The 55,030-nt window shown below is 69.9% G+C and carries 54 protein-coding genes and 5 pseudogenes (1 of these 59 cut by a window edge); 28 read left to right on the forward strand and 31 right to left on the reverse strand.

The features are described from left to right. Positions 1 to 620 precede the first annotated feature (620 nt). A complete protein-coding gene (locus AC5P09_RS14110) occupies positions 621 to 1,265 on the forward strand; it encodes a hypothetical protein (RefSeq protein ID WP_493874216.1) in 645 nt (214 codons plus the stop codon). A gap of 440 nt (positions 1,266 to 1,705) precedes the next feature. Here the strand turns inward: AC5P09_RS14110 and AC5P09_RS14115 are convergent, their stop codons facing one another. The 3 genes from AC5P09_RS14115 to AC5P09_RS14125 all read right to left on the reverse strand — a co-directional run bounded on the left by AC5P09_RS14115 (position 1,706) and on the right by AC5P09_RS14125 (position 3,914). Then, positions 1,706 to 2,248 (reverse strand): MOSC domain-containing protein, encoded by a 543-nt coding sequence (locus AC5P09_RS14115; protein WP_493874217.1) that lies wholly within the window; start codon positions 2,246 to 2,248, stop codon positions 1,706 to 1,708. Positions 2,249 to 2,513: 265 nt separating this feature from the next. After that, on the reverse strand, positions 2,514 to 3,350 hold the full coding sequence (locus tag AC5P09_RS14120; RefSeq protein ID WP_493874218.1) for an NmrA family NAD(P)-binding protein: 837 nt from the start codon (positions 3,348 to 3,350) through the stop codon (positions 2,514 to 2,516). Positions 3,351 to 3,539: 189 nt separating this feature from the next. Beyond that, positions 3,540 to 3,914 carry a hypothetical protein gene (locus AC5P09_RS14125; RefSeq protein WP_493874219.1) on the reverse strand — a complete coding sequence of 125 codons (375 nt, stop codon included), beginning with the start codon at positions 3,912 to 3,914 and terminating at the stop codon, positions 3,540 to 3,542. Positions 3,915 to 4,015: 101 nt separating this feature from the next. Between AC5P09_RS14125 and sigJ the strand changes: the two genes are divergently transcribed. Beyond that, the gene (sigJ, locus tag AC5P09_RS14130) at positions 4,016 to 4,954 is read left to right on the forward strand and encodes an RNA polymerase sigma factor SigJ (RefSeq protein WP_493874220.1); all 939 of its coding nucleotides are present in this window, start codon (positions 4,016 to 4,018) and stop codon (positions 4,952 to 4,954) included. A gap of 100 nt (positions 4,955 to 5,054) precedes the next feature. Here the strand turns inward: sigJ and AC5P09_RS14135 are convergent, their stop codons facing one another. The 4 genes from AC5P09_RS14135 to AC5P09_RS14150 all read right to left on the reverse strand — a co-directional run bounded on the left by AC5P09_RS14135 (position 5,055) and on the right by AC5P09_RS14150 (position 11,495). After that, positions 5,055 to 8,069, reverse strand: coding sequence for a glycosyl hydrolase (locus AC5P09_RS14135; protein WP_493874221.1), 3,015 nt, complete (start codon positions 8,067 to 8,069; stop codon positions 5,055 to 5,057). Positions 8,070 to 8,467: 398 nt separating this feature from the next. Continuing rightward, complete coding sequence (locus AC5P09_RS14140; RefSeq protein WP_493874222.1) at positions 8,468 to 9,823, reverse strand: alpha/beta fold hydrolase; 1,356 nt, start codon at positions 9,821 to 9,823, stop codon at positions 8,468 to 8,470. Continuing rightward, positions 9,820 to 10,599 carry a hypothetical protein gene (locus AC5P09_RS14145; RefSeq protein ID WP_493874223.1) on the reverse strand — a complete coding sequence of 260 codons (780 nt, stop codon included), beginning with the start codon at positions 10,597 to 10,599 and terminating at the stop codon, positions 9,820 to 9,822. The genes AC5P09_RS14140 and AC5P09_RS14145 overlap by 4 nt, the downstream gene beginning before the upstream one ends. Before the next feature lie 122 nt (positions 10,600 to 10,721). Further along, a complete protein-coding gene (locus tag AC5P09_RS14150; protein WP_493874224.1) occupies positions 10,722 to 11,495 on the reverse strand; it encodes a chitosanase in 774 nt (257 codons plus the stop codon). Between the two features lie 636 nt (positions 11,496 to 12,131). Here AC5P09_RS14150 and AC5P09_RS14155 point away from each other — a divergent pair. After that, positions 12,132 to 12,653 (forward strand): hypothetical protein, encoded by a 522-nt coding sequence (locus AC5P09_RS14155; protein WP_493874225.1) that lies wholly within the window; start codon positions 12,132 to 12,134, stop codon positions 12,651 to 12,653. A 560-nt stretch (positions 12,654 to 13,213) separates the two neighbouring features. Here AC5P09_RS14155 and AC5P09_RS14160 read toward each other — a convergent pair. Further along, on the reverse strand, positions 13,214 to 13,444 hold the full coding sequence (locus AC5P09_RS14160; protein ID WP_493874226.1) for a hypothetical protein: 231 nt from the start codon (positions 13,442 to 13,444) through the stop codon (positions 13,214 to 13,216). 463 nt (positions 13,445 to 13,907) lie between these two features. On the opposite strand from AC5P09_RS14160, the gene AC5P09_RS14165 reads away from it, so the two are divergent. From AC5P09_RS14165 to AC5P09_RS14205, 9 genes are all read left to right on the forward strand, one after another. Then, entirely contained in the window at positions 13,908 to 15,563 is a 1,656-nt protein-coding gene (locus tag AC5P09_RS14165; protein WP_493874227.1) for an FAD-dependent oxidoreductase, read from the forward strand. Between the two features lie 353 nt (positions 15,564 to 15,916). After that, positions 15,917 to 16,447: a hypothetical protein gene (locus tag AC5P09_RS14170; protein ID WP_493874228.1), complete on the forward strand. Its 531-nt coding sequence runs from the start codon at positions 15,917 to 15,919 to the stop codon at positions 16,445 to 16,447. 442 nt (positions 16,448 to 16,889) lie between these two features. After that, a complete protein-coding gene (locus AC5P09_RS14175; protein WP_493874229.1) occupies positions 16,890 to 18,044 on the forward strand; it encodes a SchA/CurD-like domain-containing protein in 1,155 nt (384 codons plus the stop codon). 66 nt (positions 18,045 to 18,110) lie between these two features. Further along, positions 18,111 to 18,572, forward strand: coding sequence for a cupin domain-containing protein (locus AC5P09_RS14180; RefSeq protein ID WP_493874230.1), 462 nt, complete (start codon positions 18,111 to 18,113; stop codon positions 18,570 to 18,572). Further along, on the forward strand, positions 18,569 to 19,837 hold the full coding sequence (locus AC5P09_RS14185; RefSeq protein ID WP_493874231.1) for a beta-ketoacyl-[acyl-carrier-protein] synthase family protein: 1,269 nt from the start codon (positions 18,569 to 18,571) through the stop codon (positions 19,835 to 19,837). Before AC5P09_RS14180 ends, AC5P09_RS14185 begins: the two co-directional genes overlap by 4 nt. Beyond that, positions 19,834 to 21,084: a ketosynthase chain-length factor gene (locus tag AC5P09_RS14190; RefSeq protein ID WP_493874232.1), complete on the forward strand. Its 1,251-nt coding sequence runs from the start codon at positions 19,834 to 19,836 to the stop codon at positions 21,082 to 21,084. The genes AC5P09_RS14185 and AC5P09_RS14190 overlap by 4 nt, the downstream gene beginning before the upstream one ends. Before the next feature lie 42 nt (positions 21,085 to 21,126). Next, a complete protein-coding gene (locus AC5P09_RS14195; RefSeq protein WP_266451935.1) occupies positions 21,127 to 21,384 on the forward strand; it encodes an acyl carrier protein in 258 nt (85 codons plus the stop codon). A gap of 1 nt (position 21,385) precedes the next feature. After that, positions 21,386 to 21,865 (forward strand): SRPBCC family protein, encoded by a 480-nt coding sequence (locus tag AC5P09_RS14200; RefSeq protein WP_493874233.1) that lies wholly within the window; start codon positions 21,386 to 21,388, stop codon positions 21,863 to 21,865. Between the two features lie 19 nt (positions 21,866 to 21,884). Beyond that, the gene (locus AC5P09_RS14205) at positions 21,885 to 22,217 is read left to right on the forward strand and encodes a TcmI family type II polyketide cyclase (RefSeq protein WP_266451933.1); all 333 of its coding nucleotides are present in this window, start codon (positions 21,885 to 21,887) and stop codon (positions 22,215 to 22,217) included. Positions 22,218 to 22,304: 87 nt separating this feature from the next. Here the strand turns inward: AC5P09_RS14205 and AC5P09_RS14210 are convergent, their stop codons facing one another. Next, positions 22,305 to 23,405 carry a methyltransferase gene (locus AC5P09_RS14210; protein WP_493874234.1) on the reverse strand — a complete coding sequence of 367 codons (1,101 nt, stop codon included), beginning with the start codon at positions 23,403 to 23,405 and terminating at the stop codon, positions 22,305 to 22,307. Between the two features lie 42 nt (positions 23,406 to 23,447). Next, a complete protein-coding gene (locus AC5P09_RS14215; protein WP_493874235.1) occupies positions 23,448 to 24,509 on the reverse strand; it encodes a right-handed parallel beta-helix repeat-containing protein in 1,062 nt (353 codons plus the stop codon). Positions 24,510 to 24,594: 85 nt separating this feature from the next. On the opposite strand from AC5P09_RS14215, the pseudogene AC5P09_RS14220 reads away from it, so the two are divergent. Then, a pseudogene (locus tag AC5P09_RS14220) lies at positions 24,595 to 24,726 on the forward strand (alpha/beta fold hydrolase); the annotation flags it as partial. Between the two features lie 216 nt (positions 24,727 to 24,942). Here the strand turns inward: AC5P09_RS14220 and ykgO are convergent. The 5 genes from ykgO to AC5P09_RS14245 form a co-directional block, all read right to left on the reverse strand. After that, the gene (gene ykgO, locus AC5P09_RS14225) at positions 24,943 to 25,065 is read right to left on the reverse strand and encodes a type B 50S ribosomal protein L36 (RefSeq protein WP_266451931.1); all 123 of its coding nucleotides are present in this window, start codon (positions 25,063 to 25,065) and stop codon (positions 24,943 to 24,945) included. Positions 25,066 to 25,102: 37 nt separating this feature from the next. Then, positions 25,103 to 25,363 (reverse strand): type B 50S ribosomal protein L31, encoded by a 261-nt coding sequence (locus AC5P09_RS14230; RefSeq protein WP_493874236.1) that lies wholly within the window; start codon positions 25,361 to 25,363, stop codon positions 25,103 to 25,105. Positions 25,364 to 25,405: 42 nt separating this feature from the next. Continuing rightward, positions 25,406 to 25,570: a 50S ribosomal protein L33 gene (rpmG, locus tag AC5P09_RS14235; RefSeq protein ID WP_266451929.1), complete on the reverse strand. Its 165-nt coding sequence runs from the start codon at positions 25,568 to 25,570 to the stop codon at positions 25,406 to 25,408. A 406-nt stretch (positions 25,571 to 25,976) separates the two neighbouring features. Then, on the reverse strand, positions 25,977 to 27,716 hold the full coding sequence (locus AC5P09_RS14240; RefSeq protein WP_493874237.1) for a pyruvate dehydrogenase: 1,740 nt from the start codon (positions 27,714 to 27,716) through the stop codon (positions 25,977 to 25,979). Positions 27,717 to 27,803: 87 nt separating this feature from the next. Then, positions 27,804 to 29,003 (reverse strand): NmrA/HSCARG family protein, encoded by a 1,200-nt coding sequence (locus AC5P09_RS14245; protein WP_493874238.1) that lies wholly within the window; start codon positions 29,001 to 29,003, stop codon positions 27,804 to 27,806. Between the two features lie 124 nt (positions 29,004 to 29,127). Between AC5P09_RS14245 and AC5P09_RS14250 the strand changes: the two genes are divergently transcribed. Next, entirely contained in the window at positions 29,128 to 29,583 is a 456-nt protein-coding gene (locus AC5P09_RS14250) for a MarR family winged helix-turn-helix transcriptional regulator (protein WP_493874239.1), read from the forward strand. Positions 29,584 to 29,927: 344 nt separating this feature from the next. Here the strand turns inward: AC5P09_RS14250 and AC5P09_RS14255 are convergent, their stop codons facing one another. The 4 genes and pseudogenes from AC5P09_RS14255 to AC5P09_RS14270 form a co-directional block, all read right to left on the reverse strand. Further along, entirely contained in the window at positions 29,928 to 30,893 is a 966-nt protein-coding gene (locus AC5P09_RS14255; RefSeq protein WP_493874240.1) for a pirin family protein, read from the reverse strand. Between the two features lie 18 nt (positions 30,894 to 30,911). Further along, positions 30,912 to 31,067 carry a hypothetical protein gene (locus AC5P09_RS14260; RefSeq protein WP_493874401.1) on the reverse strand — a complete coding sequence of 52 codons (156 nt, stop codon included), beginning with the start codon at positions 31,065 to 31,067 and terminating at the stop codon, positions 30,912 to 30,914. 52 nt (positions 31,068 to 31,119) lie between these two features. Further along, positions 31,120 to 31,395, reverse strand: a pseudogene (locus AC5P09_RS14265) (OsmC family protein); the annotation flags it as partial. 17 nt (positions 31,396 to 31,412) lie between these two features. After that, positions 31,413 to 31,718, reverse strand: coding sequence for a GNAT family N-acetyltransferase (locus AC5P09_RS14270; protein WP_493874241.1), 306 nt, complete (start codon positions 31,716 to 31,718; stop codon positions 31,413 to 31,415). Positions 31,719 to 31,812: 94 nt separating this feature from the next. On the opposite strand from AC5P09_RS14270, the pseudogene AC5P09_RS14275 reads away from it, so the two are divergent. From AC5P09_RS14275 to AC5P09_RS14295, 5 genes and pseudogenes are all read left to right on the forward strand, one after another. After that, positions 31,813 to 31,974: pseudogene (locus AC5P09_RS14275) on the forward strand (5,10-methylene tetrahydromethanopterin reductase); the annotation flags it as partial. 47 nt (positions 31,975 to 32,021) lie between these two features. Then, positions 32,022 to 32,653: pseudogene (locus AC5P09_RS14280) on the forward strand (FMN reductase). Between the two features lie 138 nt (positions 32,654 to 32,791). Next, complete coding sequence (locus tag AC5P09_RS14285) at positions 32,792 to 33,100, forward strand: GNAT family N-acetyltransferase (protein ID WP_493874242.1); 309 nt, start codon at positions 32,792 to 32,794, stop codon at positions 33,098 to 33,100. Between the two features lie 39 nt (positions 33,101 to 33,139). Then, positions 33,140 to 33,550: a (4Fe-4S)-binding protein gene (locus AC5P09_RS14290; RefSeq protein ID WP_493874243.1), complete on the forward strand. Its 411-nt coding sequence runs from the start codon at positions 33,140 to 33,142 to the stop codon at positions 33,548 to 33,550. Between the two features lie 71 nt (positions 33,551 to 33,621). Continuing rightward, on the forward strand, positions 33,622 to 34,539 hold the full coding sequence (locus AC5P09_RS14295; protein ID WP_493874244.1) for an NADP-dependent oxidoreductase: 918 nt from the start codon (positions 33,622 to 33,624) through the stop codon (positions 34,537 to 34,539). Positions 34,540 to 34,770: 231 nt separating this feature from the next. Here AC5P09_RS14295 and AC5P09_RS14300 read toward each other — a convergent pair whose 3' ends face one another. From AC5P09_RS14300 to AC5P09_RS14310, 3 genes are all read right to left on the reverse strand, one after another. Next, the gene (locus AC5P09_RS14300) at positions 34,771 to 36,003 is read right to left on the reverse strand and encodes an MFS transporter (protein WP_493874245.1); all 1,233 of its coding nucleotides are present in this window, start codon (positions 36,001 to 36,003) and stop codon (positions 34,771 to 34,773) included. Between the two features lie 290 nt (positions 36,004 to 36,293). Then, positions 36,294 to 37,058, reverse strand: coding sequence for an aminoglycoside adenylyltransferase family protein (locus AC5P09_RS14305; protein ID WP_493874246.1), 765 nt, complete (start codon positions 37,056 to 37,058; stop codon positions 36,294 to 36,296). 347 nt (positions 37,059 to 37,405) lie between these two features. Next, positions 37,406 to 37,729 (reverse strand): low temperature requirement protein A, encoded by a 324-nt coding sequence (locus tag AC5P09_RS14310; RefSeq protein WP_493874247.1) that lies wholly within the window; start codon positions 37,727 to 37,729, stop codon positions 37,406 to 37,408. A 359-nt stretch (positions 37,730 to 38,088) separates the two neighbouring features. On the opposite strand from AC5P09_RS14310, the gene AC5P09_RS14315 reads away from it, so the two are divergent. Next, positions 38,089 to 39,381, forward strand: coding sequence for an MFS transporter (locus AC5P09_RS14315; protein WP_493874248.1), 1,293 nt, complete (start codon positions 38,089 to 38,091; stop codon positions 39,379 to 39,381). Positions 39,382 to 39,513: 132 nt separating this feature from the next. Here the strand turns inward: AC5P09_RS14315 and AC5P09_RS14320 are convergent, their stop codons facing one another. Beyond that, positions 39,514 to 40,518: an Lrp/AsnC family transcriptional regulator gene (locus AC5P09_RS14320; RefSeq protein WP_493874249.1), complete on the reverse strand. Its 1,005-nt coding sequence runs from the start codon at positions 40,516 to 40,518 to the stop codon at positions 39,514 to 39,516. A gap of 134 nt (positions 40,519 to 40,652) precedes the next feature. Here AC5P09_RS14320 and AC5P09_RS14325 point away from each other — a divergent pair, with 134 nt between their 5' ends. From AC5P09_RS14325 to AC5P09_RS14335, 3 genes are read left to right on the forward strand one after another with little or no spacing between them, the layout of a single operon-like run. Next, entirely contained in the window at positions 40,653 to 41,963 is a 1,311-nt protein-coding gene (locus AC5P09_RS14325) for an Nramp family divalent metal transporter (RefSeq protein WP_493874250.1), read from the forward strand. Positions 41,964 to 41,989: 26 nt separating this feature from the next. Beyond that, on the forward strand, positions 41,990 to 43,423 hold the full coding sequence (locus AC5P09_RS14330) for an amidase (protein ID WP_493874251.1): 1,434 nt from the start codon (positions 41,990 to 41,992) through the stop codon (positions 43,421 to 43,423). Further along, positions 43,420 to 44,685 (forward strand): NAD(P)/FAD-dependent oxidoreductase, encoded by a 1,266-nt coding sequence (locus AC5P09_RS14335; protein ID WP_493874252.1) that lies wholly within the window; start codon positions 43,420 to 43,422, stop codon positions 44,683 to 44,685. Before AC5P09_RS14330 ends, AC5P09_RS14335 begins: the two co-directional genes overlap by 4 nt. Positions 44,686 to 44,831: 146 nt before the next feature. Here AC5P09_RS14335 and AC5P09_RS14340 read toward each other — a convergent pair whose 3' ends face one another. After that, a complete protein-coding gene (locus AC5P09_RS14340; protein WP_493874253.1) occupies positions 44,832 to 45,215 on the reverse strand; it encodes a GNAT family N-acetyltransferase in 384 nt (127 codons plus the stop codon). Between the two features lie 62 nt (positions 45,216 to 45,277). Here AC5P09_RS14340 and AC5P09_RS14345 point away from each other — a divergent pair, with 62 nt between their 5' ends. Further along, complete coding sequence (locus AC5P09_RS14345) at positions 45,278 to 45,496, forward strand: hypothetical protein (RefSeq protein WP_493874254.1); 219 nt, start codon at positions 45,278 to 45,280, stop codon at positions 45,494 to 45,496. A 146-nt stretch (positions 45,497 to 45,642) separates the two neighbouring features. On the opposite strand, the pseudogene AC5P09_RS14350 reads toward AC5P09_RS14345, so the two are convergent. Then, a pseudogene (locus AC5P09_RS14350) lies at positions 45,643 to 46,027 on the reverse strand (YciI family protein); the annotation flags it as partial. Between the two features lie 31 nt (positions 46,028 to 46,058). Then, positions 46,059 to 47,015, reverse strand: a complete 957-nt coding sequence (locus AC5P09_RS14355) for a LysR family transcriptional regulator (RefSeq protein ID WP_493874255.1) — start codon at positions 47,013 to 47,015, stop codon at positions 46,059 to 46,061. Between the two features lie 123 nt (positions 47,016 to 47,138). Between AC5P09_RS14355 and AC5P09_RS14360 the strand changes: the two genes are divergently transcribed. Then, positions 47,139 to 48,386, forward strand: coding sequence for an MFS transporter (locus AC5P09_RS14360; RefSeq protein WP_493874256.1), 1,248 nt, complete (start codon positions 47,139 to 47,141; stop codon positions 48,384 to 48,386). A gap of 135 nt (positions 48,387 to 48,521) precedes the next feature. Here the strand turns inward: AC5P09_RS14360 and AC5P09_RS14365 are convergent, their stop codons facing one another. Continuing rightward, positions 48,522 to 50,093, reverse strand: coding sequence for an amidohydrolase (locus AC5P09_RS14365; RefSeq protein ID WP_493874257.1), 1,572 nt, complete (start codon positions 50,091 to 50,093; stop codon positions 48,522 to 48,524). A gap of 25 nt (positions 50,094 to 50,118) precedes the next feature. Next, positions 50,119 to 51,597: an APC family permease gene (locus tag AC5P09_RS14370; RefSeq protein ID WP_493874258.1), complete on the reverse strand. Its 1,479-nt coding sequence runs from the start codon at positions 51,595 to 51,597 to the stop codon at positions 50,119 to 50,121. 168 nt (positions 51,598 to 51,765) lie between these two features. On the opposite strand from AC5P09_RS14370, the gene AC5P09_RS14375 reads away from it, so the two are divergent. Further along, positions 51,766 to 52,371 carry a TetR/AcrR family transcriptional regulator C-terminal domain-containing protein gene (locus tag AC5P09_RS14375; RefSeq protein WP_493874259.1) on the forward strand — a complete coding sequence of 202 codons (606 nt, stop codon included), beginning with the start codon at positions 51,766 to 51,768 and terminating at the stop codon, positions 52,369 to 52,371. Positions 52,372 to 52,461: 90 nt separating this feature from the next. Continuing rightward, the gene (locus AC5P09_RS14380; RefSeq protein ID WP_493874260.1) at positions 52,462 to 53,163 is read left to right on the forward strand and encodes a DNA alkylation repair protein; all 702 of its coding nucleotides are present in this window, start codon (positions 52,462 to 52,464) and stop codon (positions 53,161 to 53,163) included. A gap of 45 nt (positions 53,164 to 53,208) precedes the next feature. Here AC5P09_RS14380 and AC5P09_RS14385 read toward each other — a convergent pair whose 3' ends face one another. Further along, a complete protein-coding gene (locus tag AC5P09_RS14385) occupies positions 53,209 to 53,742 on the reverse strand; it encodes a DUF1062 domain-containing protein (protein ID WP_493874261.1) in 534 nt (177 codons plus the stop codon). A 259-nt stretch (positions 53,743 to 54,001) separates the two neighbouring features. Here AC5P09_RS14385 and AC5P09_RS14390 point away from each other — a divergent pair, with 259 nt between their 5' ends. After that, positions 54,002 to 54,175: a hypothetical protein gene (locus AC5P09_RS14390; RefSeq protein ID WP_493874262.1), complete on the forward strand. Its 174-nt coding sequence runs from the start codon at positions 54,002 to 54,004 to the stop codon at positions 54,173 to 54,175. Between the two features lie 455 nt (positions 54,176 to 54,630). Here AC5P09_RS14390 and AC5P09_RS14395 read toward each other — a convergent pair whose 3' ends face one another. Beyond that, the gene (locus tag AC5P09_RS14395; protein WP_493874263.1) at positions 54,631 to 54,807 is read right to left on the reverse strand and encodes a hypothetical protein; all 177 of its coding nucleotides are present in this window, start codon (positions 54,805 to 54,807) and stop codon (positions 54,631 to 54,633) included. Between the two features lie 50 nt (positions 54,808 to 54,857). Further along, positions 54,858 to 55,030: the 3' portion of a hypothetical protein gene (locus AC5P09_RS14400; RefSeq protein ID WP_493874264.1), read on the reverse strand. Its footprint extends 214 nt past the window's final position; 173 of the gene's 387 nt are visible here — the last part of the coding sequence; its start codon lies off the right edge, out of view; it ends in the stop codon at positions 54,858 to 54,860.

Here is a 55,030-nt window from a genome sequence, read left to right on the forward strand (position 1 = left end):
ACCGACCTCATCGAGGGTTGCCTCGCCGAAACCGGCCTCTCGCTCAACACGACAACTGAACGGAAAGGTCAGTAACACGGCCATCTCCCGCGTGCTCCCGCAGCCCGTCGGTAATGCGCCGGCACCGGGGTTCCGTCCGCTCGCTCGTACCTGTCAATCCACGGCATCTACTGCCTCCCCCTCGTCGTGATCCCCGCGCAACAGACCATGTTTGCATCCACCGCCGACAGCGCTTCGCCCACAACTACACGAATTCGTAAGGCAGTTGGACGCCACAGGCACAGGCCACCCTGCGCGCAGCCTTGGATTTGTGGACTGCCCTCGTGTGAGTCGTCTGTACTCACGACCGTCCCAGTCCGGCTACACATGTGACAGTGTGAGGGGCGCGCCGTGTCTGCACCCTCAGCTCGCCGCCCGCAGGCTGTGCGCGGACCCACTGAGGGATGAGCTCGGCTCAGACCGTTCAAGGGAGGACACCTCACTTGCGGTTGTCCGTACTATCGCTACGACAGGGCACTGTGCATGAGTACGGCTGCCGCCCGGAGACACCGGTGCGGGCCGGCACACACATGGCAGGCTCTTCAGCTACGGCCCTTGGCCGAGGAAAGGTTGTGCATCCCATGTCCGAGAACGCTTCCGCTACCGAACTGACATCGCAGTACACCGCTCAAGTCAGTGCCGACCTCGAACGCAACACCAAGGAGCAAGAACGTATCGGTGGGGAGATTGCCGCCCTGCAGGAGCAGTTGGCAGCCCTCCAGCGTGACCACAAGGTCCTCGTCAGCATTCAGCGCGCGCTCGACACGGCGCCGGCTTCCACCGAGCCCGTGGCCCCGTCGGACACTGTCCCGGTGCCCGCGCCTCGCAAGAAGTCTGCCGCCAAGACCGGCCCGGGCACACGGGCCCGGACGAAGAAGACCGCCGCCAAGTCCCGCCCCGCCGCGGCGGCCAAGCCGACCGCCGAGAAGCCGGCCGACACCGCGGAACCCGCCAAGACCGCGCCGCCGACGCTGGTCGAACTGGTCCGCCGCCACCTCGCCGAGCAGAGCGAACCGCGTTCGGCGGCGGAGATCGCCACGACCCTCGGCCAGACCCATCCCGACCGCAACATCAAGACGACCGTGGTGCGCACCACCCTCGAAGGGCTGGTCGCCCGCAACCAGGCACAGCGCTCCAAGCAAGGCGCCTCCGTCTACTACACCGCACCCGACGCGCAGGCGGCATCACCGCAGGCCGAGGAGCAGCCCGCACCTGCCGACGCCTGAGCTGACAACGCCGATCCGCGCAGGCGGTCGGTGATCCGCCCGGTCCCGGCCGCCACCGCGTCCCAACACCGCCGCAGCCCTGGATGTCTTCGGTCGGACGCCGCAGGAAGAGTAAGCATCCGGGAACGGCTGTTGGTCGCCGGGGTTGCTGGAGCCCTGGCTCTCGTACAGCCAGCGTCCTGACCTTGGTGCGGGTCGGATCCAACTCGCACAGGGCCAGGGTGCGCATGCCTTCCTCAGCCGCCTCGTCGTCCGGGAGGGGGCCGAGCATGCCACCCACCAGGCGGAGCCCTTGGTCACAGCATGGAAGCGAAGGCGTGCGCTGCGGCCTGCCGTCGGCGAGCGCCCCGGTACCGTTCATGCCGGCCGACCGCGCAACATGCTTCGCAGCGTGACGCGAGGTCTTCGATCAACTGTGCACCGGCCCGCCCAGAGGGGCGTCAGACCCGTTCCAGGGGCCGATGCGGCCCGCTGGGAAGCTCCGTCTTGATCGTGTCTCCGGGGCGCACCGTGCCGCCTTCCTTCACGATGCTCATGATTCCGGCCTTGCGCACGATGTTGCCGGCTTCGTCACGGCCGACGACCTGTTTCAGGAGCCCGTCCTGGAAGTTGTCGATCTGCAGGCAGGGATTGCGCAGTCCGGTCACCTCGAGGACTGCCTCGTCGCCGATGTGGAGCAGGGTGCCGACGGGCAGGCCAAGCAGATCAATGCCGCGGGTAGTGATGTTCTCCCCGAGCTCACCGGGTGCCACCGGGAATCCTTCGTCGCCGACCTCGGCGAAGAGCTCCTCATGGATGAGGTGGACCTGACGCAGGTTCGGCTGCGTAGGATCCTGCGCGACCCGCGAGCGGTGCTTGACCGTCACACCGGCGTGTACGTCGCCTTCAACACCGAGCCCGGCGAGCAGCGTGATGCTGTCCCGGTTCGGCTTGGTGAATGAGTACTCGCCGTTGCTGCTGACCGCCGTCACTATTGCGCTCATACCTCGCGACCCCCTCCTGACCAACACTGATCACCACGACCCTACCCTCGGATCTCCAAGCGCAGCAGTCGCCGTCAAAGCGAGGATGGGAAGTCGCGCGCCCGTCCGAAAGGCCGATGTCCGCAAGGCCGATGTCCCGCAAGGCCGGTGTCCGCAAGAGCGGGAGCCACCCGGCTGCGTCGGCCCGCGCCGGCCGCGGACGCGGACGCGGTCGTCACCGGTGATGCGGATCCTTCCGCGTCCGTCCTCCACGTACGACGCGGGACTATGCCGTGAAGGCATCCGCGTGCTCCGCAGCCCACCGGGCGAAAGTGCGGGCCGGGTGGCCGGTGACCTTCTCGACGGTGTCGGCGACCGTACGGCCCACTTCCGGAGTGTTCCCGTACGCCTCGAGGAGAAAGCCGATGACGTCCTGAGGGTGGCCCGCCGCCCGCCATTGCGCGACGGCCTGCTCCTCGGTCAGCTCCACCAGGGGGATCTCCCGGCCGCGGGCGGCGGCGATGGTCGCCACCTTGTCGCCGACGGTCAACAGCTCAGGGCCGGTGATCACGTACTCCTGGCCCGCGTGTCCCTCCTCCGTGAGCGCGACCGCGGCGACGGCCCCGATGTCGCCCTCGTGGACCATGGCGCTCAGTCGGGCCACGAACGGCTCGCGGACTTCGTCCGAGGCCACGATCTGGTCCGCCCACTCCAGGGCGTTGGCCATGAACTCGACCGGCATGAGAACGGTCCAGTCCACACCGTCGTCGGCCCGCACGGCGTCCTCCAGCAGGGTCGGCCCGCCACCGTGCAGCACGGTGACCCGGCGTACGCCGGCCGCGCGGGCCAGCTCCAGGATCCGCGGGCCGGTCTCCAGCGGGGCGAAGTAGGCCCCGCCGAAGGTGATCAGATGGAGGCCGGTGACGCCCTCCAACGCCGGGATCAAACTGTCGGGTGCGGTCAGATCGCCCTGGACGACCTCGACACCGGCCTGGAGGTCTGCCGTGGCCGCATCCCGGGTGAGGGCGCGAACCGCGTGCCCGCGGGCGAGCAGTTCGGCGACGACCTGACGGCCGACGGTTCCGGTGGCGCCGGCGACAAGGATCTTCTGTGTCTGTGTCATGGCACGACCGTAGGGACCCTTGCGGTCAGCTTCTGTCCGCAAGGGTCCGTCTTTCATACGGACGCTCGCCGAGCGGGGTGGTGAACGCCTTCACGGTCATTCTCAGGCAGGACGGGGACGGGGACAGGGCCGGGGTCACGCCCGTGAGATGCACGAAGGAGTTGACCCCGGCCGGCCCCGTATCGGACCTCAGCGACGGGCCAGCGCCAGCACACTCAGACCGAACATCAAGACGCCCAGGGGGAGATGGACCGACGGTACGTGCGCGATGCCGAGCACGACCTGAACCGAGGCGAGTACGAGGAAACCCGACGCGTGCCAGACAGGCCGGGGCGAGCCGCCGCCCGGCTTCCACGCCAAGACCGCCGCGAGCACGTACAGCATCGACGCCCCGTACATCACACGGGCTCCGACACTGTGCAGCACCTCTCCGTAGGACGAGGTCAGCAGCAGTCCGGCAGAGACCGCCTGAAGGAAGATGGTCAGGGTCTGCAGGGCGATCGCGATCTGCAAGAACGAGGAGCTGCGCTGTGCGTTCGCCGTCGCCGTCGCCTGAGTAGTCATGCCACAGTCCCCTTTTCCGCCCTCGGGCAGCAGATCGATAAGGTCTCACCAGCCCGACGACACGGGCCCGCGAAAGGTAAGGCGAGGGGGCGGCCGGAAGCATGGGGACTGTCGGGACCAGCGGAGATGAGATATCCGGCGAGCGACGCCAACTGATCAATGTCGCGTACCGGTTGCTCGGTTCGGTGACCGAGGCCGAGGACGCCGTACAGGATGCCTACACACGCTGGTACGGGCTGCCCCGCAGCCGGCAGGAGGAGATCCTGTCCCCCGGTGCCTGGCTGACGACGGTGACCAGCCGTATCTGCCTGGACCTGCTCGGCTCGGCGCGGGCCCGCCGTGAACGCTATGTCGGCGCATGGCTGCCCGAGCCGCTGCCCGACCGCACCGAGTGGGACCACGCGGGCGGCTCCGATCCCACCGGCCCTGCGGATCCCGCCGACCAGATCGTCCTGGACGAGTCGGTGGCCATGGCCTTCCTCGTCGTCCTGGAGTCGATGACGCCCGCCGAGCGGGTGGCGTTCGTCCTGCATGACGTCTTCCGGTACCCGTTCGCCGAGATCGCCGACGTTCTCGGCCGGACCCCTGCGGCTTGCAAGCAGTTGGCGGCCTCCGCCCGGCGGCGGGTGAGCGTCGCGCGCGCTCCGGTGACGGCGACCGGCCGGGCCGACGTGGTGAGGCACGTCAAAGAGGCGTGGGAGGCCAAGGACATCGCAGCCCTCGTCGGTCTGCTCAACCCGGCCGCCGTGATGACCGCAGACGGCGGCGGCATGGTCGGCACCGTCCTGCGCCCGGTCGAGGGCGGCGCGCGTATCGCCCAGTACATGGTCGCCATTGCCGACAGGGCTCCGGGCCTCGAACTCCTGGAGCGGTCGGTCAACGGTGTGCCGGGCCTGGTGGCCCAGCGTGCCGGCGTCGTCGTGACCGTAGCCTCGTTCGACGTCTCCGACGGGCGCGTCACCCGGATCTGGGCGGTCCGCAACCCGGAGAAGCTGCGGCTGTGGGCCGAGTCCGGTCTTCGCGAGAAGTCCGGCGAGTAACTCCGGCCGGTACTGCGTGCGACGCAGCCGGTGTTTCACGATGTCCCGGAGCTGGTCCCTGAAGGGGTGAGGCATCTTCACCCTCCAGGGACGAGAGCAGTCAGGGGCGCACCACGGCCTGAACGTACGGCACCAGTCGGACCGGGCCCATGAGGCCGTACGCCTGGCGGGCGGCGGCGCCGAAGACGGTCGGCTGGGCGACCCGGAGGCGGTTGATGAGCGGGGTCGCCACCTCGACCTCGATCACATTGTCGCCGCGCCGCAGATGCCCGCCCAGGTCGACGACCGGGTGGAGCCGGTCGGCGGGGGCCAGCCGGGTGCCGTTGACGGTGACGCGGAAGGTGTCGCTGACCTGGCCCAGTTCGAGATATGCGCCGTGGGCCGAGGTCCAGTGGCGGGGCAGGACGACGGTGGTGCGGTAGCGGCCGATGCCTGCGGAGTCGGCCAGTTCGGGGATCTGGGACCAGGGCAGCAGGGTGTCGAGGGTGAGTGTGCGCCGGACGATGTCGGTACTGGTCGCGTCGGCGCCGGGGTGCCAGTCCTCGACGTCGAGCCGCCAGCGGTCCGGTGTGACGGGGTCGGGCACTGCGGGCACGGTGGTGGGCGCCGTACGGCCGTCGGAGAACCGGGTGGTGTACGTTCCCGCGGCCGCGGCGCGCACGGCCAGGCCGCGGTCGGTGAACAGCACCCGGTCGGCGTCGCCGGACACGGCGTGCGGGCGGCTGCCGTTGCGGTCTCCGAAGAGTCCCGGTCTGCCGAGCGCGATGACGGTGGCCTGGCCGGGGACGAGGGTGACGCGCACGGTGATCGTGTCGTCGTCCTCGGTGTAGCGGGCGATGCGGGTCGCCTCGCCCGTCCACGGGTCGAGCAGGTAGGGGACGGTGGTGCCCCGCCGGGTGCGGCGCAGGGTGACGTCGTGGTCGATGGTCGCCACGGGCGGCCTGACGGTCTCGGCGTGCTTGCCATTGCAGAGGTAGTAGAAGTCGGTGTCGCCGCTGACACGGTGGTTGTTGAGGAGGGTGGAGGGTGTGGCGTAGCGGGCGTCGGGGGTGATGCCGAGGGCGGTGAGGGCGTGGCCGACGGCGGCCTTGTCCGTGACGGCGGTGACGTGTGGCAGGGCGAGGAGGCGGGCCAGTACCTCGCGCAGCGCGTCCGTCTCGTTCTGGTCGGGCACGCCAGGGGTGAGCGCCTGGTCGAAGGCACCGAGCAGGACCATCGGCAGTCCGGCCCGGGCCAGCCTCAGCAGCTTGCGGGCGTCGTCCAGGGCGAGGGTCGGGGTGGAGCCGTAGAAGAAGTCTCCCTCGACGAACAGGGCCTTGTAGGCGGGGCCGTCCGGGGCGAGGCGGCCACCGGAGACGTGGGCGGCCGGCAGGTCGAGGAGCGGTCCGCTGAGGAACTGGTGGGTCCAGCCGAGCGGTACGCCGGTCGCGGTGAACCAGGAGGCGCCGATGCCGGTGGCGGTGTAGCCGGTCTGCTGGAAGACGGCGACGTCGGCGCGCGGGGTGCCGGTCTGCAGTACCTGATGCACCCGGCCGAGATAGCCGGCGATGTCCTCGGCGTGCCGCCAGGTGGGCTGCCGGGGCCCCCAGGACTCTCCGTAGCCGGCCGCACCGTTGTAGGGGCTGAAGGCGGCGAAGCCGGGCCAACTCACCCCGGGGGCGGTGGCGTACGAGAAGCCGTGCACGACCGTCTGGTTGACGCCGGCCGCGTAGGCGCCGCCCATGGTGCGCAGGAACCTGTCCCAGGTCGTGCTGTACGCGGAGCCGTTGTAGGCGCCAGATTCGCAGGACAGCACCGTGTGCCCGGCCATGTCCCGACCGCCGGCCAGGCAGCGGTAGTCGTCCAGGTTCTTGAAGCCGAGCGACTCCCCCTCGGCGATGTCGAGGATCGCTGCGGAGGCGATGGCGTCGGTCTGCAGGCCGTACGGCTGCGAGCGCAGCGACATGCCGAGCGAGTGCGCCCAGTTGCGCAGGGCGGTGACGTGGTGGGTGTTGAACAGGTGGGAGACGGTCTCCCAGAAGTCGTGCCGGATCTGCCGGGTGAGCTGCGCCTCGAACGCGAAGACCTGGTTGCTGTTGTCGAGGACGAGGGCGGGCAGGTACGGCAGGAGGGAGCGGCCGGTGCGCTGTTCGAAGGCGTCGGGCAGGGCGGAGGTCCACACGAGGGAGTCGGTCTCGAGCTCGATGGAGTCCTCGAAGAAGGCGCCGCCCGCGGCCTTGAGCAGTCGCCGCATGGTGCCGGTCAGGACGGCGCGTTCCCAGAAGTCGGTGACGGCGGCGGTGCCGGCGGGGCTGAAGTGGTCGACGACGTGGGCAGTCGGGGAGGAGTGCGGGCCGGACTCGGGTTGTTGGCCTGAGCCGCGCTGCCAGTAGGAGATCAGCACCCAGTCGCCCTCCGCGGGGGCGGTCCAGGTCAGAGCGCCGTCGCGGACGGTGGTGGTGAGGTCTACGACACTGGCGAGGTCGAGGCCGGTCTCCTTGCGGGTGGCGTTGGCGGGCTCGACGCGGGCGGCCTGGACGGCGAGCAGGCGGCGCCGGGTGACTGCGGAGGCGGCCTCGTGCACGGGCTCGGGAACCGGTCCCCGGTAGGTGGCGCCGGCGGCCACGGAGGTGCGGCCGTAGGCGAGTTCCTGGGCGGCGGTGTCGTCGTCGGGGGTGACGCCGGGGACGGCGGCGGGCCAGCTGGGGCCCAGGGTGAGGTCGATGGTCAGGCCGCGTCGGGCAGCCTGGCGCAGGGCTGCCTGGACGCCGTCGCGCCAGGGGGCGCTGCCCCAGCCGTGGTGAGCGGTGTCGAGGACGGACTTGTCCTTGATGCTGTGGTGGACGGCGGCGATCTCGGCTCCCCCAAAGCCGACGTCGGCGATCTGGTCGACCTCACGGGCGATCTCCGCCGGGTCGACCAGACCGTCCGGCCACCACCAGCGGAACTTGGGACGCACGGACCGGGGTGACGTGGCGAACCAGTCACCGGACAGGTCCTGACGACCGGTCAGGGGAGCGGCGCCGGCATCCGTAGAGCCGACTGCGGCGAACGCCGTGGCGGCGCCTGCGGCCAAGGAGGCCGTGAGCACCGTGCGCCGGGATATCCCGCCACGCTGCGGGATGGGCTTCTGCATGTGTCGCCCCAAATGGTTGAATCGTTTCAATTCCCTGTAAACGCGGGAACGCTAAGCCCGGGATCCCCGAGGGGTCAAGATCGGCGCCGCAAATCCCCACCGTGCGCGATCCTTTGACTGTGATGCTCCAGGCCTTTGCCGACTCGGATTCACGGGTACATTCGGCACACCCTGGGACATGTGCCGGTCGGCAGGACATGGAGCTACACCATCGGCCTGACGGTCAACGGCAGCACCACGAAGGGGGCGCGGGTCGCGTTCTGCGGGCTGAACGTCTCGCACGGCTGACAAGGCGCCGCGTGAACGGGGCCCGGACGTGTCTCCCCTTCGGGGGAATCACCCGACGCGTCATCAGCGGGGCATCCCTGCGATGCCCCGCCGATGCCTGTCGTCACTCGTCACCGCAGTCCGGCGAGGAACGGTGCGAGGGTGCGGGTCAGGGTGTTGTGCCGCGCGGCGGCGAACAGCGGGTCGAGATGGTTCATCCCCTCGTCTGTCTCGTATCTTCCGTGCGGGATACGGGAGTTGGCCACGACCTCGCGCGCCGACGACACGATCGTCCCCTGCGCGTAGCTCGTCTCGAAGACGTAGAGCGGTGTGTCCAGGCTCCCGGTGTGCAGCAGCCGCAGCCCCAGTGAGCGGGCCAGGTCGGTGTCGGCGTAGGGATCGACGACGTCGAGGTCCACCGACAGCCGGGACGGCCAGTACCACTCCCACACGGCCGGCTCCGGGCCACCCGCGTACGCCGTCGCGACACGGCTGATGGGGGTGATGCCCGTGTCGACCCAGCCGCGCGGGTCGCCGCTGTCGGCGAGGTGCCCCGAGTGGACGCTGATGTCGTTCGGCCAACCGAATCCGGCGTCCACCAAGGTGCCCAGCAGACCGGCGTTGGTGACGGGATACGGCGGCCGCAGCGCGTCGGGCATCCGGGGCTGGAGGACCGAGCGGCCGTCCGGGTCGCGGTGTGCGTACCAGCCCGCGAGCTGGTACCAGATCTGTGTGCTCTCCGCCCGGCCGCCCAGCCCGACTCCGCTCAGGGTCATGTCGAAGACCGCCCCGCCTTCAATGCGGGCCAGCCGCTCCCGCACCTCCTCCGGTGAGTTGTGCACCGGCTGTCCGGTCCCCTCGAACGCTCCGCGCACGCCACCGTCGACAAGTACGAGCGCGGTGAGGTCCCGGTACCCCGGGCGGCCGTCGAAGTCCCAGGCCGCGTAGGCCATCGCGGTGGTGGCGCCCCAGGAGTGGCCGCCGAGCACCACCCGCCGCCGGCCGCCACCGGCCGCGGCCCGTACGACCGTACGCAGGTCCTCGACGGTGCGGGCGAGGCCCCAACGAGCGGCGAAGGCGGAGGCTGCGGGCTCCTGAGTGCGGTAGTGGCCGTCCAGGTAGTACCCGGCAGGGTCCTCGGTGGTGAACCCCGAGCGGTCGGCCAGGTTCTCCTCGCGTCGGTCGAACGCCCACACCTGCACACCGGGCACCGCCTGCACGAGGTCACGGGCGAGCAGGCGGAAGTCGCCCGCCGCCCCGAACATCCCCGGAACCAGCACCACCACCGTGTGTGCCGTGTCCGGACCGACCTTGAGCACATGGACCCGGTCCGATCCTGCCGGACCGCCCCCGCCGGCCACCGCCAGCGGGACGTACGGCTCGCGCTCCCGCCCGGTGGCGACGGCCGGGCCGGTCGGCAGGGACGTGAGGGCGAGCCCGCCGACGAGCCCGCCCAGCATCGCCCTGCGCGGCAGTCCCCCCGTCATGAGGCGCACCCGCCGACCCGCTCGGTGCTCAGCGCCACGTCGTCCATGCGGACGTCGTACGCCGACGGTGTGGGGTCGGACTGGTACAACTGCCAGCCCAGCTTGAGTGTGTCGAAGGTCGGGAAGACGAAGTCGTCGGTCGTGCCGCCGTGTTCCTTCGTGGACACGGTCAACTCGGACTGCTCCGCGCCGTCCAGGTAGACGGTGACGCGGTTGTCACTCGCGTCGAGGTGGAACTCGACGCACTGCCATGTCGCGGCCGTCGCGGGAGCGGAGGTCTTCCAGGCGGTCCAGTCCCCGGTCGGGCCCAGATCGGAGCCGACTCCCCAGAAGTTGGCCTGGGAGGTGGGCACGTACTGGCCGCCCAACGGGCGTACCAGCGTGGGGACATCGGAGCCGGATGCCTCCGCGATGGTCCAGTGCGCCCAGTCCGGGGCCGTCGGGAAGTCGTTCACGCGCAGCCGCAACCGGGCCCAGAAACTGTTGCCGGGAGGCGCGAGGTCGGACAGGACCAGGAAGGCACGGCCGTTGCCGTCTGTGCGGAGCCGTAGTTCACGGCCGTGGCCGGTGGTGCTGGGTTCGACGGTCAGTGAACCGTCGGCGGTGTCGGTGGTCCAGCCGCGGCCCGCGGTCACCGGGCCGACAGGAAGGCGGTCGAAGCTCTCCCTGAACAGGGTGGTGTGCGGGGTCGGAGTGGCGGAGGCGGTGGGGGGTATCGCGAGCAGCGCGGCCGATGCGGCTAACAGAGCGGCGGCGATCTTCCTCGTGCGAGTCATGCGGACAGTCTGCAGCATCCGTCACAACGTTCACACAGGCGCTCTCTCGTATCAGCGAAGGCCCAGTGCCGGTGTTGCGGAGCACTGGGCGCTCGCCTCTCTCGCTCATGTGCTGGTCTTCGTCAGCCGATGTGGTAACTGTCCCCGTACACCTTCCAGTCCAGGGGCGGGTTGAGGTCGAAGTTGCCCTGGCGCAGGAAGACGCGTTGCGCGGTGTCGACGCGGCTGGTGTCGCTGTGTGCCTCCTCCTGCTTCATCGCCCACACCCGTGCGTCGAGGAAGGCGTTGAGGAACGTGGTTTCGTTGCCGCCCCACGCCGGCGGCTTCGCATGCTGCAGGGCACGTCGGCGGATGTTGCTGAAGCTGGTCCAGTCGCCGCCGTCGCCGTGCATGACGATGGCGTCGTAGTAGGCGAACTGGCCGAGTACACATAGGCCGTCCGTCGTGCCCTGCCTGACGGCGGGGTTGAAGTAGACGCGGTCGCGTTCGTCGTTCTGCGCCTGCTCGAACGCCGTGTCCTGAGCCGCCCTGCGCCAGGCGTCGGTGAAGTGCGGGTCGAGACCGTCGTGCGAGTCGGTGCCGTTGACGCGACGCAGGGCCGGCAGGTACTCGGCGAGGACGTTGTCGGGTCTGCGGTCGGTGTAGAGCTCCACGAGGTCGAGCATGTCTCCGGTGCCGGAACAGAAGCCGATGATGCCGGCGGTGTAGCCGCGGCCGTCACCGATGTCCTCGATGTACCGGTACTGCGCCTTCCAGTCGAGCGTGGAGTTCTCCGCGCTCGACACCAGTTGCATGGCGATCTCCTTCTTCGCCGGGTCATCGAGGCCCGGTGCGGCTGCCGCCGCTGCAGCGACGGGCAGAGGGCCGAACGCTGCGGCGGAGGTCAGCGCTCCCATCAGGGCAAGGACAGCGCGACGCGAGGTGCGGGCGGCTGGAGCTGTTGTCTCAGGTTCCACGGAGTCTCCAAGCAAGGGTGGGGGGTGAGGAGTTGGTCCAGACCTGAATCGTTAGGAAGGTTTCCTATCAAGGAAGGAGGCGATGGGTAACCCACCGGGCGGGAACTTTGTAGGATCAAATGAACGGAGCCCATGCCAGCAGCAATACCGCGATCGCGACCGGTACGCCTCAGGCGTTTTGTACTGACGGGTTCGACGCGCGGTCGGGACAGGTCACCCTCGGCCGGGTCGCGCAAACGTTACGCCTCGTCATCCTCCTGGCGGTGACACCGGCCGGCGCCGTAGTCGAGGCGTCGCGCCGTCTCCACCAGGGAAGCCAAGGGATCCCCCTCGAAGGGGCGCCCGCGCAGTGAAGCCCACGCCTTCCGGCACTGCTCCCGCCACGCTCGCCGACACCGGGCCCATGAGCCGGACACCTTCATGATGTCGAAGGACTGACCAGGATTCGGAGAACATCTGCTCCATCGGCGAACGTTCCGAAGCCAATCGCCACGGTTCGCCACCCCTTCCGCCACATAGAAAAATCTACAAACATCAGCATGTCGGCACCGCGGACAGACGGATCCGGAGGAACGCATGCGATCAGCGACGCGTCAGGCCATGGAATGGCTCGCTGCAGCCTCGACCGACCCACGCACCTGCAAGCGGCAGTGGCACGGAGACACCGGGGTCGCGGTACTGGCTTGCGGGCGGTTCTGGGACGTACTCAGCGTGCCGGAGGACCTGGGCATGCCGGCCCTTGACACCCTGTTGTGCATTCCGCAGCCGCCCGGTCCCGCGCTCGCGGACACCGCCGCCCGTCGGGTGGCCTTCTTTCTGCCGCCGGATCCCGAGGGCCGCTGGATCGGCTCGGGCATCCGGTACGCGGGCCAAGGAACGTGGCTCGCCGTGCCCGCCCCTCATCGGGCCGCAGGACGGCTGCGCTGGCTGGTCCCGCCCGACGGAACCGGGTCACTGTTCGTTCCGGCCGCCGTGGAACTGGCGCTTCAGGTGGCGCTGGGAAGGCTCACCGGGCAGTCCAGTACGAAGCGGCGCTGTCCGACGTGCGGGGCACTGACCGCAGGGGAACGCAACTGGAGCGGTGACCGGCCGGGCTGACCTCAGGCAAGCGCCGCCAAGGACGCTGCGGCACACGAGCTGACACACCGCCATACGGCTGCCTTCAGCGAGTCGTGACCAGTTCGGTCTCGCGCCCTGGAGGCAGTTCGCCGTCGCGTTCCCATCGGCCCGGACCACACGGGATGGCCGGGTGCCGCAGCAACCTGGTCGTTGCGGTGCCGACGGAACCGGGCGAGGCCCCCTGCGAACCCCGGGTGTCCGGAACCGTCCGGCCGCTGGCCCGCCACTCCCTGACGAGCGCGGCGAAGATGGGCGGATCTCCCTGGGCCGTCCTGGTGAAGTCGCCGTGCGGCGCCTGTCTGCCGTCGTTCTCCCAGAGGAGACGCCCGGTGGTGACGTTGCAATCCATGCTGGTGCAACGCGACGGCGTGCGCGGGTGGTACGCCCTCGGACCGGCATGGCCCCATCGGATGAGGCTGCTTCCTTCGTTCGGGGGCATGCGTTTATCGGACGAAATCGTTACCGAGACTCCCGGCCGTCCCGCCGCCCGTGCCGCTCACCGACACGTGACGGACGGGCACGGTCATCGACCCGGCGGGTCATGGCCGTACTGGGTGAGGAGCAGGGCGATGCTTCCGTGCGGTCCGCCCTGTCGTACTCGTCCGGCCGACGTCCCGGTCGGCGCCGTACGCGCGCAGCCGGGCCGGCGCCGTACCCGGACGCCCGGCCGTGGTGCGCAGGTGCCGCCGCTTCGCCTTCGACAGCCCCTGCCCGCCCGACTCGGCGGCCCACACCACGGCCAGGGCCTCCAGGATCTCGTGACCCGCCATCACAGGCACGGACGCCGAGCCGAACGGGTAAGGCACGGCCACGGCCGGCTGGGGCAACGGGTGAGGCAAAAGCACTAAGTGCTCGGGAGGCGGTAGTTCTCGATGCGGCGTCCGTGACGGTCGGGGGAAACGGCCCGGGCCAGCCTCGACCGCGGTCTGCTCTCCGCCCATCAGTAACAGCACGACCAGAGCGCGCAAGGTGGGCCACAGGTCCAACCTGCTTCCCGCTCGCGCCCCCACGTGCAGGGCTGATCGAGCGGCCCTGGCACGGCTCCGCCCCGTGGGTCGAGCCGTGATCCGTTCGGATGTCGGGGGGAGATGGACCGCGGACGTGGCCGCCGACTCGGCGAACCGGGCGGGTTAAGCGGGTGAAGCTTGAGCCCGCGTCTCCACTGCGGGGCATGCATGAACCTCGCGGCCGTATCCGGCCGACTTGGCGGACACGACGCGCTGGAGGCGAGTGATGAACCAGAGAGCCGATCAAACCGACCACACGACCCACCGGGTCCCGGTCCTCATCGTCGGCGGTTCCCTCGTCGGCCTGTCGACCTCTCTCTTCCTGGGCCGGCTGGGGGTGCGGCACACGCTGGTGGAGCGCCACGCCGGGACGTCCATCCACCCCCGCGGCCGCGGCAACAACGTCCGCACGATGGAGCTGTTCCGGGCGGCCGGCGTCGAGCCGATGATCCGGCAGGCCGCCGCCACGCTGGCCGACAACCACGGGATCCTGCAGACACCCACCCTGGTCGGCGACGCGGGCGAGTGGCTCTTCCGTGAGATCGACCCGGGCGGCGGACTGGCCCGCTTCAGCCCCAGCTCATGGTGCCTGTGCAGCCAGAACGACCTGGAGCCGGTCCTGCTGGACCACGCCGCGCGGCTCGGCGGCGACCTGCGGTACGCCACCGAACTGATGTCGTTCGACAGCGATTCCTCAGGTGTCACCGCGATGGTGAAGAGCCGTCAGACGGGCGAGCACACCGCCATCCGCGCGGACTACCTCGTCGCCGCCGACGGTCCCCGCAGCCCCGTCCGTGAGCAGCTCGGCATCGCCCAGAGCGGTCCTGGCGACCTGTTCAGCAACATCAGCATCACCTTCCGCTCCCGCCGCCTCCCCGAGGTCGTGGGCGACCGCCGTTTCATCGTCTGTTATCTGACCAACCCGGACGCCGACGGCGCGCTGCTGCCCGTGGACAACCGTGAGAACTGGGTCTTCCACGCTCCGTGGCACCCGGAACACGGCGAAACCCTGGAGGAGTTCACGGACGAGCGGTGTGTCGAACACATCCGCCGCGCGGTCGGAGTCGCCGACCTCGACGTACAGGTCACCGGCAAGGCTCCCTGGCACGCCGCCCAACGAGTTGCCCGGAGCTACCGCGCAGGACGCGTCTTCCTGGCCGGCGACTCGGCCCACGAGATGTCCCCGACCGGGGCCTTCGGCTCCAACACCGGTATCCAGGACGCGCACAACCTCGCGTGGAAGCTGGCCGCGGTGGTCGGCGGCTGGGCCGGTGAGGGACTGCTGGACACGTACGACGCCGAGCGCCGCCCGGTGGCGGAGGCGACCAGCGCCCGCGCCGCCGCACGGTCGGTCGAGCACAGTCATCCCGGCTTCGCCCCGCCTCCCGGAGCGGGCGGTGCCCCGCAGCGCGGCATCCTCAACGTGGCCCTCGGCTACCGCTATCCGCAGGGCGCCGTCGTCGGCACCGACCCCACGACTCCGGTCGTCCCGGAACGCCTCGACCTGTCCGGTGAACCCGGCAGCAGGGCACCCCACTTGTCGGTACGGCACCGAGGCGAACAGATCTCCACTCTGGACCTGTACGAACGGTCATTCGTCCTGCTCAGCGACGCCGACGACCCGAATGGCTGGCACGAGGCCGCCCTCCGCCTCGCCGAAGAGATGTCCATCCCCCTGACGTCGTACCGGATGGGCAACGGACCCGATGCCGAGCTGACACCCGAGGGCGATACGGACTGGTCGGCCGCCCACGGCACGACACCTACAGGCGCCGTACTCGTCCGTCCCGACGGGTTCGTGGCTTGGCGATCGTCAGGACCGGTCCCGGATGCCTCGTCGGCACTGCGCCACGTCCTGACCACACTGCTGGCAGCGGTCTGATTTCAGCAGACGGTCCCGGACTCCTCGCCGCGATGGGTCCGGGGCCGAAGCATGTGGGCAGGTCCGGTCCTTGACCGCCAAGTCGGTGATGTCGACCTGCTCACTGTGTCGGCTTGGCTGCCACGGCGCGGCCGCGGACGGCGGCCTGCTGCACCGGAGTTGACGAGGCGGCAGATCCCGCACGGGGCGCAACGGGGTCGGCGATGGATCGCCGGGGACCTGGGGCGGTTCACCCGAGTGATCCCCTTGAGTGGTGGCGGGCGGGCGGCTGGCTGACGGTGGATCACGTCGGAGGCGGGTCACATCAGCTGACGAAGCACCAGCTGCCCGGCTGTCGACGGAAGGAACGTCAGATGCACTCTGCTCGCATGCTCCTGGCCACTGCGGCGGCTTCGACCGTCCTCGCTCTCGGCGCACCCGGCGCCTATGCGGCCGGGGACGACTGGGACCACGCGGACTCCTCCTACAGCAAGCAGCACGACAAGCAGCACGACAAGGAGTACGACAAGGAGTACGACAAGGACAGCAGCCACGACTCGCCGCGCGGTGGCATGCACACGGGTGGCGGTGCGCTGACCGCGGTGAACGAGGACGACTGGGGCACCACGAAGGACCCCAAGCACGACCCGGAGACGTACAAGGAGAAGGACAGCGAGCAGGGCAAGGAGTCCGGTAGCGGGAAGCAGGACGAGAACTCGTGGAGCGGGAAGCAGGACGGCAACTCCTGGAGCGGTGACCACGAGAAGCCCAGCGGCGGGATGCACACCGGAGGCGGCGCGTTGGCCACTCCTGCCGTGACCGCGGGCGGGCTGGCCGTCCTGGCCGTCGCCGCGACCGGTCTGTACGCGGCGCGCCGCAAGAAGACGGCGGGAAGTGTGGCCTGACCCATGCCGGATGCGATAGCCGCTGGGGCCGTCACGCGTGTGCCGCGTGGCGGCCCGGCCGGCTTTTCCGGTGCCGGCGGGCCGTGGGCCTGTTCGGCAGCCACGGCACGTCGTCCGGCACCGCGTCGTCCGATGTCCTCGGTCGACGCCCCCTTCGGTCCCACGGGAGAGCTTGAGCCGCGGCGGCCGTGGTCGCCGACCTCGGCGGCGGTACGGCCAGGTGCAGCTCCGGCTCATCACCTGTGCGGGTGACTGCGACCGTAGGGCCAAGGACTGCACGGACAGCCTGAGCAGCTGCCGGCTTTCGGGCCGGCCGGTCACCCGCGTAGTGCATACGAGTCGCGCGCCGCCGGGGGCGGACTCAGGATCGAGGCACGCCGACGTCACACCGAAGTGGCCGACGCTCGTCCGCCTCTGCCCCCACGAAGGAGATGTGCACAGGATGACCACCACGTCTGAACGTGTTTCGGAACCGCTGACGCGACAGCCGTCGCAGCGTGTCTCCCAGTCCGTGTTCGACGGCTCCAGGCTCCGTGTCGTCCTGCTGGTGGACGTCTACGACGGCGCCCAACAGCAGTTCCTCGAGGCGTACGAGCAACTGTGCAACCAGGTCGCGTCCGTCCCCGGGCATGTCAGCGACCAGCTGTGCCAGTCCATCGAGAATCCCTCCCAGTGGCTCATCACGAGTGAGTGGGAGAGCGCTCCGCCCTTCCTCACCTGGGTGAACAGCGAGGAACACGTGCGGATGGTGGAGCCCCTGCACAGTTGCGTCCGGGACACCAGGTCGCTGCGCTTCCACATCGTCCGCGAGACCGGCGGCCCGACGGACGCCGAGCCCGAGAAGCGCCGGCTCCAGACGTCGCCCAGGATCGGTGACGGCCTGATCCGTCACGCGCTGACCTTCACGGTCAAGCCGGGCAGTGAGGAGACTGTCGCCAAGATCCTCTCCGGGTACGCCTCACCGGAGCCGCAGGTCGACGACACCACCCGGCTGTGCCGCACCTCCCTGTTCATGCACGGCAACCGGGTGGTCCGGGCCATCGAGGTGCGGGGCGACCTGCTCGCCGCGCTGCGCCACGTCGCCCGGCAGCCCGAGGTACGGGCTGTCGAGGAGGCCATCAACCCCTATCTGGAGCAGGACCGGGACCTCGATGATCCCGAGTCCGCCCGGGTCTTCTTCACCCGCGCGGCGCTGCCCGCCGTACACCATGTGACGGCGGGCCAGGAGAGCCCGGACGCTGTGCGGCACGCCCTGTACTACCCGGCCCGCGAGGGCTGCGGTCTGCGGCTGGCGGAGTTGCTCGCCCGGCAGGACGAGGCGGCGGCGGACGATCCGCACGGGCCGGTGCTGCGCAGCACGATTTTCCAGCGCGACGACGTCGTGGTGCGGCTGGTCGACGTGCGCGGCGGGCTCGACACCGAGCCCGGCCCCGTGCTCGGTCTCGCGGACCGCGGTCAGGCGGCCGAACTGACGGAACTCCTCGACGGCGAAGCCCTCGGGGCGGACGGCTCGGCGCTGAGGGACGGCACCCCCGCTCGCCTCCTCACGGTCTCCCGTATGGAACTCGTCACCGACCGCCGCGCGCCGGACGCCTGAATCCCAGCGCCCGGGCCGTGACGGCCAAGCCCTCATGTCGATGCAGCACATGTTCGGAGGAACGTCGTGATCAAACGCCATCCCGGAATCGTGGATGTCAGCGAGGTCGAGCCCAACACTCGGCGCGGTGGCGATCTGCGCGCCATGCTCACCCCCACCACAGTGGGCTCCAGCAGCGGTTTCATGGGCGTGGCCATCGTGCAGCCCGGCGACCGCATCGCTGAGCACTACCACCCGTACTCCGAGGAGTTCATCTACGTCGTCTGCGGGCAGCTCGAGGTGGACCTGGACGGCGAGCCCCACCCGCTGCAGCCCGAGCAGGGGCTCATGATCCCCACCCACATGCGGCACCGCTTCCGCAACGTCGGCAATGTGGAGGCCCGCATGGTCTTCCACCTCGGCCCGCTGGCTCCCAGCCCGCCGCTCGGCCACGTCGACACCGAGGACGCCGACGGCGTACCGATCGCGGTGGAGGCGGCCCACGCGGGCGGGGGCGGAACGGCCGAGCGACGTCAGGTGCGTTCATGACGAGGCGCGTGGCGGTCACCGGCATAGGCATCGTCGCCCCGGGCGGTATCGGAGCACCGGCGTTCTGGGATCTCCTGGCCAACGGTCGCACGGCGACACGGGGCATCACGTTCTTCGACCCGGCCGGGCTGCGGTCGCGGATCGCCGCCGAGTGCGACTTCGACGCGGCGGCCCACGGGCTGGACGCGGAGCAGGTCGCACGGTGCGACCGGTACATCCAGTTCGCCCTGGTCGCCGGGGAGGAGGCGATACGGGACTCCGGTCTCGATCTCGCCGTGGAGAACCCCTGGCGGGTCGGGGTCTCCCTGGGCACCGCGGTCGGTGGCACCACCCGGTTGGAGCACGACTACGTTCTGGTCAGCGACCGTGGGCAGCGCTGGGACGTGGACCATCGGGAGGCCGGTCCGCACCTGCAGCGCGCGTTCTCGCCCAGCACCCTCGCCTCGACGGTGGCGGAGCGGTTCGAGGCGCGCGGGCCGGTGCAGACCGTCTCCACCGGCTGCACCTCGGGGCTCGACGCGGTCGGGTACGCCTTCCACACGATCGAGGAGGGCAGGGCCGACGTCTGCATAGCCGGCGCCTCGGACTCGCCGATCTCACCGATCACCATGGCCTGCTTCGACGCGATCAAGGCCACGTCGCCGAGCAACGACGACCCCGCCCACGCATCCCGTCCCTTCGACGCCGACCGCAACGGCTTCGTCATGGGTGAGGGCGGCGCGGTACTCGTCCTGGAGGAGCTGGAACACGCCCTGGCCCGCGGCGCGCACGTGTACTGCGAGATCAGCGGCTACGCCACCTTCGGCAACGCCTACCACATGACCGGGTTGACCAGCGAGGGCCTGGAGATGGCCCGGGCCATCGAGGACGTCCTCGGCCAGGCCCGGCTCGACCCCACAGCGATCGACTACGTCAACGCGCACGGCTCGGGCACCCAGCAGAACGACCGGCACGAGACGGCCGCGGTCAAGCGGGTCCTGGGCGCGCACGCCTATGACACGCCCATGAGCTCCATCAAATCCATGGTGGGCCACTCCCTCGGCGCGATCGGGGCGATCGAACTCGTCGCCTGTGCACTGGCCCTGACTCACCAGGTCGTCCCGCCCACCGCGAACTACGAGACCCCGGACCCCGAGTGCGACCTGGACTACGTGCCGCGCGTCGCTCGTGAGCGAAGACTGAACAGCGTGCTCTCCGTGGGCAGCGGGTTCGGCGGCTTCCAGTCCGCGGTGATCCTGACTCTGCCGAGGGAGAAGACACGATGAGCGAACCGCATCCTCGGCGCGCGGCCGTCACCGGAATCGGCGTGGTCGCGCCCAACGGAACCAGCACCGAGACCTTCTGGAAGTCCACCCGGGAGGGCATCAGCGTCCTGGACCGGATCACCCGGGAAGGGTGCGAGCACCTGCCGCTGCGGGTGGCCGGCGAGATCCGGGGCTTCGACCCGCCGTCGGCGATCGAGGAACGCTTCCTCGTCCAGACCGACCGGTTCACGCACTTCGCGATGGCCGCGGCCGACCTCGCACTCGACGACGCCCGCCTTCCCCGGTCCGACACCGACGCCTCGCCGTTCTCCGTGGGCGTGGTCACCGCGGCCGGTTCCGGCGGCGGCGAGTTCGGACAGCGGGAACTGCAGCAGCTGTGGGACAAGGGCAGTCGCTTCGTCGGGCCGTACCAGTCCATCGCCTGGTTCTACGCCGCGAGCACCGGCCAGATCTCCATCCGCCGCGGCTTCAAGGGCCCCTGCGGGGTGGTCGCCTCCGACGAGGCCGGCGGTCTGGACGCCCTGGCGCATGCGGCGCGGGCCGTGCGGCGCGGCACCGATGTGATGGTGGCCGGCGCGACCGAGGCGCCACTGGCCCCCTACTCGGTGGTCTGCCAGCTCGGCTACGAGGAGCTGAGCACCGTCGAGGACCCGGATCGCGCCTATCGCCCGTTCACCGCCGCGGCCTGCGGATTCGTGCCCGCCGAAGGCGGCGCCATGCTCGTCGTGGAAGCCGAGACCTCGGCCCGGGAACGGGGCGCGCCCGTGCGGGCCACCCTCGCGGGACACACGGCCACGTTCACCGGTGCCTCCCGCTGGAAGCAGTCCCGGGAGGGACTGGCCGAGGCCATCCGGGGCGCCCTGCACGAGGCCGACTGCGCCCCCGAGGAGATCGACGTGGTCTTCGCCGACGCCCTCGGCGTACCGGAGGCGGACCGTGCCGAAGCGCTGGCCATCGCGGACGCCCTGGGCCCGCACGGCACCCGCGTCCCCGTCACCGCGCCGAAGACCGCCATCGGCCGGGGCTACGGCGCGGCGCCCGTGCTGGACGTCGCCGCGGCGGTGCTCGCGATGGAGCACGGCGTGATCCCACCCACCCCCAACGTCTTCGACGTCTGCCACGACCTCGACCTCGTCACCGCCCGCGCCCGTGCCGCCGAGTTGCACACGGCGCTGGTCCTCAGCCGAGGACTCATGGGGTCGAACTCGGCGCTGGTGCTACGGCGCGGCGCCACCGACGCCTCGTAGCGAGGCGTCCCCAGCACCCATCACGAAGCAAGGAGAAACCACATGAGTGACCGAATCACCGTGGAAGAGCTGTCCGAGCTCATGAAGAAGGCCGCCGGAGTCACCGTCGCCCCGCAGGAACTCGAGCAGCGGTCCGACTCCGGCTTCGACGCCCTCGGCATCGACTCGCTCGGTCTGCTCGGCATCGTGGGTGAGCTGGAGAACCGGTACGGCACGCCGATGCCTCCCGACGCGGAGAAGAGCAAGAGCCCCCGGCAGTTCCTCGAACTCGTCAACGGCGCACTTCTGGCAGGAGCGTGACATGACCGGACACACGCAGAACGAGATCACCATCGCCGCACCGGTCGACCTGGTCTGGGACATGACCAACGACGTCGAGAGCTGGCCACAGCTGTTCAGCGAGTACGCCTCCGTCGAGATCATGTCCCGAGAGGGGAACAGGGTCACCTTCCGGCTGACCATGCACCCCGACGAGAACGGCAAGGTGTGGAGCTGGGTCTCGGAGCGGGAGACGGACCGCGACGCGCTCAGCGTGCGTGCTCGCCGCATCGAGACCGGGCCCTTCGCCTACATGAACATCGTGTGGCAGTACGAGAAGGTGCCCGAGGGCACCCGGATGGTCTGGACCCAGGACTTCGCGATGAAGCCGGACGCACCGGTCGACGACGCCTGGATGACGGACAACATCAACCGGAACTCCAAGGTCCAGATGGCCCTGATCCGGGACCGTATCGAGCAGGCCGCCATGGAACGTCGGGCCGTGCCGACGCTCTCCGACTGAGCCGGACGGAGAACAGACGATGCACCAAACCCTGATCGTCGCCCGTATGGCCCCGGGGTCGGCCCTGGACATCGCCAAGGTGTTCGAGGAGTCGGACCGGGGAGAACTGCCGCACCTGGTGGGAGTCGCCCGGCGCAGCCTCTTCCAGTTCGACGACGTGTACCTGCACCTCATCGAGTCCGAGCGGGACCCCGGACCCGCCATCGCGAAGGCGGCCGGGCACCCCGAGTTCCGGGACGTCAGTGAGCGGCTGTCGGCGTACGTCACCGCGTACGACCCGGCGACCTGGCGTTCACCGAAGGACGCGATGGCGCACTGCTTCTACCGCTGGGAGCGGGACGCCACCTCCTGAACCACCCATGGAACCGCCGGTCGCCGGACACACGAGGATCGCGTGCCCGGCGACCGGCGGTCTACGGGATCTTTCCGGGGGACTTGGTCACCCGGGGACGGTGCAGTCGAACGCGTGCAGGTAGGGGTTGACCGGGCGAACGTCGTCGATGACCAGGCCCGCGTCCGTCAGCCTGCCGACCATGCTCTCGGTGGTGTGCTTGGCCCCTCCGACATTGAGGAGCAGCAGCAGGTCCATAGCGGTGCTGAACCGCATCGAGGGCGTGTCGTCGACGAGGTTCTCGATGACCACCACCCGCGCTCCGGGACCACCCGCCTCGATGACGTTGCGCAGGGTGCGGGTGGTGCTGTCGTCGTCCCACTCCAGGATGTTCTTGATGATGTACACATCAGCCTGGACCGGGATGGCCGCGCGGCAGTCACCGGGCACGATGCGCATCCGGTCCGCGAGCGCGCCTCCCGCGCGCAGCCGTGGGTCGGCCTTGTCCACCACGCGCGGCAGGTCGAGCAGGGTGCCGTGGAGCGACGGGTACTTCTCCAACAGGCTCGCGACCACATGCCCCTGACCGCCCCCGATGTCAGCGACGGACTTGCTCCCCGACAGATCGAGGAACTGTGCGACATCCCGCGCCGACTGCACGCTGGACGTCGTCATGGCGCGGTTGAAGACGTCGGCCGATTCCGGGGCGTCCTCGTTGAGGTACTGGAAGAACTCCTTGCCGTACAGGTTCTCCACGACGTTGCGGCCGGTGCGCACCGCCTCGTCCAGCATCGGCCACGCGTCCCAGGTCCAGGGCTCGGTGCACCACAGTGTGATGTCGCGCAGGCTGTTCGGGTCGTCCTCACGCAGCAGCCGGGACATGTCGGTGTGCGTGAACGTCCCGTCCTGCTGCTCGGCGAAGATGCCGTAGCAGGACAGGGCCCGCAACAGCCGTCGCAGCGGCTTCGGTTCGGTCTTCACCGCCGCCGCGAGGTCCTCCGCGGCCAGCGGGGTGTCACCGAGGGCATCGGCGACCCCCAGCCGGGCGGCCGCGCGAAGGGCGGCGGCACATGCCGCCCCGAACACGAGTTCCCTGAGCCGCATGGACGGCGGTGGGGCGGCCTGTGCGGCCTGCGCGGCCTGCGCGGCCTGCGCGGCCTGCGCGGCCTGCGCAGTTTGCGTGACCTGTGTGGTCTGTGCGGTCGTCATGTGCCGCCTTTCTTCTTCGAGTTCATGAGCGACCACGGCCGGTCAGCACAGTCCGGCGGGCTTGGACGCCCCGCAGGAGTTGCCTTCGAAGGTGTTGCTCTTGCCGGTGTCCGCGTTGACGAGGTCCGCCGGGGCGTTGCCGCTCAGCTGGTTGCCGGTGATCCGGTTCCGCTCGCCGGGGGTCCCCACGAAGCTCTTGACCAGGACGATGCCGCCCGACATCGAGGATTTACCGGCGTTGTCCGTGACCCGGTTCCCCGTCACCAGGGTGTCCTCGGTGCCGGTCAGGACGATGCCGGAGCCCTGCAGGGCCTCCAGCCGTTCGGTCTTCGGGCAGGACTTGTTGTTCCGCTCGACGAGGTTGTCGCGCACGGTCAGGGCGCCGGCCCTCGGCTTGTTCTCGTCACCCACGACGAAGACGCCCGCGCAGTTTCCGGTCATGAGGTTGTCCGCGACGGTGAGGTTCCGCAGGCGCCGGACGGTGATGCCGATCCGGTTGCCCTCCAGGCGGTTGCGTGCGACCACCGTTCCTTCGGTGTCCGCGGCGCCTTCCTCGGCCTTGATGGCGTTGGCGAGGAACAGGCCGGCGTCGCCGTTGTCCCAGGCAACGTTCTTCCGGAACACACCGCGGACCGAACGCTCCTGGGCGATGCCCCACACGCCGTTCTTCACCGCGGTCACGTTCCGCACGGTCAGCCCGTCGGTCGCCAGGGCGAACACTCCGGACTTGGCAAAGCCGGTCACGGTCAGGGAAGCGACGGTGACGCCCTCGACGTTACGGTCCTTCGTCCCGACCACGCAGATGCCGTTGCCGTCCTCGGCACAGCGGTTGGTGGCCTTCTTCGTGCCCGGTGCGATGACAGTGCTGCGGCCCGTGCCGCGCAGGGTGAGCCCGGACGTACTCACCCGGACACTCTCGCGGTACGTGCCGGGGGTCAGGAGAACGGTGTCTCCCGATTCGGCGGCGTCCACCACTTTCTGGATCGACTCCCCCGGAAAGACCACGTGGGTCCTGTGGTCGGCAACAACCGGCGGGGCGGCCCCAAGCCCCGTCCCGATCAGCGCTGCGGTACACGCCAGGAAGGCGATATGGCATTTCGTCATATTCCGCACGGTATGACCTAAAGGTCTGTAAACAGGTCGGATAGTCCATCCGGTGGCGTGTCATGCGCGTGACGTCAACACAGGTCGCGTGATCCGCTACGACCACCGCGACACCGGCCGCTCCACCTGGGCGTACGACCAGCGGCCGCAACTCCTCATCGCCGACCGTCCCGACCCGTTGCTCAGCGGGACCCTGATCGGCACCAGCGCACTCAGTCGAGAACTGGCGGCTACTGGGCGGCGATCAGCTTTCCTTCGACGCCGAGTTTGCCCGCGCCGACGCCTGTCGACATCCCCGGCATGGGGCGCGCTCCCCCGTGAGGCACCCTCTTGGACCGTGAAGCGCCACTCAGGTGACCGGCGAAGCTGGGCAACTGCGCGGCCGGCCCGACCCCGCGCGCAGGGCCAGGCCGGACGGCTCAACGGGGCGCCGTCAGCCCTGGCGGGCCTTGAAGCGCGGGTCCTTCTTGTTGATGACGAAGACCACGCCCCGCCGGCGGACCACCTGGGCCCCCGGTTTGGACTTCAGTGAGCGCAGGGACTTGCGCACCTTCATGGGTCTGCTCTCCTCTTACTCTCGCGGCAGCCCGCGGTCAGTGCTGAGCCGCGGCCGGGCGGCCGTAGCGGCGCTCGAAGCGCTCCACCCGGCCGGCGGTGTCCACGACCCGCGAGGCCCCGGTGTAGAACGGATGGCTCGCCGAAGAGATCTCGACGTCGATGAGCGGGTAGCTGTTGCCGTCCTCCCACTCGATCCTCCGAGCCGAGCTCGCCGTGGAGAGGGTCAGGAATGTGGCGTCCGCGGCGCGGTCGCGGAAGACGACCGGCCGGGAGTCGGGATGGATACCAGGCCTCATGGGGTTTCCTTCCTTGTGGTCACCTGATGGCAGAGGTGTGGTTCAGCGTTGCTCCCGGAAGGGGACGTGCTGCCCGGCTACCGGGTCGTACTTGCGCAGGACGAGCCGGTCGGGGTCGTTGCCGCGGTTCTTGCGCGTCACGTAGGTGACGCCGGTCCCGGCCGTCGACCTCAGCGTGACGACGGGACGCGCGGTGTTGCGTGCCATGAGGTCCTCCTTTCGCCCACATCACCGATATTGATCGGTGCATGTCAGCTTCGAGCCATGTAACACCGGCTCCCGCCGCCTCATTCCCGACCCGGCGAAGCGCCCCCAGCCGCACGGCGTCTCCCGCGTGTGGTGAACGATGCCGCCGACGACGCAGCCCTGCTCTGGCAGAAGGTCGTTGCGCGGCTCGCGCGGTGGCGCAACCCTTCCGCGCGGGCCTGCTGTTCGGTGCCGCGAACGAGGAGATCGACGGCCCGGATCCCTTGGAGCCAGAGGGAGTTGACGCACCGTATGCTCCGGTGCGCCTGTGGCCGACGGCGTTCCACGTGAGCTGAGCGGGTCTCGAAGGCGCTCTCTCGCCACCGGGCGTGCGGGTCAGACCCGCACAGAGATGCGGCGGCCGGGTTCAGGGCCGCGGAATGTTGCGCAGGTTGGTCCTGGCCAGGTCGAGCATCTTGCCCACGCCTCCGTTGAGTACCGTCCTCCCCGCCGAGAAGGCGAATCCCTTCACCTGTTCGCCGGAGATGTGCGGCGGGATCGACAGTGCGTTGGGATCGGTGACCAGATCCACCAGACAGGGGCCGTCGTACGCCAGCGCCTCCCGCAGGCCTTCGCGGATCAGGCCGGGTTTCTCGATGCGGATCGAGTGGATTCCGACCCCCGCGGCGATGGCGGCGTAGTCCACCGGCTCGTGGTCGGTCTGGTAGTCGGGCAGGCCGTCGACCATCATCTCCAGCTTGACCATGCCGAGGGAGGAGTTGTTGAAGACGATCGTCTTGACCGGCAGCTTGTGCAGCTTGACCGTGAGCAGCTCGCCCATGAGCATGCCGAGCCCGCCGTCTCCCGACATCGAGATCACCTGACGGCCGGGATGGGCGAACTGGGCACCGATGGCGTGCGGGAGTGCGTTGGCCATGGTGCCGTGGAGGAATGAACCGATCACGCGGCGGCGGCCGTTGGGCGTGATGTAGCGGGCCGCCCACACGTTGCACATGCCGGTGTCGACGGTGAACACCGCGTCGTCGGCGGCGAGTTCGTCGAGGATCGACGCCGGGTATTCGGGATGGATCGGCACGCGGTGCTCGACATTGCGGGTGTACGCGGAGACCACGGTCTCCAGGGACTTGGCGTGGTGGCGCAGCGTCCGGTCCAGGTACGAGCGGTCGCGCTTCGCCTCGACCAGCGGCAGCACCGCGCGCAGCGTCTCGCCCACGTCGCCGTGCACGCCCAGCTCCAGCGCGGTCCGCCGCCCGATCCGCCCCGCGTCGTGGTCGATCTGTACGGTGCGGGCCTGCGGCAGGAAGTCGTCGTAGGGGAAGTCGGTGCCGAGGAGTACCACCAGATCGGCCTCGTGCATGGCGTCGTAGCAGGCGCCGTAGCCGAGCAGTCCGCTCATGCCGACGTCGTACGGGTTGTCGTACTGGATCCACTCCTTGCCGCGCAGCGTGTGCCCGATGGGCGCGTGCACGCGGCCCGCGAGCTCCATCACCTCGGCGTGCGCGTCCCGTACGCCGGCACCGCAGAAGAACATCACCTTCTCGGCCGCGTTGAGCTTCGCCGCGAGTTCCCGCACCTGCTCGGTCGGCGGTACGACCCGGCCGCGGGCGGTGACGAAACTGCTCGATCCGGTGGGGTTGGTGGCGGGCGCGTGGGACAGGTCCCCGGGCATGACGAGCACCGACACCCCGTTGTCGGCCAGCGCACGCTGTACGGCGATCCGCACCATGCGGGGCATCTGCGACGGCTGGCTCACCATTTCGCAGTACTGGCTGCACTCGGTGAACAGCCGTTCCGGGTGCGTCTCCTGGAAGAACCCGGTGCCGATCTGCTTCGACGGGATGTGGGAGGCGATCGCGAGCACCGGGGCGCCGGAGCGGTTCGCGTCGTACAGCCCCTGGATCAGGTGGGTGTTGCCCGGGCCGCAACTGCCCGCGCACACCGCGAGCCGCCCGGTCAGCTGCGCCTCGGCCGCGGCGGCCAATGCCGCCGCCTCCTCGTTGCGCACATGGATCCACTCAATGCCGTCGGTACGCCGGATCGCATCCACGACGGGATTGAGGCTGTCGCCGACGACGCCGTAGATCCGTTCCACCCCTGCTTGTCGCAGAACATCGATCAATTGCTGTGCCACGGTCGGTGCACGCACCAGGGACCTCCTTGAACGGGTTTGTCGACAGTTCGGGTACCCCATTGGGGGGTGGAAGCGGGGCGAAGTTGGTCGTAGTGAGGGGTTTCACGTATGGGGTGACCAAGACACCTTGCGCCGCCGACGCCCCCGGCGTCGACCGCCTCGCGGACCGGTGTCCGTGTTTCCCCGAGTCGGCCGCCGACACCACCGTCCTGGGCCGTTGGAGGCGAGGTCGGCGCCGACCTCCCCGACAGGTTCGGGGGCGGAAGGGCAGACTTGCCACTGTGCGGTCCCCGCCCCGCCGGCCCCTTCGACTCGTCGGCGCCCGCGGCGCCTGGGAGAGTGAGACTCGCTCAGCCCGCCTTGGTCTTCGTGGCGTTCTCGGCCAGCCAGTGGTCGAAGTTCTTGAGCGCCGGGTTGAGTTCGCGCACCTTGTCCAGATCGCGGGGCGCCGGTGAATTCCTGGTCGAAGTCGCCGTAGTACTGGAACATGTTGGCGAGCTCCTCGGCGGCGGGGACGTCGAGGGAGCGGAAGACGTCGTAGGGCACCGACTGGAAGCGCACCGGCTCGTCGAGCGCGGCTTCGAGCTTCGCGGCGTACTGCGCCCCGGTCAGGTGGTCGCCCGCCAGGCCGATGGTCTGGCCGACGAACCGCTCACCACCCTTGAAGACGCCGAGAGCGGTGCGGCCGATGTCCTCGACGTCGACACCGGAGAGCAGCTTGCCGTCCTCCAGCGGCAGGGGCAGCGTCAGTACGCCGTCCTCACCGCGCTGGGGCCCCACCTGGGTCAGGAAGCCCTGGAAGAAGAAGGTGGTGTTGAGGAAGGTGGTGGGGACGCCGGCCTGGCGGAAGAGTACGTTGGCTTCGCCCTTGGCGTCGAAGTGCGGCACGTTGCACTTGTCCTGGAGTACGGGCATCCGCTGGTCGTCCAGCGGCAGCAGTTCGCGGGTGTCCTCCAGCGTCGACCGGACCACGTGCTTGAGGCCTGCCGTCTTGGCGGCCCGCACCAGGACGTTGATCTCCTCCGTCTCCTTGGCCGCCGAGGCGTGCGCCCAGAAGTTGGTGACCAGGAAAGCGCCGTAGGCACCCTCGAACGCCTTGTGCACGCTGGGCTCGTCGTGGAAGTCCGCCCGCACGACCTCGGCGCCCAGCGCGGCGAGTTCCCTGGCGGCCGGCGAGTCGGGATTCCTGGTGAGCGCGCGCACCGCGAAGCCCGCATCCGGATCGGCGAGGATCGCCCCCGCCGCACCCCCGCCCTGACCGCCTGTCGCCCCGGTGACCGCGATGACCCTCTTGTCGTTCATGACTGACTCCCCTGCCAAGAGACGTTGGGTTGACAGACGTTAGGTTCATGCGTCAACCAGAACCTAACTCCGCGATGGATGATGCGTCAACCTTTTCAGGCAGGCATGGCGGCGTTTCATTGCCATGCAAACCGCGCTGGCCGGGCGCCTGAACGCGCACCTGCAGAAGGACAGCGAGCTGTCCTCCGCGGACTACTCGGTCCTGGTGGCGCTCTCCGAAGCACCAGGGGCACGCGCCAGGGCTGTCACCCTCTGCGAGGAAACCGGCTGGGAGAAGAGCCGCCTCTCACACCATCTCCGCCGCATGGAACAGCGCGGACTGCTGCGCCGCCAGGAGTGCCCGGAGGACAGCAGGTACTCCGACATCGTGTTGACCGACGCCGGACGCTCCGCGACAGAGGCAGCCGCGCCATGCCATGTGGCGCACGTACGCGAGTGGTTCATCGACACGATGACACCGGAACACACCGCGTTCGGCGCGATATGCGAAGCCGTGATCGCCAGGGTGAACGCGTCGGCGGACGACCCTTGCCGCATCGGCCGCCGGCTCGGAGCGGACCTGCCCGACTCCGAACAATGAGCACGGACGACGCCGTCCGACACTCCCGCTCTTCGCCCCTCTCGTCGAGGACCGCTACCCCGGGCCGGTCCGGCCGCATTGAGCAGTACGCGAGCGGCACCGCCCACACGCGTCACGGGTCACGATCGTCTCCTGGAGACCACGCATCCATGCGGACGTGGCCCCCGCCACCCGTCGGACAGGACGTCGGCCTGATCCGCACCGCCGACCTGGCCGCCACCGCTGAGCACGCGATCCGGCACGGCCGTGAAGTGCGCGCGGATACCCGCGTCCGGAGTGCTGTGGCGGTGGTCGGGCAGCAGTACTGGAGCCTCTTTAGCGCCGCCCCGGGTCGTTCACCCAGGTCAGCGGACCCTTCCCCGTGCTTTCAGTGGCACCGGCGGCAGTTCGGGAGCGGGCAGTGGTGCCCCGTCGTATCCCTTCACCTCGCCGAAGCGGGTACCGGTCATCCACTCCGAACGAGCCTGTGCGATGTCTTCCTGGGAACGCCCGACGAAGTTCCACCACATCACCATCTTCTCCTCGAAGGGTTCGCCCCCAAGCAGCAGCAGTCCGCTGTCGCTGAGGGCGCGCAGGGGAAGTTCGGTCCGTCCGCAGCCGAGGTAGAGCATGGATCCCGGGTCCAGGCGCACCCCGTCGACCTCGGTGGCTCCCGACATCGTCAGGACGGCGTACTCGAAGTCGGGGTCGACCGGCAGTCGTACGTCCGCGCCCTCGGCGAGTGCGAGGTCGGCTCCGACCAGTGGCGAGTACGTCGTGCCCGGCGAGACCGCGTTGTCCAACTCGCCCAGGATGACGGTGGCGGTGAGGCCGGGAGCCGTGACGAGCGGCAGGTCGGCATGGTGTTCGAAGGCGGGAGTGACGCTGCGGTGGGTGTCGGGGAGGGCGACCCACAGCTGGGCACCGTGCAGGAATCGGGGGTGATGCTGGGTGCTCTGCTCGGCGTGGGCGATGGCACGGCCCGCCGTCATCAGGCCGAGTTCGCGCGCGCGGATCGTTGACTCACTGCCGATGCTGTCGCGGTGCAGCACTTCGCCGGCATGCAGCCAACTGACCGTCTGCAGACCGGTGTGCGGGTGCGGCGGGACCCGCATGCCGGGCTCGTCGGCGATGTCATCAGGGCCGTAGTGGTCCACGAAGCACCAGGCGCCCACCATCCTGCGCCCGAGGTTGGGCAGCAGTCTGCGGACCACGGTGGAGCCGCCGAGATTGGCCTCCCGAGGACTCAGGAGTTCTCTGACCGGGCGCGCGGAGACGTCGGATCGCCCGCCGCAGAGGCGGGCAGGGGGATGGAGGTCGAGATTGCTCATGGGCGGTGGCCCCTTTCGTCAGTGGGCGTTGGCGGGAGTGTCGGGATGGTGCCGAGGCGGCTGGTGGCGGGCGCCGAGGGAGACGAGCGGAGTGCCGCCGCGCACGGCGCGGGTGACCGGGCTTCGCTCGGCGATCTCCAGGAGGCGCGCACACTTGCGCCTCGTCGAGAGCACCCAGCAGGTCGATGCGCCGGGTGATCCGGACCGCCTTCCCCGGTCCCTTTTCGTAGGCCAGGTGGACGCGGACACCGTCCAGGGGCCAGCTCTTGCGCTGGGCGTACATGCGCAGGGTGATGGCCGTACAGGAGCCGAGCGCCGACAGCAACAGGCCCACGGGGGACGGCGCGGTGTCGCCTCCGCCGACCGAGACGGGCTCGTCGGCGGCGATCAGGTGCCGGCCGGCCCGGATGTCCACCCGGTAGTCGGCACCGCTGCTGGTGACCACCGCCGCGGCAGCCCGCACGTAAGAAGTGGCCGATGCCGCCGTGGGCGTTTCCTCCATCTCCGGAACCACCCGGTTCACAGTCCGAACCGGGCGCGCTGCGCCTCGGGCACCAGGTCGACGTACTCGGGGTGCTTGGAGATCCAGCCGCGGATGTAGGGGCAGTACGGGAGCACGGCGAGCCCTTGCTCCCTGGCCGAGTCCAGGGCCGCGCGAGCGAGTCTGCTCGCCAGGCCGCGGCCCTCGAAACGGGGGGCGACCTCGGTGTGAATGAAGGCGATCTCGTCCTTGAACCGGTGGTATTCGGCGAAGCCGGCGAGCTCCTCCGCCTCATGGATTTCGAAACGCGACCGGTCCGGGTTGTCCGTCACCAGGGATTCCATAGCTCCTCCTCAGTTGCCGTCACAGATGTCATCGCCTGTTGGGCCAAGGGCCCGGGGAACGAGCACGCCCCCCAGCATAGTTGATAAGTCAACGAGCGTGCTGGAACAGCTCGACCCGCTCGACGAAGAGGTGGTCCCCGTCCTGCACAAGGAGTTCGCCAAGAACCGCCCCGCGAACATGCCCGCCGGCCCCACCCATGCCGCACTGCTCGCCGCGCGCGAGGCCGAGGCCGAATCCGCGGGCTCGGCGGCCTGAAGCATGCGGAAGATCCCAAGGGCTGCAAAGAGGAACGGAAGGAAACCATGAACGCCCTGAAGCTTGTGGTCGTCTCGGCGGGTCCGGGCCCGCCCTCGTCCACCCGGCTGCCGGCCGACCGCCTCACCGAGGCCACCCGGCAGAGGCTGGAGGACGCGGAACACCCCGGTGGACGTCCGCGTGGTCGAGCTGCGTGACCTGGCCTCCGACATCGCCCACAACATGGTGACCGGCTTCCCCGGTCCGGCCCTGGGCGAGGTGCTGGAGGCGGTCGCAGAAGCGGACGGAGTCATCGCGGTGACACCCGTCTTCAGCGCTACCTACAGCGGGCTGTTCAAGTCGTTCTTCGACGTCATCGACAACACCGCTCTCCTCGCAAGGCCCGTACTCATCGCAGCCACCGGCGGCACCGCCAGGCACTCGCTCGCCCTGGAGCACGCCCTGCGCCCACTGTTCAGCTATCTGCGTGCGGTCGTCGTGCCCACCGCGGTGTACGCGGCCGCCGAGGACTGGGATTCGGCTGGTGACGAGCGCACCGACGGCCTCGCCTCCCGAATCAGCCGTGCCGCCGGGGAACTGGCCGTGCTGATGGGCGGGCATCCGACGTGCGCTACGGACCACGGACGGCGTTGCTCCGTTCGCGCAGCAGCTGGCCGCGTCGACCTCGACACTCCCCTAAAGGTTGACGCATCAACCTGGCTTGGATATGTTGTGGATGCATCAACCATCTCCGATCAACCAACTCCGTGATCGCAAACTCGCAGCCGAGCGCTGGGACGGCGATAGCCTCCAGTCGTCGGATTCCCAAGGAGGACAAGTGACGGTCAAGGTCATCGACGTACCCGAAGCGCGCCGCTACGAGGCCACGGTGGACGGGTGGTCCGAGGTCGCGGGCTTCTCGCAGTACATCCGTACACCGGAACTGATCGCGTTCCTGCACACGGAGGTCGATCCGAGGTTCGAGGGCAGGGGGGTCGGTTCCGCCCTGGCTCGGACCTCCCTCGACGAGGCACGCGCCGCGGGGCTGAGAGTGCTGGCCACCTGCCCCTTCTACGCAGCCTGGATCGGCGGCCACCCCGAGTACGCCGACCTGCTGTACCAGGCCCGGAGCAAGGTCAGCGACTGAATCGGCCGACCGGCCTAAGACGTAGTGAGGAAGACCGGTATGAGCGGCAAAGCCCAGGTGAAGGCCTACACGGCGCCGGAGATCACCGTGACCTTCGAGGCGAGGCGCTGTCTCCACGCCGCCGAGTGCCTCAACGGCCTGCCCGAGGTCTTCGACGCGAGCAGGCGTCCATGGATTCAGCCCGAGGCCGCCTCCGGAGACCAACTGGCCGAAGTGGTGCGCCGCTGCCCCTCGGGAGCGCTGCAGTACGAACTGGCGGACGGCGGGAGAGAGACTCCGGACCGGCCCACCCACATCACCCGGACCCCTGCCGGACAGCTGCTTGTGCGCGGCGAGATGTCGCTGGACACGCGGGAGGGGACGCACACCGAGACCAGGGCCGTGCTGTGCGGCTGCGGGAAGAGTCAACTGCAGCCGTACTGCGACCACTCCGGCCCCTGCGGCCAGTGACACCGGCGGCGACCGCCGCCCCACCCGCTTCCCTGAACCGTTGCCCCGGCATGAATGAGGAGCTGAACAGAATGTCCCTTGCAGTGCAGTTCTCCGAGTACGGCACCAGCGAAGTGCTGCGCATCGTGGACGTTCCGGCGCCCGCCCCGGGCCCCGGGCAGGTGCGGCTCGCGGTACGGGCGGCGGGCGTCAATCCGTTCGACTGGAAGGTCATGCACGGGTTCATGAGCCAGATGCTGCCTCTCGATCTCCCGGCGGGTCTCGGCTCCGACGTGGCCGGTGTGGTGGACCAGGTCGGGGAGGGAGTGACCGCTTTCGCCGTCGGCGACGAGGTTCTCGGGACTTCGCGCACCCCGGCCTATGCCCAGACCACGGTCGCCGACGCCGCCGCGCTGGTCACCAAGCCGGCCACCATTGCCTGGGACGTCGCCGGAACTCTTGCGGGTTCGGGCGGAACCGCGTGGACGGTCCTCGACCGCCTCAAGGTCACCCAGGGCGAGACCCTGCTGATCCATGCCGCATCCGGTGGCGTGGGCGCGTTCGCCGCCCAGCTCGCCGTGGCCCGTGGCGTGCGCGTGATCGGCACCGCGAGCCAGGACAACCACGAACGGCTGCGCTCGCTCGGCGTGATCCCCGTCGCCCACGGCGAGGGACTCGCCGACCGGGTACGGGCGATCGCCCCCGAGGGAGTCGACGCCGTACTCGACGCCTCCGGCCGCGGCGAGATACCGTTGTCGATCGAACTCGCGGGAGGCCCCGAGCGCGTCCTCACCCTCCTGGCCTTCGACACCGGCCACCTGGGCATCCAGGTCCACACGGACGGCCCGAGCGGCAACGGCATCAGGGCGCTGCACGACATCCTCGCCCTTATCGAGGAAGGACGGCTGCACGTCCCGATCTGGCGCACCTTCCCCCTCGCGGAGGCAGCCGCCGCACTCGACCTGAGCCGTACGGGGCACGTCGGCGGCAAGATCGTCCTGCTGCCGTAGCCATCGCTCTCGCCCCAGCATCCCCCTTCCCGGAAGAACAGGTCCACAGCAGTTACCCGAGGAGCACCAGGCCCGGGCGCAGTGGGCCATGACCATGCTGATGAGGCGGCGGCCGGCTCGCCTCACGCCGCGCTCGCCGCCTCAGCTGAAGGGCCGTGATCCGCGCCGCGTTCCTCCCGCGCCCGGCACTCGTCAGCCGCCGATCAGGCGCCTCCCGCGCCCCGTCACCTGTCAGGCGCTGGAACCTCCCGCCGCACCGCCGACCGCCAGGCGCCGCTCCAGAGGTCGGATCGCCACGCTCGCCGTCAGCGCCAGGCAGCCGACGACCCCCCACGGCAGCACCCGGTTCACGCCGTACAGGACGCCGAACAGGCCGGGCGTCACCATGTCCGCCATCGCGAACGAGTACTGGAAGGCCGCCAGATAGGTCCCTCGCACCCCCGGAGGCGCCGCCTCCGCGGAGAGCGCGTTCGAGGCCGGCCCGTGCAGCATCTCCGCCGTCGCCCACAGCAGCATCACCAGCGCCAGGTAGCCGACCAGCAGCGGCCCCCGCGGCAGCAGTACCGCCATGGCGGCGGCCACGCACCAGGCCGCCCACAGCCGGCCGCCCCAGGCCATCGCGCCGCCGCGGGAAGTGCGCCGTCGGGAGCGGCGGGTGGCCTCGCCCGTACAGGTGGCCACGACCACCGTGGTGATCGTGAGGAAGGCACTGACCGCCCAGTCCGGCGCGCGGAGCCCGCGGATCACGTAGACCGGTACGCCCACGGCGAGGAAGACCGTGCAGATGTTGAACAGGACGTTCACGCCGATCAGCCCCAGATACGGCCGGTTGCGCAGCAAGTGCCGTACTCCCTCCGAAGGTTGACCGTCAGGTCCGCCGGCCGGCCGCCGTGCACCGCGTACGAACAGCCCGACGGTCACCGCCGCGACGACGAAGGAGATCGCATCCGCCAGCACCATGCCCCGGTACGCGTGCTGCGAGGCGAGCGCGAGCAGCACGCCCGCGAGCACCGTGCCGGCGCCGGTGCCGGCCGCCCGGATCATGCCCGCCCGGGCGAACCACTGGTCCCTGGCCTCTCCGTCCGCCTGCTCGGAGATCAGCGCGAAGACCGACGACCAGTACACCCGCAGCCCCACCGCCTCGACCAGCGCCGCGAGGAACAGCGACACCGGACCGGCCACCCCCAGGTACAGGAAGAACCCGGCGGCCTGCAACGACAACCCCGCGATCACCACCGACCGCGGGCCGATGCGGTCGACGATCCGTCCGACGAGCAGCGGCAGCAGGAGCGAGCAGGCGGTGGCAGCGGTTAGCAGCAGGCCGACGCCGCTCTCCGACAGGTCGGTGACGGCGAGGAAGTAGACCATGGACAGCGGGAGATAGAGCCCGGTGCCGACGGCGTCGATGACCAGGGCCATCGGTATCGCCCAGGCGGCGCCGTCGCGGGCTCGCGGCCACCTCACGGCTTGCCGGGTGCGGCGAACGCCGCCACTCGGCGTCCGTCCGGGGATGGGATGCCGACCGCCCGGCCCGTATCACTCGGCGCGGCTGCGCCGCGGGCTTCCTGCTGCCGGGCGCTGCTCGTACGCACTGGGCAGCCCTCCAATCCTGCTGTGGGTCACCGGGATCTGCCGGAAACGCCTCCCAGCGCACATCCAAGGCACCGCACGTGGCAGTGGAAGCGTTGACGCTGTGTCAGAAGCAGCCGGGTGAAGCGGTACGACTGAGGGCGCACGCCAGGCGGATGCACGCCTCATGCAGGCGCCAGCCGACGGATCTCGGTGAGCACCGTGTCTGTGTAGGGACGTACGCGCGCCTTCAGTTCCCGGCTCCAGTTCTCCTCGGAATAACGGCAGTTGAGGTACAGCTTTCTGGCGTGTTCCAGGACAGGGCGCTGATCCGGAGGGAGCCGGACGAGGGCCCAGTCGGCCGCGGCGTCCTTGGGCCTGATCTCACCGGTGGCGAGCGTGGTCCAGATGCGCGCCAGGGTCAGGACGACGTTGCGGGTATCGCTCTCCAAGTCGTCGAGCAGGCCAGGGATGCCCGACACACTGGCCCGGATCAGATCCGCATGGGGGACGCGATCCAGAACCCGCACCGGCGGCGGGCCGCTGACGGCGTGGTTACCGGAGAGCACCATCGATATCAGCAGGGCCAGATCCGGCATCGGCCCCGGCAGAGGCGGCCCGCCTGCCTCGAACTCGTCGCGCAGCCACTCGCCGTAGAGAAAGTCACCGTTCGGCGGGAACCGCCATGGGCGGACTTCGGACTGGACGACAACAATGAGCTCGACCGGGCGGGCTGTGTCAGGCGCACCGGAACCGGAGATCTTCAGCAGCCCGTCGAGCAGCGCCTGCCGTTCCCGACCGTTCATGCGCCGCCGAGAGACGACAAGGATGTCCACGTCGCTGGCCGGTTTGAGACCCCCAAGCACGCAAGACCCGTGGAGATACGTTCCGATGACCTCGGGCCCCAGCACTCGGCCGACCAGGTCCACGATCTTCCGCAACTGGTCCATCGCACCAGCGTGGCACCCCGGCTCGTGCGGCCGCACCTGCATATCCGAGACAGCGCGCGACACGGCACCGCCCTTCCAGGACAGCGGCGAGTCCGGATTGACCAGGCCGGCGCGCTGTGCGGATCGTCACGCGTTGCTCGTCGATCAGTCGGGTGTCTCGGCCGAGTCGGAGTCATTGGACGGCGCGGACCGCTCGATGTCGTTGGTCGCGGCCCAGCAGGTTCAGGGCGTCCTGCGAGGCTGACGCGGGCTAGGCGGTGTAGATGTACGGGATCTGGGCTGCGTCCGTTGGAGGACGCCGGCCGCAGCGTTGAACGGCATGTTTCGCAGAATGGCCTCGTCAGTCGTCAGATAACCAGCCCGTGGATGACGACCACGGCCAGGCAGGCCAAGGGGAATGCCCAGCCCCCGGGGTCGAAGGCGTACGGCACGTCAAGGCCCATGGTGAAGAAGCCCGTCATGGCCAGTATCAGCAGCAGACGCTCGAGCACCGCGTCGGGCCGCACGGCGTTGGTCAGCCAGCCGAACCCGCTGCACATCCACCAGACGACGACCATCGGGAGAAGTCCCTTGAGGAGGCCTTCCCATCCGGGGTGGGACTCCACCGAGTGGGTGACCTGGGTGACGACGAAGACGAACACCAGATCGAAGAACAGCTCGGTCGGAGTCACCCGGCCCCGCGTGCTCTCCGAGCTCCACAACCGTCTGCGAACGCGAGAGGTCTCGCTCCGTCCTTCTGTGCTCATGACTGTGCTGTCCCCTCAGTGCATGGGCGGCGGCTGTCCCGTCCGACGAGTCACTCGGCGGCGGATCCCATCGCGCGACTCCGAGCATGGCCTCCCACCGACCGGCCTACCGGCACGCCGGGCACCCGCCTCCCGCAACGCCGGTGTCCGAAGGCATGGGAGTCGGTCCGGGCCTGCGGGGTCCTGGAGCCGGTGAGGCTGCCGCGAGCCGGAGGAACGGTCCCTGTCGCCCCTGCCCTGAAATCACTTGATGCATCCGGTGCGCGCTGGCAGCGTGGCCCCTCGTGCCCGAAACAGATACGCCCGGAAGTCGGGACGCCGATCCCCCCGTAAGCGATGCGACGCGGGCATCCACCACCGGCCTCGGGGCCGAACAGCCCCTTCGCTCCCCCGCCTTCAGGTGGTTCTTCGCCGGCCGCGCGATCTCCATGGCCGGCAGCGCCATTTCGCCCGTCGCCCTGGCCTTCGGCGTCCTGGAGCTCACCGACAGCGCCACCTGGCTGTCCGCGGTCACCACCGCCTCCTTGGTCCCCATGATCGCCACGATGATCCTCGGGGGCGGCATCGCCGACCGCTACCGTCGCGACACCGTGCTGCGCCTCACCAGCCTGGGTGCCGGCCTCAGCCAGGCCGCCGTGGCGATCCTCCTCCTCACCCACCAGAACCCCGCGCTGCTGCTGCCGCTGTCCGCTCTCAACGGCATCTTCCAGGGACTGACCACGCCCGCGCTGCGCGGCATCGTCCCAAACCTGGCGGCAGGGCGCGGCTTCCAGCAGGCCAGCTCGCTGCTGGCCTCCGTCAGGAACACCACCCGGATCCTCGGCCCGACCGCCGCCGGCCTGCTGACCGCCTCCGTCGGAGGCGGCTGGGCGATCGCCGCCGACGCCGCGTCCTTCCTGCTGGCGGCCGCTTTCTTCGCCCGGATCTCGCTGCCCGACCTGCCGCCGCGCGCCAAGGGCGGCCCCACGATGCTCGCCGAACTGCGGCAGGGCTGGACCTACTTCAGCTCCAAGCCGTGGATCTGGACGGTCACGCTGGCCTTCGCCGTCTTCAACTCCGCGAACATGGGCGTCTGGCAGATCCTCGGCCCGGTGATCGCGAACGACACCATCGGCGCGGAGGGCTGGGGCCTGGTGCTGAGCGCACGCGGGATCGGGGCACTGGCGGCCAGTGTGGCGATGGTGAAGCTGACGGTGCGGCGGCCGATGGTGCCGGCCCTGTCCTCGATGGCCCTGGGCGCCGTCCCGCTGATCCTGCTCGGCACCGGCGCGCACACCGTCTGGCTGGCCACAGCGGCGTTCGTGTCGGGAGTGGTCGCCGAGTTCTTCACCGTCGTGTGGGAGACCGTCAATTACACCCACGTCCCGGAGCGACTGCTCTCCCGGGTCGGTGCCTACGACGAGTGCTTGTCGTTCGCGTCCGTCCCCGTCGGCCAGCTGTCCGCCCCGGTCCTCGCTGCGGCGTTCGGGACGGCGGCGGTCGCCGTCACCGGCGGCGGGGTGGCGGCGTTGGCGATGCTGATGCCGTTGCTCGTGCCGTCGCTTCGGCGGATCGAGGTCAACCGGGACGTCGACTGACCGGTACGCCTTGGAGGTTGCGGTGATGCTCCACCACCAGACGTTCAGGACGAGGACGGACTGGACTGGCCGCTCACCGACGACTGACCGAGCCTCCGCGCCATCACCGCCTGCGCCTGATGCCGCTGCCGCTCAGTCCCGCGACCGGCGCGCGAGCATGCCGCCGCGTTTCAGCGAGCTGAGGACGAGCGAGACGTCCACGGAGACCACGTCCCGCAGCCAGGGGGCGCGGGTGACGAAGTCGTACAGGGCCGACTCGCTGGGCAGCGCGGCCAGCACCAGGATCTGGTGCTCTCCGGTGACGAAACTGGCGTACCGGACGTGGACGTTGTCCGCCAGCGCCGCCGCCACCGCCTCGGCCCCGGCCGGAGCGGTGCGTACCCGGAGCATCGCCTCCACCGGCAGCCCGAGCAGCGCGGGCTCGATCACGGCGCGGATGCGCACCCTGCCCTCCCGCCGCAGCGCGCCGAGGCGCCGCCGCGCGGTGGCTTCCGAGACGCCCGCGACGCGGCCGAGTTCCTCGTAGGTGCACCGCCCGTCCTCGGCGAGCGCGTTCAGGAGCAGCCGGTCCGACCGGGAGAGGTCGTGTGCCACGTCGGCGGGCGGCATCACATCCCCATCCGTCGGCGAGGGCGCGGGCGCCCCGGACGGGCCCTCCAGCGTGGCGATCTCGTCGTCGGTGAGCAGACCCGAGTGCCACTCGCGGATCGTGCGGATGTGGCGCAGCACCGGCAGCGTGAACGTCTCCAACATGCCGGGCAGTCCCGGCAGTTCGTCCATCACCAGGCTCGCCAGCTGGTCCCGGGGGCAGAGCAGCTCCGCGACACAGTCCGGGGAGCCGGTCAGCACATGAGTGAAGACACAGTCGGGCCGGCGGGCCAGCGCGCTCGCGACCATCCGCGCCTGCCCCGGAGCGCAGCGCACACCGACCACCGTGCTGCGGCCGTGCAGCGCCATGGCGCCGATCCGCACCAGCCCGGAGTCCAGCAAGCGGGTTCCCCGGCGGACGACTGTGCGTTCGGCCTCGCCGAGCGCCGCCGCGATGCGGTGCCACGAGGCCCTGCCGTCGATCTGCAGTGCGCTGATGATGCGGCGATCCAGCGAATCCGCCACGGGACCGGGCTGCTGTGCGTTCATCGCACCAAGTTTATGGCCGATTCCGTCATCTCGGCCGAGATTCTTGTTCCCTTCCGTCAGAGTGCCCGAACCTGCACGACATGAGCCGCACGAACCGATGCCTCCCGCTCACATGACGTACGGAGATGATCGACGTGACCGCGACGCAAGGAACGGCCCAGAAGACTTCCCTTGGGCAACAGGCGGTCGAGCCCTCGCAGGCCCCCGTCACCCGGCGCGGCCGACTGGCTCTGCTGGGCCCCGGCCTGGTCCTGGCAGCCGCGAGCGTGGGCGCCGGCGACATGGTGACGTCCCTGGCGGGCGCCTCCGGATACGGGCTGGCGCTGCTGTGGGCGATCCTCATCGGCGTCGTCCTGAAATTCGTCCTCACCGAGGCGGTGGGACGGCTCTACATGGCGACCGGCCAGACCGTGATCGCCAGCCTGCGATCGGTCGGACGCTGGCTTCCTCCGGCGTTCTTCCTCTTCGTCCTGGTCATCGGACTGCTGTACGGAGCCGCCCTGAGCTCGGTGGCCTCGCTGGCCCTGTCCACACTGTTCCCCGCGCTCCCCTCGCGGCCGCTCGGCATCGCGATCGCGTTGGCGTCCGCCGCGCTCGTGTACGTCGGCCGGTACGCGCTCTTCGAGCGCGTGATGAGCGTCTTCATTCTCGTCAAGTTCCTCGGCATGGTCGTCCTGGCGGTGGCCATGCTCGCCACCATCGACGATCTGCCGGGCCTCGTCTCCACGATGCGCCCGAGGCTCCCGGAGGGAGACGTCGTGACGGTGCTCGCCCTCATCGGCGGTGTGGGCGGCACGGCCGGGATCGCCTCGTACAGCTACTGGGTACGGGAGAAGCGCTGGCAGCACCGGAGCTGGCTGCCCGTCATGCGGGCGGACTCGGCGGTCAGTTACGCCGTCACCTTCCTCTTCGTGCTCTGCACCACCGTCGTGGGGACGGGCCTGCTCTACGGCACCGGCAACACCATCAGCGGCAACGACGGGCTGGCCGCACTCGCCGACCCGCTGGGCGCGGACCTCGGGTCGGCGGCCCGCGTCCTGTTCCTTCTGACCTTCTTCTTCGTGACGCTCAGCGCCCTCGTCGGCGGGTTCAACGCCCTGTGCTATCTGCTGGCGGACTCGCTGCGGACGATGCGCGGCATTCCGGAGACCGACGCCGAACCCCACATGGCGCAGAACAGCCGGCCCTTCCGCGCCTTCGTGGTCTATTGCGCGGCCGCGTCGATCGCCGTCACGTTCATGGGGAAGCCGGTCGCCCTGGTGCTGACGTACGCCGCCTTCGGGTCCCTGATCCTGCCGCTGCTGTCCGGGGCGCTGCTGGTGCTGCTCAACCGCCGGGGCATCGAGCCGCTGTACAGGAACAAGATCATGTCGAATGTGCTGCTGTCCGGCGCCTTCCTCCTCTTCGGGGTGCTGGCCGTCGTACAGGTCAAGGAAACGTTCTGAGAGGCGTGAAGCCCGCAGTGAACCCCATGGATGAACTCTGCTTCCGGAGTGCCACCGATCTCGCCGCCGCGATCCGGCGCCGCGAGGTGTCCGCCCGGGAAGTCGTCACCGCCCACCTGGAACAGATCGAACGCGTCAATCCGGCGGTGAACGCCATCGTCACCCTGGTCGCCGATCAGGCGCTGGAAGAGGCTGCCAAGGCCGACGCGCGGCTGATGTCGGGTGCGGAGGTGGGCCCGCTGCACGGTCTGCCCGTCGCGCACAAGGACCTGCACGACACCGCGGGCATCCGGACGACGTACGGTTCGCCGATCTTCGCCGACCGGATTCCCGACCGGGACCACCTGGTCGTCGAGCGTCTGAAGAACGCCGGGGCCATCACCCTCGGCAAGACCAACGTCCCCGAACTCGGCATGGGTTCGCACACCGTCAACAAGGTGTTCGGGCCCACCCGCAATCCGTACGACCTCTCCCGCAGCGCGGGCGGCAGCAGCGGCGGTGCCGGGGCCGCGCTCGCCTGCGGAATGCTGCCGATCGCCGACGGCAGTGACACCGGCGGGTCGCTGCGCAATCCCGCCTCCTTCAACAACGTCGTGGGGCTGCGCCCCTCCCCCGGGCGGGTTCCGTCCTGGCCCGACAAGGCGCCGTGGGCACAGCTGTCGGTGAAGGGGCCGATGGCCAGGACCGTGTCGGACGTGGCACTGCTCCTGTCCGTGCTCGCGGGTCCCGACCCGCGCAGCCCACTCGCCCTGGAGACGCCGGGTTCCGCCTTCATGGGACCCCTGGACGGCGAGGTGCGCGGCCTGCGCGTGGCCTGGTCGCCCGACCTCGGCGGGACCGTGCCCGTCGACGCCGAGGTACGGGCCGCACTCGAGCCCGCGGTCGAGGCGTTCGCCTCCCTGGGCTGCGAGATCGAGGAGGCCTGTCCGGATCTGTCCGGGGCCGACGAGGTCTTCCTCGTCCAGCGCGCCTGGCAGATGGAACTCGCCTACGGCCCCCTGCTCGACGAGCACCGCGACCGGATGGCCCCGGACGTGGTGTGGAACATCGAGGAGGGACGCGGGCTCACCGGCCCGGACCTCGGCCGGGCACAGCTGCTGCAGGCCGCCCTCTACCACCGCGTCCGTGAGTTCTTCGAGACGTACGACCTTCTGCTGCTGCCGGTCAGCCAGGTCGCCCCGTTCGACATCCGGCTCCCCTACCCCGCCTCCGTGGACGACACAGCGATGGAGACCTACCTGGACTGGATGCGCTCGGCCTACCTGATCTCCGTCACCGGTTGTCCCGCGCTGTCGGTGCCGGCCGGTTTCACCCCCGAGGGTCTGCCCGTCGGGCTTCAGGTGATCGGCCCGCACCGGCAGGACCGGGCGGTGCTGCAAGCCGGATACGCCATCGAGCAGGCGCTGCGGACCGGCGAGCGCAGGCCGCCCGTCGCCCTGAAGGACAGGAGCCCCGTATGACCCCGCGTAGCACTGCCGTGCCTCCGCGCACCGCCCTCGTGATCGGCGCCGGGATGACGGGACTGGCGACCGCCTGGTTCCTCCAGGAAGCCGGCGTCGAGGTCACCGTCGTCGACCGTCGGCAGGTCGCGGCCGGCGCGTCCTGGGGGAACGCCGGCTGGCTCTCCCCCGCCCTCGCCGTACCGCTGCCCGAGCCGGGCGCCCTGCGGCTGGGGCTGCGCACCCTGCTCTCGCCGGCCTCGCCCCTCTACATCCCGCCCCGCGCGGACCCGCGGCTGGCCCGGTTCCTGCTGTCGTTCAGCCGCAACTGCACTCCGCGGCGCTGGCGGGTCGCGATGAGCGCCCTCGCCCCGCTGAACCGGCAGGCGCTGGCCGCGTACGACGAACTCGCCCGAGGCGGCGTCGCCGAACCGACCCAGGCGAGCGACCCGTGCCTCATCGCCTTCACCACCGAGGCCGCCCGCGCGCCGTTCGTCCACGAGCTGGAGGCGGTACGCGCGGTCGGCCAGAGCGTCGACTACGACCTGCTCTCCGGCGCCGAGGCCCGGGACCGGGAGCCGGCGCTGTCGCAGCGGACCGGCGCCGCCGTGCGGCTGCACGGCCAGCGTTACCTGAACCCGGGGGCCTATGCCGCGGCGCTCGCCGACGCGGTGCGCGAGCGGGGCGGCAAGGTCGTCGAAGGTCTGCGGGTCACCCGGGTACAGGATCACGGGAGCGAAGTCGCCGTGGTGGGCTCCGACGGCACGGACCTGCGCGCCGACGTGGCCGTCCTGGCCAACGGAGCCTGGCTGAACCCGCTGGCGGCACCCTTCGGTGTACGCGCCGCCGTCCAGTCCGGCCGCGGCTACAGCTTCACCCTGCCCGCCGAGGGACTGCCCACGGGGCCCACGTATTTCGCCGCCCAGCGCGTGGTCTGCACACCACTGGGCGCCGATCGGGTACGGGTCGCCGGAATGATGGAGTTCACCGCCCCCGACCGGCCCGCGGACCCCCGCCGCGTCCGGGCCGTCATCGACGCGGCCCGCCCCATGCTGCCCGGCGCCGACTTCAGCCGCCGCAGCGACGAATGGGCGGGCCCACGCCCCTGTACCGCGGACGGGCTGCCCCTCGTCGGCCCGACCCGCTCACCGCGCGTCCACGTATGCGGCGGCCACGGGATGTGGGGCATCGCCCTGGGCCCGCTGAGCGGCAAGCTCCTGGCCGAGTCGATCGTGACAGCGCGGAGCGCCGCCGAGCTCACGCCTCTGCATCCGCTGCGCTGACCGCTTGATGGGTCTCCAGTGCCCCGACAGGCAACGCTCGCCCCGTCGCGACGCCCGGCACGCTCCCCCACTGCCTTAGGAGCAGCTGGATCGGTCTGTAGAAGCAGTGGGCGTTCGGTCGGCGGCCTGAGGGCTCGGCCGGCATCTCAGACGGTGCGGTGCATGCCGATCGAGGCGGGCATGGTCGGTGCGAAGCCGAACTTCTCGTACAGGAAGCGGGCATCGCCGTCCGCGATCAGTGACACATACGCACCGGCCGGTGCTCGATGCTCCAGTTCTTGCATCAGCTCGGCCATGATCCGCTTGCCCAGGCCTCGGCCCTGGTGCTCGGGCGCGACGCAGATGTCGACGATCTGGAAGAAGCAGCCTCCGTCGCCGACGACGCGTCCCATCCCGACCGGCTCGCCCCCGCAGAGTACGGTCACGCCCTGCCACGTGTTCGGCAGCCCGGCCCGAGCCGCCTCAGCCGTCTTGGCGCTCAGGCCGGACACGGACCGGAGTCGGAGATACGTCTCCACGGAAGGCGTCACCGCACACACCACGTAAGGACTGATATCAGCTTTCACCTGCTACAGGTTAGGGAGGGAGCCAGATGGAAGCAATGCCCGCGGAGATCGCGGGGCGAAAGCGCGGGGCGTCCTCCGGATCCAGCGTTCCGTTGGCCACGTCTGCCGCCGCCGGAACCGAAAGCGACGGCTTCTCACGCGGCTTCACCACCGGCGCCGTCGTGGCCGCCGCCGCAGCGGTCCTGGCACTGCTGACGCCCGGTCGCGGTCCCCGTGAGCTCGCCCAACAGCCCGACCCGGCGTGAGGGCACGGTTGAGCAGACGGCCGTGACAGCCGGCGAGGCGTTCGAGGAACTCAACTGCCGTCTGGTGGTGGACGCCTCGCCCTGTCTGCGTGTTCGTCGGCTCCGCCAACCACCGCTCCATCAGGTGCCCAGTCCTGAGGAACGGTTCATGACGGCCGCCCGCCGAACTGCCAGGCGTGGACCTCGAAGTCGGCGTACCGGTCCGCGGTCAGGACGGCGCGTGCCGTGTCCGGGTCCGAGGCCCGGACCAGCACCGCCGTACCAAGCCAGGTGGTGCCGTCGTCGGACAGCAGCGGCCCGTACGCGATCAGTTCGTCCCGGTCCGGCGGGACGGCGAGGTCGGCAGCCTGCCCCGAGCCGAGGCCCAGCACCAGGTACCGGTTGCCACCGGTCGCGCCACCAGAGAAGTCCCACATCATGCGTCCCAGCATGTTGCGCCACCGGCGCACGAGCACGTCCCGGTACACGCCGGGTTGGTAGTTGGGCTCGTCGAAGGCGAACGAGCGGGCGGGCGGCAGGATCTGGCAGGTCGCGCAGAGACTCTCCCCAAGGGCCGGTCGAGTCACCTTGGTTTTCCGTCGCTGCGGCCTGGTGTCGTTGCCCAGGACGGGCGCCAGACGGTCTCGGGGAGCGGTGCCAGGTTTCCCAAGTGGTTGATGACTGCCCGGAGTCCTGGGTGTGGATTCGCTCGGGGGAGGATGAGAAAGAGCGGGTACGCGAGCGTCGGATTCACGATCGGGATGCGGCGTAGGTCGTGGTTCGTCGGCCAGATGTACCGGTCGCGCGAGCCCACGACGGTTGCCACGTCCGCGGAGTCCGCGAGGATGTCGAGGAGTACCTCGTCGCCGAAGTGCGGACCCGCGGCGTCGATGCGGAGGTCGAAGTCGGTGGCAAGCTGATCGTAGAACTCTGCCCATTCGCTTCGCGGCGCGATACCCGGCACCCAGATCCGGTGCCGGCGCAGCTGGGACGGTGTGAGTGTTCGTGCGGAGGCGAGCGGGTGCCTCGGGCCGACGAGGAGTTCCAGCGGAGAGTCGAACGCGTGGATCATCTGCACGTCGCGCGGCAGTGTGGCCGGGTCGGTGACCGAGCGGAACGAGGCGTCGATATCGCCTGCTTGGACGGCGGTCACCACCACGCGCGGGTCGTTGACCCTGAGGGTCACCACGTCGAGGTCGGTCTCGGGATGCGACCGCCAGTAGTCGTGCAGGACGACGGCCTGCGCGGACCGCAGGCCGAGAACGTCGATCCGAAGGGCCCGCGAGCCCGGCCTGATTGCCGTGACGGCGCGATCGACACCCGTGACGATGTTCCGGGCGTGCGGCAGGAAAGCCTGGCCGTCGAGTGTCAGCTCGACCCCTCGGGCGGTTCGGATGAACAACCGGACGTCGAGTTCGCGCTCGAGAGTCGCGATCCGCTTCGACACGGCCTGTTGCGTTACGCCGAGCTCGTCGGCCGCGTGCTGCAGCTGTCCGAGCTCGGCCGCGCGGACGAACGATCGCACCGCCTCGGTATCCATTGATCAAGCATAAGTGTGCCCAACCGATGGTTGTGGCTCGCCCGGGAGTCGGTTGTTTGATCCCACGACGCAGCGGCGGGTGTGATGCGGAGACCCGAACATCGGTTGTCGCGAGGGAGTCGCATGCGCGTGCAGTTGGGGCGCAGTTTTGGTTGGCTGTGGTCGGCCTACGCGGTCAGTACATACGGTACGTGGATTGCCTTCGGCGCGTTCCCGTTGATCGCGGTTCGAGTGCTGCACTCGTCGGCATTCGCCGTGTCGCTCCTGGAGGCGGCCGGGCTTGCCGTCGCGGCGCTTGTTGCGTTGTCGCTGGGGCCGTGGGTCGAGCACCGGGCCAAGCGTCCGGTGATGATCGCGATGGACCTGATCCGGTTCGTCGCGACGGCAAGCGTCCCGATCGCGTACGTCCTCGGCTTGCTCTCGTACGGCCAACTGCTGGTCGTCTCGGTCATCTCCGGGACCGCGAGCATCGCCTTCACCGCCGCATCCGGCGCGTATCTCAAGTATCTCGTCCGTGGCGATCACCTCCTCGTGGCGAACGGGAGATTCGAGGGCACGAGCTGGGTGGCGACCGCGGCGGGCCCGCCCCTCGGTGGTGCCCTCATCGGGTTGCTCGGCCCGGTCGTCACTGTCATGGCCGACGCCCTCAGCTACCTGCTGTCCGCGCTCGGGGTCCTCCGCATCCGCGGAGGCGACGTCGCGGTACCCCGCGACCGGGCCGCCAGGTTGCGCGGAGCCGACCTTCTTGGCGGCTGGCGGTTCATCCTCCGCGACCACGCACTGAGGCGCCTCTTCCTCAACTCGGTCCTGGTCAGCGGCCTCATCATGGCCACCGTCCCGCTGCTGTCCGTCCTCCTGCTGGGCCAGTACCACTTCCCGGCCTGGCAATACGGTCTCGCCTTCGGCATCCCGGCACTCGGCGGCTTCGTGGGCGCCCGCCTCTCCGCGCGCCTCGTGACCCGCTACGGCCGGCACCGGGTCATGATCGTCTCCGGCTGGCTGCGATCGCTCTTCCCGCTCGGTCTCGCGTTCGTCCGTCCCGGCATCCCCGGACTCCTCACCGTGATCATCGTCGAGGGCATGCTGATCACCTGCATGGGCATCTTCAATCCGATCTACGCAACAGAACGCCTGCAACGGACTCCCGTGGATCACACCGCCCAAGTCCTCAGTACATGGAGTGCCATCAGCAAACTCCTGCAAGCTGCCCTGATGGTGATCTGGGGCATTCTCGCCACCCTCACCAGCCCGCTCGCCGCGATCACCATGTCCGGCGTCCTCCTGCTGGCCACCCCGCTCCTGCTGCCCAAACGGATACATCTGTCCGCCCCTGAGCCCGCCTCGTCGGCCGAAGACGTCCGGCTCGCATGACTGACCACAAACGCCCCGCTCACCCCGGAAAGGTGCGCGACACACGACGACGGTGCCGAGAGGTGATCGTGCCTCAGAACTGTGTGGGCGCCGCCCGACGGAGCATCGGACGGCAGTACGCGGTGCCGAGCGCGGTCACGCCACCCGGTGGGCCACCTGGCCACCCGTCACGGTGAGGCGCACCGGGGCCTGCGCGAGTTCATCCGCCGGTGCTTTCACCGGGTCGAGAGCGAAGGCCGTGAGGTCGGCTCTGAATCCGGGTGCGATGCGCCCGGCGGTGTCGGACTCGCCCGCGGCGAGCGCCGCGTGTGTCGTGCAGCCCTCCAGCGCCTGCAGCCCCGTGAGGCCGCCGCGCGAGGCCGCGGCGCCGAGGGGGGCGCGTGCGGTCGCCAGGACGCCGCGCACGTCGTAGGGGGCGATCGGCCAGTCCGAACCCAGGGCCACCACCGCACCCGCGTCCCGCAGGTCGCGGGTGCGCCATGCCCGACCGGCTCGCTCGGGCCCCAGCCGCCGCGACCACTCGTCGTCCTGGTCGGCCCGGGTGTACGCGGTGTGCGGCGGCTGCATGGACGCGATGACCCCGAGCCGGGAGAAGCGGCTGAGCGTGTCGTCCGGCACCGTCTCGATGTGCTCGATCCGGTGGGCGAACCGCCCGCCGTCGCCGAGCCCCTCCACCGTGTCGAGGACATGCCGCACGGCCGCGTCCCCGATCGCGTGCGTGGCCGTGCGGACACCGGCCGCGTGCAACTGCCGTACGGCGGCGGTGTACGCGGCCGGGTCCGGCCAGAACGCGTGCGTGCCCTGCCCGTGGCAGTCCGCTTGCTGCAGCCAGGCCGTGCCGCCCTCCACAGTGCCGTCCATGAAGAACTTGACACCGCCGACCCTCCAGTGGCGCCCCCGGTGTTTCTGGAGGGCGATGAGCTCGTCCAGGGTCTCCTTGTCCGCCCCGGGCATGCACCAGGGCGCGAAGCGCAGCCGCACCGGCAGGACGGTCTCCTCGGCGACGGCCCGGACCAGCTCCAGATCCCCCAGGTCCATCACATGCGCCCCAGTCAGACCGGTGGCCGCCATCGCGGCCAGCAGCTCGACCAGCCGTGACCGCCGTTCACTGTACGAAGGCCGGGGCATGACGCCGGTGACCAGTTCCATCGCGGCGTGCTCGACCAGATGGCCGGTGGGCCGCCCGTCGGCGTCGCAGACGATCTCCGAGCGCTGTACGAAGGTCCGCGGCCCCGTGATCGCGGCGGCCTTCAGGCCCGCCTCGCTGACCAGCGCCGAGTGCCCGTCGTACAGGCGCAGGAAGGCGGGCGCGCCGCCGAGCACGTCCTCGACGAGCGACCGGTGAGGGGGCCGTCCGCCGAACACGTTGTGGTCGAGCCCGAACCCGACGACCCAGCCGTCGATACGCGACGCGTCCTTCAGCGCGCTTCGCAGTCCTTCCAGGTCCCGCACTCCGGACAGGTCGACCCCGGTCGCCATGTCCAGTCCCCAGACGGGGTGGCTGTGCGCGTCCACGAGCCCGGGTACGAGATGCGCCCCGTCCAGGGACACGATCTGCGTGCCCGGCCCCCGCCAGTCCCGTACGTCGGCCTCCTCGCCGACCGCGGCGACAAGCCCGTCGCGTACGGCGACCGCCGTAGCGTACGGCCTGGCGGGATCGAGGGTGCGGACTTCGGCGCCGGTGAGGATCAGCTCGGCGGTGGGCATGCGGTAACTCCCTTGCGGTGGACGGCTATGCGGCGGGCTTGGCGGGCTCCGCCGGGTCGGCAGGCTCGGCGGCGAAGTCCGCGTACACCTCGGGGCGTGCGCGGCGCAGCCACCAGGCGAGGACGAGGCCGACGACGAAGACGGCGGGCGCCAGGGCGATCAGTACGGCGTTCACCGTGGAGGACGCACCGATGAACAGGTCGATGTGGGACACGACCAGTCCTATGGCCGTCGCGAGCAGCACGGTCGCCACGACGGGTGCGACGACCGTGCGCAGCGCGCCTTCCCGGTGCCGGACCCGGCGGAAGTAGCAGGGCACGGCGATCGCGGCGAGGAGCTGGAGCGTGAACAGGCCGATCATTCCTGGGGTGTTGACCCACAGGAGCAGTTGCCCGTACGGGTCGGCGCCGGCGGCCCAGAAGGCGAGGACGACAACGGCACCGAGCACGGTCTGGGCGATTCCGGCGACGTACGGGGAACGGTGGCGCGGATGGATGCGACCCAACGCCCTTGGCAGGACGCCCTCTTCGGCGAGGGCGAGCCCGTAGCGGTTGATGGCGTTGTGGAAGGCGAGCAGCGAGGCGAGGACGCTGGTGACGATGAAGACGTGCATGAGGTCGGACGCCCAGCCGCCGACATACGTGGTGATGGCGGAGAAGAAGAGCCCGCCGGGGTCCTTGGCCGCGGCCGCCACGACCTCGGCGTCCCCGAAGGCCTGGATGACGACCCAGACGATGAACGCGTAGAAGAGACCGAGGAATCCGACGGCGAGGTACGTGGCGCGCGGCACCGTGCGCTCCGGGTCGCGGGCCTCGCGGCGGTAGATGACGGTGGACTCGAAGCCGGTGAACGCGGCGAAGGCGAAGGCGAGGACTGCCGCGGTACCGGGAACGAACACGTTGCCGGGCGTGAGGGAGGCCCCGGACAGGCCGTGCGCGCCACCGTCGACGAGCACCCCGGCGGCGAGCAGCACGAGGATCCCGGTCTCGGCGACGAGCAGAACGCCCAGCAGCTTGGCGCCGAAGTCGATCGACCGGTAGCCGCCGTAACCGATGACGACCAGCCCCGCCAGCGACACCGGCAGCCACGGGATGTCCGCCCCGAAGAGGGCGTGCACGGTGTCCTGTGTGGCGGAGCCGAGGAGGCCGTAGACGCCGATCTCCATGCCGTTGTAGCCGATGAGGGCGAGCAGGGCGGCACCGATACCGATCGGGCGGCCGAGGCCGCGGGTGATGTACGCGTAGAAGGCGCCGCCGCTGCGGACATGGCGGCTCATGGTGGTGAACCCGACGGCGAACACGGCGAGCGTGATGCCGGCCAGCAGGTAGCCGACGGGTGCGCCGATCCCCCCGAGCAGGATCGCCAGCGGGGCGACGCCCGCCATGACGGTGAGCGGGGCGGCGGCCGAGACGACGAAGAAGGCGATGTCCGCGGTGCCGAGGGAACCGGATCTCAGGGTCGCCGCAGAGCGCGGCGTCTTCTCTTCTTTGGTGGTCACAGACATGCGGGAAAGCCCTTCTGGCGGCGGGCGGGGAGAGTCCGGAGCGTGCGGGGCGGCCCCGGGTTCCCGGACTCGGGTGGCGGCCGGGGACCCGTAAATCTAAAGGCTTTCGGTTTCGGCAATGTAACCTCCTGTTGGGCATCCGGGAAGACCTCAGGGGGAGCGCAGATCATGGGACGGCCGCGCACGGCGTTGCTGGACAGGGAGCGCATCACCACCACCGCGCTCGAACTCGTCGATCAACAGGGCGAGTTCAGCGTCCCGCAGATCGCCAAGCGCCTCGGCGTGCAGACCGGCTCGGTGTATCACCATGTCGACGGGCGCGGCGGCATCGTCGAGCTGCTCCGCGAACGGGTCTCCTCGGCGATCGACGCGGAGACACTGACGCTGACCCCCTGGGACACGGCCCTGGCCGCCTGGGCCCGCTCCTACCGCGCCGCCTTCGCGGCCCACCCGAGGAGCATCCCGCTCCTGATGACCTCACCCGTGCGCGCGCCTCGCGTCCTGGAGCAGTACGAGCGTGCGGTCACCCTGCTCCTGGACGCCGGCTTCGCCCTCCCGGACGTCATGCCGCTGATCACGGCCCTGGAGAACCTGGTCCTCGGCTCGGCCCTGGACCTCGCCGCCCCGGAGACGATGTGGGAACTCCCGGACGAGACCACGACACCCCGCCTCGCCGAAGCGCTCGACGCGGTGGGCGAGGGACGCGCGGACCGGGCGTTCGCAGTGGCGCTGGAGGGATTCCTGGCGCATGCCAGGACCTTGCGGGGAGCCTGAGGCCGCCGGGGGTGTCGCCGGTGGCTGCCGGCGAACCGGTGTGCACAACAAGGGGGGGCCGACTTCCGTCGTAGGCTGAATCCCGCCGTGATGGACAGGGAGGCTGAGGTGCCCGAGACCACGCTCACCGAGACGCTGGCGGCCGAGGTGATGGCCGAGCTGGCCGAGCTGGAGGACCCGAAGGCACGCGCGGTGAACGAGAAGCACGGTGACGATCACGGTGTGAACCTCGGCAAGCTGCGTGCACTCGCGAAGCGGCTGAAGACGCAGCAGGAACTCGCGTGCCGGCTCTGGGAGACGGACGACACCGCGGCGAGACTGCTGGCGCTCCTGATCTGCCGCCCGAAGGCGTTCGAGCGCGACGAGTTGGACGCCATGGTGCGCGAGGCGCGCGCACCCAAGGTGCACGACTGGCTCGTGAACTACGTGGTGAAGAAGAACCCGCACTCCGAGGAACTGCGCCTGGCCTGGTCCGCCGATCCCGATCCAGTGGTCGCGAGTGCCGGCTGGGCGCTGACCACCGAACGCGTGGCGAAGAAGCCCGAGGGTCTCGACCTCGCGGGACTGCTCGATGTCATCGAGGCGGAGATGAAAGACGCCCCGGATCGCCTGCAGTGGGCGATGAACCACTGCCTGGCTCAGATCGGGATCGAGCACGCCGAGCACCGCGCCCGTGCACTCGCCATCGGTGAGCGCCTGGAGGTGCTCAAGGACTACCCGACCTCCCCGGGCTGCACGTCTCCGTTCGCGCCCGTCTGGATCACCGAGATGGTGCGCCGACAGCACCAGTAGGGCCTGTCCGGCGGATCCTGCCGGACAGGCCCTGTCCCGGAGGACTCAGCGCTTGAGCGTGAAGGTGAAGTCTCCGGAGAGCCTGCCGCTCAGGCGGACTGCCGAAACGAGATTCCCCTCGGTGATCAGTCTCTCGACCTCGGCTCGCGAAAAGCCGAAGCCTTCAGCGATCAGTCGTACCGGCCGGACAGGGATCCGCGCCGCAAAGCGGACCAGGACCTCGATCGCCTCCCCCTCCAGCTGATCCGATCCGCCGGTGTCGAGGCGCCAGGCGTTGTCCCAGTCGAGGGCGATGCGATTACGGCGCCGCACGACCGGATCCTGGAGCAGCTCGGCTGCAAGGCCAAGATCGTTGCCGTGGAGCAGGTCCAGGAGCTCAGGACGTATGGAGCGCACGTTCAGCCGTTCCAGGACAGTGAGCTTGGTGGTCTCCCCGCACACGGTGCACAGCGCGAGGAGCCACGCGTCGATGAGCTTGTGGTTCGCGTTGACGCGGAATTTGCCGCTTGACCGGAAGCGCCCGGAGGCGCAGGCGTGGCAACGGCGGAGAACGAGCGGCAGGCGGGTGGGCACGACCACCCAGATTCTGGACACAGAGACACACCGGTTCCAGTGAGAAGTCCGCAGCGAAAAGGAGCGCGGCGCACATGCGCGACGCGCGACGAATCAGCGCTCAGGAGGTCTCACTGGGTGTGCAACGGCATGTCCTCAACAAGGCGGCAGGGGGCGGGAGCACGGTAATGGCGCACGGAGGTGCGGCTCCACTGGTTTTGGCGCGGGTGGCGATGCCTGGCCGCTGCAGAGGCGGTTGTTGCACCGCTCGACGGTGCAGCGCTGCTTGGACGCCTCGAGGTCGAAGGCCGAGGACTCGGTCAGCGCCGACACCGACGACTTCCTCGCCCTCCCCCAACTCCTCGGCCCCCTCACCGAACGCGCACGCGTAGTCATGGCCCTGGCGGCACCGACGGCCGCCGGCCGTCCGCACTTCAATGCTCCGGAGCTCGGGATGTAGGTGCCGGGGCCGCGGCACGACGGAGTGCTGCCCCGAGTGCCTGTACCGAGCGGGCGGCTTCCTCGGCATCCGCGGCGGAGACGCACAGTCGGGCGAAGGGAGCGGAGCGCCACAAGTCCACGCGGACCACTGGGGTGCCGACGCGTACGGCGATGAAATCCAGGCCGTCGCGGTGCCGCCACTCTCCCAGGCAGAACCGGCCGGGGCGCCACCGGCCGCGCCGCCTCACGCCGCGCAGAGCGCGCCACCAGTCCGGTTCGACCTTCACGTCCTTGACCGCCGTCAGTGGTATGCGTACGTTCCGGCATCCGGTCACAGCCTTCTCCCGCCAGGAGAGGCGGACGACCACGTCTTCCTCTTCCCTCACAAGCCGTGCCATCGAAACGTCGCTCACTCCCTACAGCAGCCACCAGATTGCGCTGTCCACAGCCGCTCACGCACCTTGGCGGGCTGTATCAACCGCCGCGCTCGGAGGGCGTCGGCACCATCCGGGCGTAGGCTGCCCGGAGCCGGTCGTAGGCGTCCACGTCGGTCCATATCTCGCGGGGACCGGGCCGGGCTGCGCACCAGGCCCGGATGCCGGCCGCGACGCATGCGGTCAGCGGGATGAGCAGCCACATCAGTGCGCCCATCGATGCTCTCCTTTCCTTCGGACTTCCTGTCTGTTCTCCCGGGCCGGTGATCAGCGGGACTCGGCTGACGATTGCCGGGCCCGTGTGTCCGCGGCCGGCTGGTGATGGTCGGCGGCGGACAGGAGTGGCGCCGAGTGGCGCTCCGGGCGGTGTTCGCCGGTGTCGGGGACGCGGCTGCGCGGCGCGTCGGACCCGCCGGGCAGGGGGACGGGTCGGCGGGCCA

This window comes from Streptomyces sp. a15, from assembly GCF_059026085.1.

Excerpts from the sequence above, each read along its gene's own strand:
- AC5P09_RS14110 (WP_493874216.1), top strand. The coding sequence starts at position 621 with ATGTCCGAGAACGCTTCCGCTACCGAACTGACATCGCAGTACACCGCT.
- AC5P09_RS14115 (WP_493874217.1), bottom strand. The coding sequence starts at position 2,248 with ATGAGCGCAATAGTGACGGCGGTCAGCAGCAACGGCGAGTACTCATTC.
- AC5P09_RS14120 (WP_493874218.1), bottom strand. The coding sequence starts at position 3,350 with ATGACACAGACACAGAAGATCCTTGTCGCCGGCGCCACCGGAACCGTC.
- AC5P09_RS14125 (WP_493874219.1), bottom strand. The coding sequence starts at position 3,914 with ATGACTACTCAGGCGACGGCGACGGCGAACGCACAGCGCAGCTCCTCG.
- sigJ (WP_493874220.1), top strand. The coding sequence starts at position 4,016 with ATGGGGACTGTCGGGACCAGCGGAGATGAGATATCCGGCGAGCGACGC.
- AC5P09_RS14135 (WP_493874221.1), bottom strand. The coding sequence starts at position 8,069 with ATGCAGAAGCCCATCCCGCAGCGTGGCGGGATATCCCGGCGCACGGTG.
- AC5P09_RS14140 (WP_493874222.1), bottom strand. The coding sequence starts at position 9,823 with ATGACGGGGGGACTGCCGCGCAGGGCGATGCTGGGCGGGCTCGTCGGC.
- AC5P09_RS14145 (WP_493874223.1), bottom strand. The coding sequence starts at position 10,599 with ATGACTCGCACGAGGAAGATCGCCGCCGCTCTGTTAGCCGCATCGGCC.
- AC5P09_RS14150 (WP_493874224.1), bottom strand. The coding sequence starts at position 11,495 with ATGGGAGCGCTGACCTCCGCCGCAGCGTTCGGCCCTCTGCCCGTCGCT.
- AC5P09_RS14155 (WP_493874225.1), top strand. The coding sequence starts at position 12,132 with ATGCGATCAGCGACGCGTCAGGCCATGGAATGGCTCGCTGCAGCCTCG.
- AC5P09_RS14160 (WP_493874226.1), bottom strand. The coding sequence starts at position 13,444 with ATGGCGGGTCACGAGATCCTGGAGGCCCTGGCCGTGGTGTGGGCCGCC.
- AC5P09_RS14165 (WP_493874227.1), top strand. The coding sequence starts at position 13,908 with ATGAACCAGAGAGCCGATCAAACCGACCACACGACCCACCGGGTCCCG.
- AC5P09_RS14170 (WP_493874228.1), top strand. The coding sequence starts at position 15,917 with ATGCACTCTGCTCGCATGCTCCTGGCCACTGCGGCGGCTTCGACCGTC.
- AC5P09_RS14175 (WP_493874229.1), top strand. The coding sequence starts at position 16,890 with ATGACCACCACGTCTGAACGTGTTTCGGAACCGCTGACGCGACAGCCG.
- AC5P09_RS14185 (WP_493874231.1), top strand. The coding sequence starts at position 18,569 with ATGACGAGGCGCGTGGCGGTCACCGGCATAGGCATCGTCGCCCCGGGC.
- AC5P09_RS14190 (WP_493874232.1), top strand. The coding sequence starts at position 19,834 with ATGAGCGAACCGCATCCTCGGCGCGCGGCCGTCACCGGAATCGGCGTG.
- AC5P09_RS14195 (WP_266451935.1), top strand. The coding sequence starts at position 21,127 with ATGAGTGACCGAATCACCGTGGAAGAGCTGTCCGAGCTCATGAAGAAG.
- AC5P09_RS14200 (WP_493874233.1), top strand. The coding sequence starts at position 21,386 with ATGACCGGACACACGCAGAACGAGATCACCATCGCCGCACCGGTCGAC.
- AC5P09_RS14205 (WP_266451933.1), top strand. The coding sequence starts at position 21,885 with ATGCACCAAACCCTGATCGTCGCCCGTATGGCCCCGGGGTCGGCCCTG.
- AC5P09_RS14210 (WP_493874234.1), bottom strand. The coding sequence starts at position 23,405 with ATGACGACCGCACAGACCACACAGGTCACGCAAACTGCGCAGGCCGCG.
- AC5P09_RS14215 (WP_493874235.1), bottom strand. The coding sequence starts at position 24,509 with ATGACGAAATGCCATATCGCCTTCCTGGCGTGTACCGCAGCGCTGATC.
- ykgO (WP_266451931.1), bottom strand. The coding sequence starts at position 25,065 with ATGAAGGTGCGCAAGTCCCTGCGCTCACTGAAGTCCAAACCGGGGGCC.
- AC5P09_RS14230 (WP_493874236.1), bottom strand. The coding sequence starts at position 25,363 with ATGAGGCCTGGTATCCATCCCGACTCCCGGCCGGTCGTCTTCCGCGAC.
- rpmG (WP_266451929.1), bottom strand. The coding sequence starts at position 25,570 with ATGGCACGCAACACCGCGCGTCCCGTCGTCACGCTGAGGTCGACGGCC.
- AC5P09_RS14245 (WP_493874238.1), bottom strand. The coding sequence starts at position 29,003 with ATGAACGACAAGAGGGTCATCGCGGTCACCGGGGCGACAGGCGGTCAG.
- AC5P09_RS14250 (WP_493874239.1), top strand. The coding sequence starts at position 29,128 with ATGCAAACCGCGCTGGCCGGGCGCCTGAACGCGCACCTGCAGAAGGAC.
- AC5P09_RS14255 (WP_493874240.1), bottom strand. The coding sequence starts at position 30,893 with ATGAGCAATCTCGACCTCCATCCCCCTGCCCGCCTCTGCGGCGGGCGA.
- AC5P09_RS14270 (WP_493874241.1), bottom strand. The coding sequence starts at position 31,718 with ATGGAATCCCTGGTGACGGACAACCCGGACCGGTCGCGTTTCGAAATC.
- AC5P09_RS14290 (WP_493874243.1), top strand. The coding sequence starts at position 33,140 with ATGAGCGGCAAAGCCCAGGTGAAGGCCTACACGGCGCCGGAGATCACC.
- AC5P09_RS14295 (WP_493874244.1), top strand. The coding sequence starts at position 33,622 with ATGTCCCTTGCAGTGCAGTTCTCCGAGTACGGCACCAGCGAAGTGCTG.
- AC5P09_RS14305 (WP_493874246.1), bottom strand. The coding sequence starts at position 37,058 with ATGGACCAGTTGCGGAAGATCGTGGACCTGGTCGGCCGAGTGCTGGGG.
- AC5P09_RS14320 (WP_493874249.1), bottom strand. The coding sequence starts at position 40,518 with ATGAACGCACAGCAGCCCGGTCCCGTGGCGGATTCGCTGGATCGCCGC.
- AC5P09_RS14330 (WP_493874251.1), top strand. The coding sequence starts at position 41,990 with ATGGATGAACTCTGCTTCCGGAGTGCCACCGATCTCGCCGCCGCGATC.
- AC5P09_RS14335 (WP_493874252.1), top strand. The coding sequence starts at position 43,420 with ATGACCCCGCGTAGCACTGCCGTGCCTCCGCGCACCGCCCTCGTGATC.
- AC5P09_RS14345 (WP_493874254.1), top strand. The coding sequence starts at position 45,278 with ATGGAAGCAATGCCCGCGGAGATCGCGGGGCGAAAGCGCGGGGCGTCC.
- AC5P09_RS14355 (WP_493874255.1), bottom strand. The coding sequence starts at position 47,015 with ATGGATACCGAGGCGGTGCGATCGTTCGTCCGCGCGGCCGAGCTCGGA.
- AC5P09_RS14360 (WP_493874256.1), top strand. The coding sequence starts at position 47,139 with ATGCGCGTGCAGTTGGGGCGCAGTTTTGGTTGGCTGTGGTCGGCCTAC.
- AC5P09_RS14365 (WP_493874257.1), bottom strand. The coding sequence starts at position 50,093 with ATGCCCACCGCCGAGCTGATCCTCACCGGCGCCGAAGTCCGCACCCTC.
- AC5P09_RS14370 (WP_493874258.1), bottom strand. The coding sequence starts at position 51,597 with ATGTCTGTGACCACCAAAGAAGAGAAGACGCCGCGCTCTGCGGCGACC.
- AC5P09_RS14375 (WP_493874259.1), top strand. The coding sequence starts at position 51,766 with ATGGGACGGCCGCGCACGGCGTTGCTGGACAGGGAGCGCATCACCACC.
- AC5P09_RS14380 (WP_493874260.1), top strand. The coding sequence starts at position 52,462 with ATGGACAGGGAGGCTGAGGTGCCCGAGACCACGCTCACCGAGACGCTG.
- AC5P09_RS14395 (WP_493874263.1), bottom strand. The coding sequence starts at position 54,807 with ATGGGCGCACTGATGTGGCTGCTCATCCCGCTGACCGCATGCGTCGCG.